Annotated in this window: 55 protein-coding genes (1 of these 55 cut by a window edge); 27 read left to right on the plus strand and 28 right to left on the minus strand. The window is 66.5% G+C overall.

Going from position 1 to position 55,162, the window contains the following annotated elements; all coding sequences use genetic code 11:
- The first annotated feature begins 285 nt into the window (after positions 1 to 285).
- The 5 genes from ACODS2_RS21725 (at position 286) to ACODS2_RS21745 (ending at position 6,577) form a co-directional block, all read left to right on the plus strand.
- A complete protein-coding gene (locus ACODS2_RS21725) occupies positions 286 to 1,350 on the plus strand; it encodes a glycosyltransferase family 2 protein (RefSeq protein ID WP_489000604.1) in 1,065 nt (354 codons plus the stop codon).
- A gap of 53 nt (positions 1,351 to 1,403) precedes the next feature.
- On the plus strand, positions 1,404 to 2,876 hold the full coding sequence (locus tag ACODS2_RS21730; RefSeq protein ID WP_489000605.1) for a lipopolysaccharide biosynthesis protein: 1,473 nt from the start codon (positions 1,404 to 1,406) through the stop codon (positions 2,874 to 2,876).
- A gap of 56 nt (positions 2,877 to 2,932) precedes the next feature.
- Positions 2,933 to 3,859: an aspartyl protease family protein gene (locus ACODS2_RS21735; RefSeq protein WP_421837385.1), complete on the plus strand. Its 927-nt coding sequence runs from the start codon at positions 2,933 to 2,935 to the stop codon at positions 3,857 to 3,859.
- A 177-nt stretch (positions 3,860 to 4,036) separates the two neighbouring features.
- Complete coding sequence (locus ACODS2_RS21740) at positions 4,037 to 5,875, plus strand: ABCB family ABC transporter ATP-binding protein/permease (protein WP_489000679.1); 1,839 nt, start codon at positions 4,037 to 4,039, stop codon at positions 5,873 to 5,875.
- Positions 5,876 to 5,887: 12 nt separating this feature from the next.
- Entirely contained in the window at positions 5,888 to 6,577 is a 690-nt protein-coding gene (locus ACODS2_RS21745) for a hypothetical protein (RefSeq protein WP_489000606.1), read from the plus strand.
- A 27-nt stretch (positions 6,578 to 6,604) separates the two neighbouring features.
- Here ACODS2_RS21745 and ACODS2_RS21750 read toward each other — a convergent pair whose 3' ends face one another.
- Positions 6,605 to 6,805 carry a DUF1737 domain-containing protein gene (locus ACODS2_RS21750; RefSeq protein WP_054121679.1) on the minus strand — a complete coding sequence of 67 codons (201 nt, stop codon included), beginning with the start codon at positions 6,803 to 6,805 and terminating at the stop codon, positions 6,605 to 6,607.
- Between the two features lie 92 nt (positions 6,806 to 6,897).
- Between ACODS2_RS21750 and ACODS2_RS21755 the strand changes: the two genes are divergently transcribed.
- The gene (locus tag ACODS2_RS21755) at positions 6,898 to 8,274 is read left to right on the plus strand and encodes a peptide MFS transporter (protein WP_489000607.1); all 1,377 of its coding nucleotides are present in this window, start codon (positions 6,898 to 6,900) and stop codon (positions 8,272 to 8,274) included.
- 117 nt (positions 8,275 to 8,391) lie between these two features.
- Here the strand turns inward: ACODS2_RS21755 and hslU are convergent, their stop codons facing one another.
- From hslU to ACODS2_RS21770, 3 genes are all read right to left on the minus strand, one after another.
- Positions 8,392 to 9,693, minus strand: a complete 1,302-nt coding sequence (gene hslU / locus ACODS2_RS21760; protein WP_489000608.1) for an ATP-dependent protease ATPase subunit HslU — start codon at positions 9,691 to 9,693, stop codon at positions 8,392 to 8,394.
- Positions 9,694 to 9,762: 69 nt separating this feature from the next.
- Positions 9,763 to 10,320, minus strand: coding sequence for an ATP-dependent protease subunit HslV (gene hslV / locus ACODS2_RS21765; RefSeq protein ID WP_298168530.1), 558 nt, complete (start codon positions 10,318 to 10,320; stop codon positions 9,763 to 9,765).
- A gap of 50 nt (positions 10,321 to 10,370) precedes the next feature.
- Positions 10,371 to 10,877, minus strand: coding sequence for an outer membrane protein assembly factor BamE (locus ACODS2_RS21770; RefSeq protein ID WP_298168532.1), 507 nt, complete (start codon positions 10,875 to 10,877; stop codon positions 10,371 to 10,373).
- Between the two features lie 190 nt (positions 10,878 to 11,067).
- Here ACODS2_RS21770 and ACODS2_RS21775 point away from each other — a divergent pair, with 190 nt between their 5' ends.
- From ACODS2_RS21775 to ACODS2_RS21785, 3 genes are read left to right on the plus strand one after another with little or no spacing between them, the layout of a single operon-like run.
- Positions 11,068 to 11,583, plus strand: a complete 516-nt coding sequence (locus ACODS2_RS21775) for a ubiquinol-cytochrome C chaperone family protein (protein WP_421837379.1) — start codon at positions 11,068 to 11,070, stop codon at positions 11,581 to 11,583.
- Positions 11,580 to 12,101, plus strand: coding sequence for a YceD family protein (locus ACODS2_RS21780; protein ID WP_489000609.1), 522 nt, complete (start codon positions 11,580 to 11,582; stop codon positions 12,099 to 12,101). The genes ACODS2_RS21775 and ACODS2_RS21780 overlap by 4 nt, the downstream gene beginning before the upstream one ends.
- 4 nt (positions 12,102 to 12,105) lie before the next feature.
- Positions 12,106 to 13,569, plus strand: a complete 1,464-nt coding sequence (locus ACODS2_RS21785) for an MATE family efflux transporter (RefSeq protein ID WP_489000610.1) — start codon at positions 12,106 to 12,108, stop codon at positions 13,567 to 13,569.
- Positions 13,570 to 13,740: 171 nt separating this feature from the next.
- Here ACODS2_RS21785 and ACODS2_RS21790 read toward each other — a convergent pair whose 3' ends face one another.
- From ACODS2_RS21790 to ACODS2_RS21810, 5 genes are all read right to left on the minus strand, one after another.
- On the minus strand, positions 13,741 to 15,474 hold the full coding sequence (locus ACODS2_RS21790; protein ID WP_489000611.1) for an ATP-binding protein: 1,734 nt from the start codon (positions 15,472 to 15,474) through the stop codon (positions 13,741 to 13,743).
- 383 nt (positions 15,475 to 15,857) lie between these two features.
- Positions 15,858 to 16,613 (minus strand): TIGR02186 family protein, encoded by a 756-nt coding sequence (locus ACODS2_RS21795; RefSeq protein WP_489000680.1) that lies wholly within the window; start codon positions 16,611 to 16,613, stop codon positions 15,858 to 15,860.
- A 16-nt stretch (positions 16,614 to 16,629) separates the two neighbouring features.
- Complete coding sequence (locus ACODS2_RS21800) at positions 16,630 to 17,544, minus strand: sulfite exporter TauE/SafE family protein (RefSeq protein ID WP_489000612.1); 915 nt, start codon at positions 17,542 to 17,544, stop codon at positions 16,630 to 16,632.
- A gap of 63 nt (positions 17,545 to 17,607) precedes the next feature.
- Positions 17,608 to 18,777 carry a hypothetical protein gene (locus tag ACODS2_RS21805; protein WP_489000613.1) on the minus strand — a complete coding sequence of 390 codons (1,170 nt, stop codon included), beginning with the start codon at positions 18,775 to 18,777 and terminating at the stop codon, positions 17,608 to 17,610.
- Between the two features lie 31 nt (positions 18,778 to 18,808).
- Positions 18,809 to 20,188 carry a glycosyl transferase family protein gene (locus ACODS2_RS21810; protein ID WP_489000614.1) on the minus strand — a complete coding sequence of 460 codons (1,380 nt, stop codon included), beginning with the start codon at positions 20,186 to 20,188 and terminating at the stop codon, positions 18,809 to 18,811.
- Positions 20,189 to 20,288: 100 nt separating this feature from the next.
- Between ACODS2_RS21810 and nhaA the strand changes: the two genes are divergently transcribed.
- From nhaA to ACODS2_RS21825, 3 genes are all read left to right on the plus strand, one after another.
- Entirely contained in the window at positions 20,289 to 21,461 is a 1,173-nt protein-coding gene (nhaA, locus tag ACODS2_RS21815) for a Na+/H+ antiporter NhaA (protein WP_489000615.1), read from the plus strand.
- A gap of 103 nt (positions 21,462 to 21,564) precedes the next feature.
- Complete coding sequence (locus ACODS2_RS21820; RefSeq protein ID WP_489000616.1) at positions 21,565 to 22,020, plus strand: Dps family protein; 456 nt, start codon at positions 21,565 to 21,567, stop codon at positions 22,018 to 22,020.
- A gap of 16 nt (positions 22,021 to 22,036) precedes the next feature.
- A complete protein-coding gene (locus ACODS2_RS21825) occupies positions 22,037 to 22,522 on the plus strand; it encodes an NUDIX domain-containing protein (protein WP_489000617.1) in 486 nt (161 codons plus the stop codon).
- On the opposite strand, the gene dinB is transcribed toward ACODS2_RS21825, so the two are convergent.
- Positions 22,511 to 23,647 (minus strand): DNA polymerase IV, encoded by a 1,137-nt coding sequence (gene dinB, locus ACODS2_RS21830; RefSeq protein WP_489000618.1) that lies wholly within the window; start codon positions 23,645 to 23,647, stop codon positions 22,511 to 22,513. The genes ACODS2_RS21825 and dinB overlap by 12 nt on opposite strands.
- A 78-nt stretch (positions 23,648 to 23,725) precedes the next feature.
- Between dinB and ACODS2_RS21835 the strand changes: the two genes are divergently transcribed.
- Positions 23,726 to 25,009 (plus strand): multidrug effflux MFS transporter, encoded by a 1,284-nt coding sequence (locus ACODS2_RS21835; RefSeq protein ID WP_489000619.1) that lies wholly within the window; start codon positions 23,726 to 23,728, stop codon positions 25,007 to 25,009.
- Here the strand turns inward: ACODS2_RS21835 and ACODS2_RS21840 are convergent.
- From ACODS2_RS21840 to apaG, 3 genes are all read right to left on the minus strand, one after another.
- Positions 24,989 to 26,863: a putative bifunctional diguanylate cyclase/phosphodiesterase gene (locus tag ACODS2_RS21840; protein ID WP_489000620.1), complete on the minus strand. Its 1,875-nt coding sequence runs from the start codon at positions 26,861 to 26,863 to the stop codon at positions 24,989 to 24,991. The two genes, ACODS2_RS21835 and ACODS2_RS21840, sit on opposite strands and share 21 nt — an antisense overlap.
- Positions 26,864 to 27,118: 255 nt before the next feature.
- Positions 27,119 to 27,958: a LysR family transcriptional regulator gene (locus ACODS2_RS21845; RefSeq protein WP_489000621.1), complete on the minus strand. Its 840-nt coding sequence runs from the start codon at positions 27,956 to 27,958 to the stop codon at positions 27,119 to 27,121.
- A 9-nt stretch (positions 27,959 to 27,967) separates the two neighbouring features.
- Positions 27,968 to 28,366, minus strand: coding sequence for a Co2+/Mg2+ efflux protein ApaG (gene apaG, locus ACODS2_RS21850; protein WP_298168575.1), 399 nt, complete (start codon positions 28,364 to 28,366; stop codon positions 27,968 to 27,970).
- Positions 28,367 to 28,465: 99 nt separating this feature from the next.
- On the opposite strand from apaG, the gene recO reads away from it, so the two are divergent.
- The 4 genes from recO (at position 28,466) to ACODS2_RS21870 (ending at position 31,931) form a co-directional block, all read left to right on the plus strand.
- The gene (gene recO / locus ACODS2_RS21855; RefSeq protein WP_489000622.1) at positions 28,466 to 29,080 is read left to right on the plus strand and encodes a DNA repair protein RecO; all 615 of its coding nucleotides are present in this window, start codon (positions 28,466 to 28,468) and stop codon (positions 29,078 to 29,080) included.
- 19 nt (positions 29,081 to 29,099) lie between these two features.
- Positions 29,100 to 30,155, plus strand: coding sequence for a 3-isopropylmalate dehydrogenase (gene leuB, locus ACODS2_RS21860; protein WP_489000623.1), 1,056 nt, complete (start codon positions 29,100 to 29,102; stop codon positions 30,153 to 30,155).
- Between the two features lie 11 nt (positions 30,156 to 30,166).
- Positions 30,167 to 31,288: a glycosyltransferase gene (locus tag ACODS2_RS21865; protein ID WP_298168584.1), complete on the plus strand. Its 1,122-nt coding sequence runs from the start codon at positions 30,167 to 30,169 to the stop codon at positions 31,286 to 31,288.
- A gap of 124 nt (positions 31,289 to 31,412) precedes the next feature.
- Complete coding sequence (locus ACODS2_RS21870; RefSeq protein ID WP_489000624.1) at positions 31,413 to 31,931, plus strand: hypothetical protein; 519 nt, start codon at positions 31,413 to 31,415, stop codon at positions 31,929 to 31,931.
- Positions 31,932 to 31,964: 33 nt separating this feature from the next.
- On the opposite strand, the gene ACODS2_RS21875 is transcribed toward ACODS2_RS21870, so the two are convergent.
- The gene (locus ACODS2_RS21875; protein ID WP_489000625.1) at positions 31,965 to 33,272 is read right to left on the minus strand and encodes a phospholipid carrier-dependent glycosyltransferase; all 1,308 of its coding nucleotides are present in this window, start codon (positions 33,270 to 33,272) and stop codon (positions 31,965 to 31,967) included.
- Between the two features lie 86 nt (positions 33,273 to 33,358).
- Between ACODS2_RS21875 and ACODS2_RS21880 the strand changes: the two genes are divergently transcribed.
- The gene (locus tag ACODS2_RS21880) at positions 33,359 to 34,567 is read left to right on the plus strand and encodes a trans-sulfuration enzyme family protein (protein WP_489000626.1); all 1,209 of its coding nucleotides are present in this window, start codon (positions 33,359 to 33,361) and stop codon (positions 34,565 to 34,567) included.
- Positions 34,568 to 34,753: 186 nt separating this feature from the next.
- On the opposite strand, the gene ACODS2_RS21885 is transcribed toward ACODS2_RS21880, so the two are convergent.
- The 3 genes from ACODS2_RS21885 to ACODS2_RS21895 form a co-directional block, all read right to left on the minus strand.
- A complete protein-coding gene (locus ACODS2_RS21885) occupies positions 34,754 to 35,002 on the minus strand; it encodes an accessory factor UbiK family protein (RefSeq protein WP_421839937.1) in 249 nt (82 codons plus the stop codon).
- Positions 35,003 to 35,098: 96 nt separating this feature from the next.
- Entirely contained in the window at positions 35,099 to 35,653 is a 555-nt protein-coding gene (locus ACODS2_RS21890) for a TspO/MBR family protein (protein WP_489000627.1), read from the minus strand.
- 136 nt (positions 35,654 to 35,789) lie between these two features.
- Positions 35,790 to 36,578 (minus strand): TlyA family RNA methyltransferase, encoded by a 789-nt coding sequence (locus tag ACODS2_RS21895; RefSeq protein ID WP_489000628.1) that lies wholly within the window; start codon positions 36,576 to 36,578, stop codon positions 35,790 to 35,792.
- A 25-nt stretch (positions 36,579 to 36,603) separates the two neighbouring features.
- On the opposite strand from ACODS2_RS21895, the gene ACODS2_RS21900 reads away from it, so the two are divergent.
- The 4 genes from ACODS2_RS21900 (at position 36,604) to ACODS2_RS21915 (ending at position 40,391) form a co-directional block, all read left to right on the plus strand.
- Positions 36,604 to 37,194: a hypothetical protein gene (locus ACODS2_RS21900; protein WP_489000629.1), complete on the plus strand. Its 591-nt coding sequence runs from the start codon at positions 36,604 to 36,606 to the stop codon at positions 37,192 to 37,194.
- A gap of 417 nt (positions 37,195 to 37,611) precedes the next feature.
- Positions 37,612 to 38,715, plus strand: a complete 1,104-nt coding sequence (locus ACODS2_RS21905; RefSeq protein WP_489000630.1) for a branched-chain amino acid aminotransferase — start codon at positions 37,612 to 37,614, stop codon at positions 38,713 to 38,715.
- Positions 38,716 to 38,810: 95 nt separating this feature from the next.
- Complete coding sequence (locus tag ACODS2_RS21910) at positions 38,811 to 39,719, plus strand: SDR family NAD(P)-dependent oxidoreductase (RefSeq protein WP_421837353.1); 909 nt, start codon at positions 38,811 to 38,813, stop codon at positions 39,717 to 39,719.
- Positions 39,720 to 39,743: 24 nt separating this feature from the next.
- Positions 39,744 to 40,391, plus strand: coding sequence for a DUF4328 domain-containing protein (locus ACODS2_RS21915; protein WP_489000631.1), 648 nt, complete (start codon positions 39,744 to 39,746; stop codon positions 40,389 to 40,391).
- A 1-nt stretch (position 40,392) separates the two neighbouring features.
- Here ACODS2_RS21915 and ACODS2_RS21920 read toward each other — a convergent pair whose 3' ends face one another.
- The 5 genes from ACODS2_RS21920 to ACODS2_RS21940 form a co-directional block, all read right to left on the minus strand.
- Positions 40,393 to 40,707: a hypothetical protein gene (locus ACODS2_RS21920; RefSeq protein ID WP_489000632.1), complete on the minus strand. Its 315-nt coding sequence runs from the start codon at positions 40,705 to 40,707 to the stop codon at positions 40,393 to 40,395.
- 240 nt (positions 40,708 to 40,947) lie between these two features.
- A complete protein-coding gene (locus tag ACODS2_RS21925; protein ID WP_489000681.1) occupies positions 40,948 to 41,280 on the minus strand; it encodes a DUF2794 domain-containing protein in 333 nt (110 codons plus the stop codon).
- A gap of 41 nt (positions 41,281 to 41,321) precedes the next feature.
- Entirely contained in the window at positions 41,322 to 42,044 is a 723-nt protein-coding gene (gene epsC, locus ACODS2_RS21930; RefSeq protein WP_298193573.1) for a serine O-acetyltransferase EpsC, read from the minus strand.
- A 42-nt stretch (positions 42,045 to 42,086) separates the two neighbouring features.
- Positions 42,087 to 42,713: an HdaA/DnaA family protein gene (locus ACODS2_RS21935; RefSeq protein ID WP_489000633.1), complete on the minus strand. Its 627-nt coding sequence runs from the start codon at positions 42,711 to 42,713 to the stop codon at positions 42,087 to 42,089.
- 2 nt (positions 42,714 to 42,715) lie between these two features.
- Positions 42,716 to 43,999 (minus strand): heavy-metal-associated domain-containing protein, encoded by a 1,284-nt coding sequence (locus ACODS2_RS21940; protein ID WP_298167576.1) that lies wholly within the window; start codon positions 43,997 to 43,999, stop codon positions 42,716 to 42,718.
- A gap of 110 nt (positions 44,000 to 44,109) precedes the next feature.
- On the opposite strand from ACODS2_RS21940, the gene purM reads away from it, so the two are divergent.
- From purM to ACODS2_RS21955, 3 genes are all read left to right on the plus strand, one after another.
- Complete coding sequence (gene purM / locus ACODS2_RS21945) at positions 44,110 to 45,231, plus strand: phosphoribosylformylglycinamidine cyclo-ligase (protein ID WP_489000634.1); 1,122 nt, start codon at positions 44,110 to 44,112, stop codon at positions 45,229 to 45,231.
- 152 nt (positions 45,232 to 45,383) lie between these two features.
- Positions 45,384 to 46,325 carry a phosphoribosylglycinamide formyltransferase gene (gene purN, locus ACODS2_RS21950; protein WP_489000635.1) on the plus strand — a complete coding sequence of 314 codons (942 nt, stop codon included), beginning with the start codon at positions 45,384 to 45,386 and terminating at the stop codon, positions 46,323 to 46,325.
- Positions 46,262 to 47,506: an MFS transporter gene (locus ACODS2_RS21955; RefSeq protein ID WP_489000636.1), complete on the plus strand. Its 1,245-nt coding sequence runs from the start codon at positions 46,262 to 46,264 to the stop codon at positions 47,504 to 47,506. The genes purN and ACODS2_RS21955 overlap by 64 nt, the downstream gene beginning before the upstream one ends.
- Positions 47,507 to 47,546: 40 nt before the next feature.
- On the opposite strand, the gene ACODS2_RS21960 is transcribed toward ACODS2_RS21955, so the two are convergent.
- The 6 genes from ACODS2_RS21960 to ACODS2_RS21985 all read right to left on the minus strand — a co-directional run bounded on the left by ACODS2_RS21960 (position 47,547) and on the right by ACODS2_RS21985 (position 51,666).
- Positions 47,547 to 47,786: a hypothetical protein gene (locus ACODS2_RS21960; protein ID WP_298167562.1), complete on the minus strand. Its 240-nt coding sequence runs from the start codon at positions 47,784 to 47,786 to the stop codon at positions 47,547 to 47,549.
- A 73-nt stretch (positions 47,787 to 47,859) separates the two neighbouring features.
- A complete protein-coding gene (gene ndk, locus ACODS2_RS21965; RefSeq protein WP_067908053.1) occupies positions 47,860 to 48,282 on the minus strand; it encodes a nucleoside-diphosphate kinase in 423 nt (140 codons plus the stop codon).
- 83 nt (positions 48,283 to 48,365) lie between these two features.
- The gene (locus tag ACODS2_RS21970; RefSeq protein ID WP_489000637.1) at positions 48,366 to 48,815 is read right to left on the minus strand and encodes a DNA polymerase III subunit chi; all 450 of its coding nucleotides are present in this window, start codon (positions 48,813 to 48,815) and stop codon (positions 48,366 to 48,368) included.
- Between the two features lie 2 nt (positions 48,816 to 48,817).
- Positions 48,818 to 50,044 (minus strand): M24 family metallopeptidase, encoded by a 1,227-nt coding sequence (locus tag ACODS2_RS21975; RefSeq protein ID WP_489000638.1) that lies wholly within the window; start codon positions 50,042 to 50,044, stop codon positions 48,818 to 48,820.
- Positions 50,041 to 50,184 (minus strand): DUF2256 domain-containing protein, encoded by a 144-nt coding sequence (locus tag ACODS2_RS21980; RefSeq protein ID WP_421839935.1) that lies wholly within the window; start codon positions 50,182 to 50,184, stop codon positions 50,041 to 50,043. The genes ACODS2_RS21975 and ACODS2_RS21980 overlap by 4 nt, the downstream gene beginning before the upstream one ends.
- A 12-nt stretch (positions 50,185 to 50,196) precedes the next feature.
- Positions 50,197 to 51,666: a leucyl aminopeptidase gene (locus ACODS2_RS21985; RefSeq protein ID WP_489000639.1), complete on the minus strand. Its 1,470-nt coding sequence runs from the start codon at positions 51,664 to 51,666 to the stop codon at positions 50,197 to 50,199.
- A gap of 101 nt (positions 51,667 to 51,767) precedes the next feature.
- On the opposite strand from ACODS2_RS21985, the gene ACODS2_RS21990 reads away from it, so the two are divergent.
- Together ACODS2_RS21990 and ACODS2_RS21995 are read left to right on the plus strand one after the other, a co-directional pair.
- Positions 51,768 to 54,068: an LPS-assembly protein LptD gene (locus tag ACODS2_RS21990; RefSeq protein WP_489000640.1), complete on the plus strand. Its 2,301-nt coding sequence runs from the start codon at positions 51,768 to 51,770 to the stop codon at positions 54,066 to 54,068.
- Between the two features lie 181 nt (positions 54,069 to 54,249).
- Positions 54,250 to 55,162: the 5' portion of a peptidylprolyl isomerase gene (locus ACODS2_RS21995; protein ID WP_489000641.1), read on the plus strand. It continues 473 nt past the right edge of the window; the window shows 913 of its 1,386 coding nt (coding positions 1-913); the start codon lies at positions 54,250 to 54,252; its stop codon lies beyond the right edge, outside the window.

Raw genomic sequence — 55,162 nt, forward strand, 5'->3', positions numbered from 1 at the left:
TCCGTCTATGTTGGCGACCGGTGGAAGAAGAAGCAAAACCGCATCTCCCTGCCGGTGAACGGGCATATATGGAGGGGGTTCCGACCCGTCAACGGCTTTCTGCATTTTTTCTGCAACAAGTCGCAGACCGCCCGAAAACACGAGACTTTGCGAATGTTGCGCAGAGGTATGAGATCGACCTCCCCCCGAATCGTCCTCCTGAATTGCGCGGATGTGCGAAGAATCGCATCCGAATCGCGTTCGTAAGCGAAACCTTAAGCGCCTCGGGTCTAGTCCGGATCGGACATGACCAGCGATTCCACCGACGCGACTCCGCCTGCGGCTATGCCGCGCACGGAGGGCGCCCCCTCCCTGCGCGCGCGTGCCGGAGCCCGCGTGTCCGTGATCGTGCCTGCCTATGGTGTCGCGCATCTGCTGGGTGAGGCGCTGACCTCCCTTCAGCGGCAATCGTTCACTGAGTGGGAATGCATCGTCATTGATGATGGTGCGCCCGATGACGTGGCAGGTGCCGTCGCCCCCTTCCTTGCCGATCCGCGCATCCGCTTTCTCGCCACGATGAACCAGGGCGTGTCGACCGCGCGCAACACGGCGATCGCGGCCTCCACAGCGCCGCTGGTTGCTCTGCTCGATGGCGATGATCTGTTCCGCCCTGGCTACCTCGCCTCGGTTGTTCCGATTCTGGAGGACGATCCCGGCGTCAGGCTCGTCACCTGCAATGCACTCATCTTCGGTGCCGTCGCGCGGTTGCGCACCTGCGTTGAGCAGCCCCAGCCGACCCACGGCACGCTTGCCCAGGTGCTCGACCGTTCCTTCAACGTCTATATCGGCACCACGTTCCGCCGCGCTGATTTCGATGCGATCGGCGGCTTCGATACGCGCATGGCGCAGTCGGAAGATTTCGATCTCTGGGTGCGCCTCATGATGCTCGGCGGCACGGCCCGCTATATAGACGCAGTGCTCGGCGAATACCGCGTCCGCCCTGGCAGCGCCTCCGCCAATGCCGGGCGGATGCTGCTCGGCAACATCCGCAGCTATGAAAAGGCCCGTACCGCGCTGCCCGCCGATGCGCCGGAGATCCCGCTGCTCGACCGGCTGCTGTTCGACAGCCGCGCAGCGCTCGATTTCGAGCATGCTATAGATTGCATCGTCGATGGCGATACCCGGCGCGGGCTCGAGGCATTGCGCAACGCGCGCGGGCAAGTCGCCGGGCTGACATGGCGTTTGTCCTTCACTTTGTGGCAGCTCTTCCCCGCGCTCGCGCGCCCCATGCTGCGCTGGCGCCGCCGCGCCCACAGTCGTGGGGCAGCCGGCTCTGCGGTCTATCCCAGCTTCCTAGAGTCCGAAGGTTGAGCTTGACCCGCACCGATCGCCTCCTTGCAAAGCTCGCCGAGCAGCCGCCTGTCATGTCCGTTCGCACGGCTGCTGCCTGGGCGCTGGTCTCGCAATACACTTCCTTTGCGATCCAGTTTGCCACCAGCGTCGTGCTCGCGCGCTGGTTCATCACGCCGGCAGAACTGGGCCTGTTCTCGATCGCCTTCGCGGCGATCACGCTGGTCGCCTTCCTGCAGGACTTCGGCGTCACTCGCTACATCAACGGTGAGCGCGATCTCACGGCGGACAAGCTGCACACCGCCTTCACCATCTCGGTCGCCTTCGCCTGGGGCATCGCGCTGCTGGCGATCCTCGCCTCCGGGCCGATCGCCGACTTCTATCACGATCCCGCGATGCGCCCAGTCGCGCTCGTGATCGCCTGCTCTTATCTGCTTGTGCCCCTCGCAATCGTTCCGCAGGCGACCTGCCAGCGGCGGATGGACTACAAGTCCAACACCATGATTGAGGTCGGCTCCTCCGCCGCCAATGCCGGCGTGGCGATCACGCTGGCGCTCTTCGGCTATGGCGCGCTCGCGCTGGCGTGGGGCGCCTTTGCCCAGCAGGCTGCGCGGCTCATCGTCAGCCAGTGGCGAGCCGGCCTCATGCTACCCTGGCCGCTGCGGGTGGAAGGCGCGGCCCCCGTGTTCCGGCTCGGCGGCACCAACAGCGCGCAGGCCGTGTGCAACTCGATCACCGGCCGCGCGCCCGAACTCGTCATCGGCCGCCTGATCGACAACGCCGCCGTCGGCCTCTTCGCCCGCGCATCCGGGCTCGCTCTGCAGTTGCGCCTGCTTGTCGCGGGCGCGGTGACCGGTGTGTTCTATCCCGCCTTCCGCCGCGTGCGCGATAGCGGGGAGCCGCTCGGCCCGCCCTACCTGCGCGTGGTCGCAGCTTATACCGGTGTGACCTGGCCGGCGATGGCGGGCATTGCGGTGCTGGCCGAGCCGATCATCCACCTTCTCTATGGGGAGCGCTGGCTTGCCGCCGCGCCGCTGCTCGGCTGGGTGGCGCTCTCGCAGCTCTGCTATGTCGCCCTCCCGCTCAACGGCGATCTCCCGCTGCTTTTGGACCGGATGCGCAGCCTCATCCGCCGCAATGTGCTCGAGACCGCCGCGTCGGTGCTGCTCCTCGCGCTCGCGGCGCCGTTCGGGCTTATCTGGGTTGCCATTTCGCGCTTTGCCCACGGCCTCGTGTTCATGGTCATCTACGCCCCGTTCATGCAGGAGATGCTCGGCTTTCGCTGGCGTGATCTGGCGGTGATCTACCTGCGCAGCCTCCTCGCCACGACTGCGGCGATCGCGCCGGTGCTGGTTGGTTATCAGCTCTGGGCTCCGGCGGCAGAGGCCGGCGCGCTGCAGATGCTCGTCACCGCCGGCGCGGGCGCCCTGCTCTGGTTCATCGCGCTCCGCCTTATCGGCCACCCGCTGTTTGCCGAGATCATCGGCCTGCTGGGCGAACTTCTCGGCGCGCTGCGCCACCGCCGCGCTCAGCCCGCAACACCCTGAAATCCATAGGCAGCGCCGCAGGAAAGGCGTATGTGCCTTCGCAGGAGAAGGACGCCATGGGTCTGCTCGCAATCCTTTCAGCCGGCGCGCTTGCGCTGGCCACGCCAGCACCGCTGCCTCCGGTCGAGACCGGTCCCGCTGGCATCGACATCGTGAAGGCCGACATCGACCGGCACGACCGGATGACCGTCCCCGTCCGCATCGGGCACAATGGCGGGCAGGCAGGCCCCTTCGATTTTCTCGTCGATACCGGGGCCGAACGCACCGTGCTCGCACGCGATATCGCCACCCGCCTCCAGCTGCCGATGTCGGGCAAGGGCCTCCTCATCGGCATTGCCGGCACCCAGAACGTCGATCTGGTCGAGATCGACGAGATCAACCTCGGCCGCCGCAGCTTCTACGGCCTAACCGCCCCGTTGCTCGATGGCTACAACATCGGTGCCGACGGAATCATCGGGCTCGACAGCCTGCAGGACCAGCGCGTCCTCCTCGATTTCGCGAGAAAGCGCATGACCATCGGCGATGCGATCCAGCTCGGCGGCAGCCGCGGGTTCGAGATCGTGGTGCAGGCGCGCCGCCGCTCGGGCCAGCTGATCATGACCAACGCCCTGATCGACGGCGTGCGCACCGATATCGTGATCGATACCGGTTCCGACACCTCGATCGGCAACCGCGCCCTGCAAAAGGCGCTGGCCCGTCGCCACAAGGGCGAGACGACCGAACTCCAGTCCGTCACGGGGCAGACGATCATCGCCGATCTCGCAATGGCCAAGACCGTGAAGCTCGGCACGATGACGATGAGCAATTCGATGCTCGTCTTCGCCGACACCCCCGCCTTCGACAAACTGGAGCTGGTCAAGCGCCCGGCGATGTTCATGGGCATGAACCAATTGAAGCTGTTCCGCCGCGTCGCCATCGATTTCTCGACCAAGCGGATCCTGTTCGATCTGCCCGACAACGCCGAGATTCCGATCCGGTTCTGAGGCGCGCGCGTCCGCCGGTATACTGAGCCCATCACTGAGCTCGCTCACCCTGACCCTGTCGAAGGGTGCTGGCGCGACGGTCGTGCCTGATGCTTCGACCAGCTCAGCATGAGCCGGATCGCGATTTGGCACCCCATTCCCACTGGCGAAACCCGCCAAAGCCCCTATCTGGGAACCATGCCGCCAGATACCGCAACCAACAATGCCGATGCCCGCCACGATGGCTGGGGAACGCTTCGCCGCTTCCTGCCCTATCTCTGGCCCCGCGATAATCCGGCGCTGAGGGCGCGGATCATCGGCGCCACGCTGCTCATCCTTGCTGCCAAGGCGACCACGCTTGCGCTGCCCTATGCCTACAAGCGCGCGATCGATGCGATGAGCCTGCCGGGCACGACGCCGGGAACGGCAGGCGGCGCCTATGCCGTCGCGCTGGCCTTCGTGCTCGCCTATGCGCTCGGCCGCTTCTCCGGCGTCGCCTTCGACAACATGCGCAACATCGTGTTCGAGCGCGTCGGGCAAGACGCCACGCGCGCTCTGGCGGAGGACGTGTTCAGCCGCCTCCACAAGCTGTCGCTGCGTTTCCACCTCGCCCGCCGCACCGGCGAAGTCACCAAGGTGATCGAGCGCGGCACCAAGAGCATCGACGTGATGCTCTATTTCCTCCTCTTCAACATCGCCCCCACGGTGATCGAGCTCGCTGCCGTCGCGATCATCTTCTACATCAGCTTCGGCTGGCCGCTGGTTGCCGCGACAGCTCTCGCCGTCGTGCTCTATGCCTGGACCACGCGCACCATCACCGAATGGCGCAATGCCCTGCGTGAAAGCATGAACCGGCTCGACGGGCAGGCGATGGCCCGCGCGGTCGATTCGCTGCTCAACTATGAAACGGTGAAGTACTTCGCCGCCGAATCGCGCGAGGAAGCCCGTTACGCGCAGGCCACCCGCGCCTATGCCGATGCCGCGGTAAAGAGCGAGAACTCGCTCGGCCTGCTCAACATCGCGCAGGCGCTGATCGTCAACCTGCTCATGGCCGGCGCCATGGCCTATACCGTGTGGGGCTGGGCCAAGGGCCACCTCACCGTCGGTGACGTCGTCTTCGTCAACACCTACCTCACCCAGCTGTTCCGCCCGCTCGACATGCTCGGCATGGTCTACCGCACCATCCGGCAGGGCCTGATCGATATGGCCGCCATGTTCAAGCTGATGGACGAGCCGCAGGAAGTCGCCGACGCGCCCGGCGCCCCAGCACTCCTCGTCCGCCAGCCCGCGGTCGTGTTCGACAACGTCACTTTCGGCTACGATCCGGACCGCACGATCCTCCACAATCTGACGCTCGAGATCCCCGCCGGCAGCAAGGTTGCCGTGGTCGGCCCCTCGGGCGCGGGCAAGTCGACCATCGCGCGCCTGCTGTTCCGCTTCTACGATCCGCAAGCCGGGCGCATCCTGATCGACGGGCAGGACATCCGCCTCGTCACCCAGAAATCCCTGCGCGCCGTGCTCGGCATCGTCCCGCAGGATTCGGTGCTGTTCAACGACACCATCGGCTACAACATCGCCTACGGGCGTGACGGCGCGGACCTCTCGGACGTAGAAGCCGCCGCCCGCGCCGCCGCGCTCATGCCGCTGATCGAGCGCCTGCCCAAGGGGTTCGAGACCGAAGTCGGCGAACGCGGCCTCAAGCTTTCGGGCGGCGAAAAACAGCGCGTTGCCATCGCGCGGACGCTGGTGAAGAACCCGCCCATCGTCCTCTTCGACGAAGCGACCAGCGCGCTCGATACCCGCACCGAGCAGGACATTCTCTCCACCATGCGCGGGCTTGCCGAACAGCGCACCACGATCTCGATCGCGCACCGCCTTTCGACCATCGCCGATTCGGACCGCATCTTCGTGCTCGATCAGGGCCGCCTCGTCGAAAGCGGCGGCCACCTCGAACTCCTGCGCCGCGATGGGCTCTATGCCGAAATGTGGAACCGGCAGGCTGCCGAACAGGGCGATCTCAGCGAAGCGGCGGAATAAGGCAGAGGGGCGATGCTCACCCTCGCCCTACTCCTCCTGGCCGCACAGGTCGAACCGCCCGCCCCGGTTCCCGCCGCCCCAGTCCCCGCCGCACCGGTTCCTTGCGCCACCACCGGCGGCCTCCTCCCCGGCTCCGGCCTGTGCCGAACCGATGCACTCGCCCGTCTGCCGCGCAGCGAATGGACTGCCCCGCAAGGCTGCGACGTAACCGCGCAGGAAGCCCGGCTCACCGGCGGACGCTGGCTGCTCTATGCCGCCTTGCGCTGCGGTGAGACAAGCGCCCGGCTTGAGGTGACGCCGCAGCAGGGCGGCGCCCTCGTGCTGCGCTACGCGGAAACCGCCCGCAATCCGGAACTCATGGGCCGCAAGGCGCTCACCATCGTCGAGGGCCAACCGGCTGCAGAGCATCTCGCAGTCTACGCCCTCGTCATGGCCGGCCTGCCGCGCGAACAGGCCCAGCGCTGCGCCCTGCGCACGCCGCCTGCGCCCGGCTACCCCTACGACGCGTTCGTCTTCGATCTACCTGCCACCGAATCGCGCCAAAGTGCCGCGCTCGATCAACCCTGCGGCCCCTACAGCCGCTCTGCCTGGCCGGATACCTACTGGCGCCTGCTCGGCGGCATTGGCGTCTACTACCAGTCGAATGGTGATAGGCCCGAGTTCGATCCCGCAAGCCTCACGGTCTACAAGCCGGGCAGCTGATTCCTCAACCTGCCAGCCAAGCGCCCCTCACTTCACCACGTCAGCCTCATGCCACACCACGGCCTGCGCGGCCTTCATGCAGCCGCCTTCCTCATCCCATGTGATCGTGGGCGATCCATAAAGCCGCCATCCCTGCATCAGCGCCTCGGAAACGCGCTCGCAAAAGGCGCGGTCGTCCTTGCCGGTGAGGAGGCGGTAGATCGGGCGGTCTTCAGGCGTCGTGTACATGTCCGCACCATAGGGCAATAAACCCGCCCGCGCACCGGCAATCCTTGCATTCCCCATCACTTGGGGCACGCTCTGCCCTGCGGAGGGCATCGATGGGCGGCATGACGGCAAACGGTACAAGCGAAAACAGCGACCTGTTCGGCCAACCCAAGGGCCTATGGGTCCTCGCCGGCACCGAACTGTGGGACCGCATCTCGTTCCACGGCATGGTCGCGATGCTCGTGCTCTACATGACCGGCGACTTGCTGCTCGATCCCGCCCGCGTCGCCACTGTCATCGGCTTCCCGGCCTTCCGCGCCTTTCTCGAAGCCACCTCCGGACCGCTCGGCGCGCAGGCGCTCGCGCTCCAGACCTTCGGCTACTACTACGCCTGCGTCACCGGCTTGCCCTTGCTCGGCGGCTGGATCGGCGACCGCGTAACCGGCCGCAAGCTTGCCGTCGGCGGCGGTGCAGCGCTGATGACGGCGGGCCACTTCGCGCTCGCCTTCGATCGCACATTCCTCATCGCGCTGGTCCTCCTGATGTGCGGCGCAGGCCTGCTGCGCGGCAATCTCTCGGCGCAGATCAAGTCACTCTATGCCGATGGCGACCCGCGCGAGGTCAACGCGTTCCAGTACTACTACCTCGGCATCAATTTCGGCGCAGCGGCCGCACCGATTCTCAGCGGTAGCGTCGCCGCGATCTGGGGTTGGCACGCCGGTTTTGCCGTCGCCGGCTTCGGCATGCTGATCGGCCTCGTGGTCTACCTCGGCGGCAGCCGCTGGCTCCCCGCCGAGCAGCAGCGCGCCCGCCAGCCTTCGGGCGAGCGCCCACCCCTCACCCCCGGCGAACGCCGCCGCGTGGTGGGTCTCCTTCTCATCTGGCCGCTGGTGGTGGGATACTGGACGGCGCAGGCGCAGATCTGGAACGTCTACAACATCTGGCTACGCGACAGCGTGGACCTGAATGTCGGCGGCTTCTCCGTTCCCGTCCCGTGGTTCCAGTCGCTCGATGGGCTTGCTCCGGGCCTGTTCATCCCGCTCGTCCTGTGGATCTGGTCGATGCAGGCCAAGCGCGGACGCGAGCCCGATGTGCTCACCAAACTCGCCATTGGCAGCGTGATCTTCGGCCTCAGCGTCGGCCTGCTCGCTGCCGGGCCGCTCCTCGCCAATGCGCAAGGCCGCGCCCCCATCGCGCTGCCGCTGCTCTTCCACGTGACCTCGAATTTCGGCGCGATGTACTACGCGCCCGTCATCCTCGGCCTCTACGGCACCCGCGCCCCGCAGTCCTTGCGCGGCACGCTGGTCGGCGTCTGCATGCTCGCCGTCGCCGCCGGGAGCATCCTGAGCGGCTGGATGGGCGGGCTCTACGAGAGCATGGGACCCGCCGGCTTCTGGTTGCTCAACGCGGCGATCTGCACCGGCGCCGGGCTCGGCATCCTGCTCGGCGCGCCGCTGCTCGGCCGCCTGCTCGCGCAGGATGAAGCTTGAGACCCAATCCCACCCCGCTCATGCTGAGCTTGTCGAAGCATCTCGCGCGGCTGCCGCGCCAACACCCTTCGACAAGCTCAGGGTGAGCAGCATCTGGGGTGAAGATCGATATCCGCTTTAGAGGATATACTTCGATAGGTCCGTATTCCCCGCCAGCCCCGCCAGCTTGCCCGCCACATAGGCCGCGTCGATCGTCACCGTCGTGCCGCGCCGGTCCTCGGCCTCGAAGCTCACTTCCTCGAGCAGCTTTTCCATCACCGTCTGCAGCCGCCGCGCGCCGATGTTCTCGACGCTCTCGTTCACTTGCGCAGCCGTGCGCGCCACCGCGCGGATCGCATCGGGGGTGAAGTCCACGGTCACCTCCTCCGTGCCCAGCAACGCGCGGTACTGCTCGACAAGGTTCGCCCGCGTCGAGGAGAGGATATGCACGAAGTCATCCTCGGTAAGAGCCGTCAGCTCCACCCGGATCGGCAGGCGCCCCTGCAGTTCGGGCAGCATGTCGCTGGGCTTCGCCACATGAAACGCGCCCGAGGCGATGAACAGCACGTGGTCGGTCTTCATCGGCCCGTACTTCGTGGCAACGGTCGTGCCCTCGATCAGCGGCAGCAGATCGCGCTGCACACCCTCACGGCTCACCGAACCGCCGCGCACGTCGGAAACCGCGATCTTGTCGATCTCGTCGATGAATACGATGCCATTGGTTTCGGCATTGATCAGCGCCGCGCGGGCGACGTCGTCCTGATCCATGCGCTTCTCGGCTTCTTCATCGACCAGCTTGTCCCACGCATCCGCCACCCGCAGCTTGCGCCGCTTGAGCGGCTTCTGCCCGAAGGCCTTGCCCATCATCTCGGACAAGTTGATCATGCCGACACCGCCCTGCATGCCCGGGATTTCCATGGCCTTTGCGGGCTGGTCTTCTACCTCGATCTCCACCTCGACGTCATTCATGGCGCCTTCGCTGATCCGCTGGCGAAAGCTCTCGCGCGTCGCCTCGCTCGCGCCGTCGCCCACCAGTGCCTTCAGCAGCCGGTCCATCGCCGCCTTGCTCGCCGCCTCGCGCACTGCCTCGCGCCGCCGGTCCTTCTCGAGCCGCACCGCTTCCTCGACAAGATCGCGCGCGATCTGCTCAACATCGCGCCCGACATAGCCGACTTCGGTGAACTTGGTCGCTTCCACCTTCACGAACGGCGCCTCGGCCAGCTTCGCCAGCCGCCGGCTGATCTCGGTCTTGCCGCAGCCCGTCGGCCCGATCATCAGGATGTTCTTCGGCGTCACTTCATCGCGCAGTTCCGGCGGCAATTTCTGCCGCCGCCAGCGATTGCGCAGCGCCACCGCCACCGCACGCTTGGCATCGGCCTGGCCGACAATATGCGCATCAAGCGCGGCAACAATGGCTTTGGGTGTCAGGGTCTCGTTCATGGCAATTCTCTCTCCCCTCCCGCCTGCGGGAGGGGCCGGGGGAGGGTATGTTGGAGTGGCAGCGGCGCGTCAGATCTCTTCGACCGTCACGCGGTCATTGGTGAAAACGCAGACTTCCGCCGCCACCTGCATGGCCCGCCGCGCGATCTTCTCGGCATCGTCCTCATAGGGATCGAGCGCCTTGGCAGCCGCCAAAGCATAGTTCCCGCCAGAGCCAATCGCTGCGATTCCGCCTTCGGGCTCCAGCACATCGCCGTTGCCGGTCAGGATCAGCATCGTCTCGGCATCGGCAACGATCATCAGCGCTTCAAGGTTGCGCAGATATTTGTCGGTGCGCCAGTCCTTGGCAAGCTCCACCGCCGCGCGCATCAGCTGCCCCCGATGCTGCTCCAGCTTGCGCTCCAGCCGCTCAAACAGGGTGAAAGCATCGGCGGTCGCCCCGGCAAAACCGGCGATAACCTTGCCTTCCCCGATGCGCCGAACCTTGCGCGCATTGGGCTTCATCACGGTGTTGCCCATGGAAACCTGCCCGTCACCGGCGATGACGGTGCGGCCATTCTTCTTGACGCCGATGATCGTGGTGCCGTGCCACGCCGCGAGCCCGTGGGCTGAATGTCTGTCGTTCATGCGCCCGATATGGGGCGCACAAAATGCGGTTCAAGCGTTACGCCGAACCGTCAGCTCCCGTTCGGCCCCGAACCCGTCGGCCCGCCGCCCTGGCCTGCCTGCCCGGGAATCGCGCCGACCGAGCCGATATTGCCGAACAGATCCTCGAAGAAGCTGCGCGTGCGGCCCAGCGTCGGGGTCTTGTGGCTATCGGGATTGAGCGCGACGACCTTCTCCATGCCGCGCCGCTCGACGGTCGCGACATTGCCCTTCTCGTCGAAGCTCACCATCAGCACGTTCTGCGTCTTGGCCTGCGGGCGCTTGAACGGGCGCTGCTTGGTATCGATCGATACGTAGTACCAGATCTGCTTGCCGAACTCGCTCTTGAAGGTCGGCTGACCCAGCGAGCGCTCCACCGAAGTGCGGTTGTCGATCCCCGGCTGAACCGAACCCGTCAGCGCCGGATCGATCAGGTAGCCACGGTGATCCTTGATGCTGGCGCAGCCGCTGGCCATGAGCGCAAGCGCACCAAGCGCTGATGCCGCCCGCAGTTTCGTGTTCCAGCCCTTAACCAGCATGCGTCACTCCGAATTGGCCGGGCCGCCGGCTCATCGCCGTGCCCATCGGGGCGTTTGCCAATTGGCCCGCGCACCCTATATCGCCGTCTATCGCCACGTGCCTTACGGCGCACGGCGCGTTACTGCAATGGCGGACAGGCGCTTTCCCCGCCCTGAACCGCGCCGCAAGCCAAGAAGGAAAATCCCGCCCATGTCGCTCCTCGCCCGTCTGTTTGGCACCCGGCAAGACGATCGCGATACAGTGCGCGAGCTTTGGCACCGCGTCGTCGCCATCGCGCGCGAAAAGGAGTGGTACCGCGATTGCGGCGTCGCCGATACGCTGGCCGGCCGGTTCGACATGATCACGCTGGTGCTCAGCCTCGTCATGCTGCGTATGGAGCACGAAGAAGCGCTGATCGCGCCTTCCGCCCGCCTCACCGAGCTGTTCGTGGAAGACATGGACGGCCAGCTGCGCGAACAGGGCGTCGGCGATGTCGTCGTCGGCAAGCATATCGGCAAGCTGATGGGCACGCTTGGCGGGCGCCTTGGCGCCTACCGCGCAGGGCTTTCCGGCGGTGAGGATGCCATGGCCGAAGCCGTGCGCCGCAATGTCACGCTCACTTCTGGCATCGATCCGCTGGTCGTGGCGCAGCGCGCCCGCGCCTTTGCGGCCGGCCTCGCGCTCGTCCCCGGGTTCCGCGTGCTGGCGGGGGAAATCGGGCGATGAGCGCGCCCGCGCCGGAGTACAGCTACCCGGTCGATCTGCGCCAGATCACCGATGCGCCGCTCGTCCTCGTGCCCGATGAAGCCGCGCGCCGCCGCCTCGCGGGCCGCTTCGGCATCACCGCAATCCCCGCCATGGAAGCCAAGGTCCAGTTGGTGCGTGAGGGTGAGCGGGTCACCGCCACCGGCCGCCTCGTCGCCGATGTCGTCCAGTCCTGCCGTATCTCGGCCGAGGACTTCCCCGTCCATATCGACGAGCCTGTCCACTTGCGCTTCGTGCCCCCTGTGGGCGAGATCGTCCTGGACGAGGAAATCGAACTCACCGCCGATGCGTGCGACGAGATCGAATATGAAGGCACCGCCTTCGATCTGGGCGAGGCTCTGGCCCAGACTCTCGCACTCGCCATCGATCCCTTCGCCGAAGGCCCGAACGCCGATGCCTTCCGCGCCGAACACGGCCTTGCCGGTGAAACCCCCATCGGGCCTTTCGCTGCGCTTGCCGCGCTCAAGAAGCAGGACTGAGCGCATGACGGAAAGCGGACCCCGGCGAGGCCCCGGCCAAGGCCACCGCGACCTCACCAAAGGTCCGATCCTCTCGACCCTCCTCATCTTCTCCGCGCCCACACTCGCCTCGAACATCCTTCAGGCGCTCAATGGCTCGGTCAATTCGGTGTGGGTGGGCCGCCTGCTTGGCGATTCCGCGCTGGCCGCCACCGCCAACGCCAACGTCGTGATGTTCCTCGTCTTTGCAGCCGTGTTCGGCTTTGGCATGGCCGCCACGGTCAAGGTCGGGCAGGCCTTCGGCGCCGGGCAGGTCGATGCCGCGCGTCGCACCTTCGGCAGCGCGATCGGCCTGTGTCTTGGCCTCAGCCTCGTCCTCGCGCCGCTGGGCTGGGTGCTCACCCCGCATCTTCTCCATGCGATGCGCACCCCGCCCGAGATTTTCGACTATGCGCTTACCTACCTGCGCCTGATCTTCGTCGCGATGCCCGCTTCCACGATTACAGTGATCGTCGGCATGGGCCTGCGCGGCGCCGGCGATGCGCAAACCTCGCTGCGTTTCATGATCGTTTCGGTCGTGCTTGATATCGCGCTCAACCCGCTGCTGATCGCCGGGTTCGGCCCCATCCCGCCTCTCGGCATCGCCGGTTCCGCGCTTGCCACGGCCATCGCGTCCTATATCGCCGCGCTCGGGCTCATCATCTTCGTCTACGCGCGCAATCTGCCGCTGCGCCTGCGCGGACGGGAGCTCGCTTATCTCATCCCCCACCCGGCGGAGCTGCGCTACATCCTCGTCAAGGGTCTGCCGATGGGCGCGCAGATGCTGATGATTTCGGCTGCGGGCATCATCATGATCGGCCTCGTCAACCACGAAGGTGCGGTGACCAGCGCGGCCTACGGCGCTTCGCTGCAGGTCTGGACCTATCTCCAGATGCCCGCGATGGCGATTTCCGCGGCGCTCAGCGCGATGGCCGCGCAGACCATCGGCGCCGGGCTCGGCAGCCGCCTTGGCAAGATCACCCGTGCCGGCCTCATCCTCAACGTCACCATTACCGGCACGATGACCCTGCTGCTGCTCGGGTTCGATCGCCCGGTGCTCTCGCTGTTCCTCGGCCCCACCAGCCCTGCCGTCGATGCCGCGCGCCACATCCAGTTCCTCGCCAGCTGGAGCTATGTCTTGTTCGGCATGACGATTGTCCTGTTCGGCACGATGCGCGCCGGCGGCGTGGTGATCGCCCCGATCATCGTGCTCGCCATCGCAATGTACCCGGTGCGCATCGGCTTCTATTTCGCCGCCTATCCTGCGCTGGGCCCCGATGCGCTCTGGCTATCCTTCCCGGTCGGCTCGGCCGCCGCGACGATCATGGCCACCATCGCCTACCGCCGCCCCGGTTGGCGAGCGAAGGCCCGCGCGGTCGACGAGGCCGAATGCAGCGAGGAATCGCAGGCGGATGGCGATTGCTCAGGCCGCATGGCGCCGGCGCTCTAAACGTCGGCAGGCAAGGGCTGCTGTAGCCCTTGCACCCCACATCCCACCCTCGTCATTCCCGCGAAGGCGGGAATCCAGAGCGGCAGACGCGGCGGATTGGATGCTGGATTCCCGCCTTCGCGGGAATGACGAAAGGAGGAGGTGAGGAGAACCGCAGGCCCTCCCAAACCGTCAGCGCGACTGCGCGCGCCAACGCTGCACGGTCCGCTCCACGGCCATTTCCTCGCCGCCCGTCTTGCCCCACAGTTCGGAGAACGAGGGGTCCGCCGAAGCCGGGCGCAGATCGTTATGCAGTTCGTCGAACGCCACGCGGATCGGGATCGAAACGCCTTCGCCGCAGATGATGCACTCGCGGTTGCGCAGCGCCGGGATCGAATCAAGGAACCCGCGCGCGCCTTCGGGCATCGCCGCCTTCACGAAGGCTTGGTCGCGCTCGTTGTTGAGGCGCATCGCGATGATAGTGCCGCACTGGCTGAGCACGCCTTCGGCAAGGTCCGAAGGGCGCTGCGTGATGAGGCCCAGCGAAACGCCGTATTTGCGGCCTTCCTTGGCGATGCGCGAAAGGATGCGGCCCACGGACGAGCCATCCGAGTTCTTCTCGGCCGGCACGTAGCGGTGCGCTTCCTCGCAGACCAGCAGGATCGGCCGGGTCTCCTCATCGCGCGACCAGATCGCATAATCGAACACGAGGCGCGAAAGCACTGCGACCACGGTGGAGGTGACTTCCGAAGGTACGCCCGAAACGTCGATGATCGAGATCGGCTTGCCGTGCGAGGGCAGGCGGAACACGCGGCTGATGAACTCGGCCATGGTATCGCCCACCAGCATGCCGGAGAACATGAACTGATACCGCGGATCGCCGCGCAGTTCCTCGATCTTCGTCTTGATCCGCTGATAGGGCACCGAATTGTGGCCCTTGTCGAGCTTGCCCATCTCGTTGTTGAGAATGTTGATGAGATCGGAGAGCAGATAGGGAATCGGCGAATCGACCGTGATCTTGCCGATCTGTTCGGCCAGGCGATTGCGGTGGCGCGCCTGCAACAGGCACTTGCCGAGAATGTCCGAATCGATCTGGCGGTCCGTCCCTGTCGAGGTGAGGAAGACCTCGCAGCACTCTTCGAAGTTCATCAGCCAGTACGGCATGTTGAGGTTGTTGACGTCGAGCAGCTGGCCGTGGTTGCGGAAGGCCTGCATGTACTCGCCGTGCGGGTCGATCATCACGATATGACCTTCGGGGGCCAGTTCGCAGATGCGGTGCAGGATCAGCGCGGCGCTGGTCGATTTGCCGGTGCCGGTCGAACCCAGCAGCGCGAAATGCTTGCCCAGCAGCGCATCGACATAGAGCCCAGCGCGGATGTCGCGCGTCGGGAACACCGTGCCGATGGTCACGTTGGTGCGCCCGTCCGAAGCGTAAATCTGGCGAAGGTCGGTGCTGGTCGCGGGATAGATCGGCGAGCCCGGCACCGGATAGCGCGTCACACCGCGGCGGAAGCCATAGATCTTGCCGGTCAGCCGCTCCTCGTCGCCTTCGCCGAGGAAATCGACAGCTGCGATGATCACGCCGTCGTTCCCGGCGGTCATGTCCTGCCGCTGCGTGCGCACGCTGGCCAGCAACCATCCGGTGCCCACACGGACCTTGAGCTGGCTGCCCACCTGCCCGGCGAGCGAGATCGACGGATCGCCGTCCGCCATGCATTCTTCCAGCCGCGTCAGGTCCAGCGCGATCGAGCTGCCCGCGCCCGACACATCGAGCACATAGCCGATGGGGCGGCGAGCATTGTCGGGGGCCGGGCGCGGCGCACCCCGCGCGTCGCTGCTGATTGCCGGACGCGCACCGTTCGCCGCGAGGTCGGCGGGCGTTGCCCTGCCGGCGCCCTCAAGGCCGTTGATGCTCATATCGCTCATTGCCACCTGATCCCCGCCTGAGAAGGCTTCGTGTAAGCAAGACCTAACCTTGGACGGTTAAAAACTGGCTAAATATTGAACTGGGCAGGATTGCTGCCAGCCGCCCCCGGGCGGTTCCTAGGGTTCAAACTCAATCAGGGCGCGTTCGAGGCGCCCAAATGGCGAACATATCGGCCGAAGCGGCCCGCCGCGAAGGCTGGTTGCCTTTGCAAGGGCCGGTTTAGCCGAGATGGAAGCCATTTGGGCGCCCCGGAGGGGTTTGACCAAAACGGCCCATTGCTGCGTCGGAAAGGCTTGAGATATCGACATATCCCTGCGCCTTCCCTCCTTGCACTGAGCCGTTTTGCTTCAAACCTCGAACGCGCCCTGATTGAGTTTGAACCCTAGACCAGCGCAAACAGTCGGCCGGCTATCCAGCCCATCGAGATCGAGACGATCACCGCAAACAGGCCGTAGAAGAACCCGTTTCGCTCGGCATTGTAGGCAACCACCCGCTCGAAACCTTCCTTGCGCACCGTCACGCGCGAGATCGCCGAGGCAACAACCCGCCCGTCGCGCACTGCGAAGGTTTCGGCGGTATAGGTCCCCGTCTGCACGCTGGATGGCAGCGAAATCCGCGCCTGGTAAAGCACCTGCCCGCTGATCTTCACCGCGCCCTCGTTCTCCTGATAGAGCCCTTGCCGCCGCATCAGATCGACAAGGCCTTCGGAAAACCGCTTCTGCTCGGCCGGATCGATCACCCCCACCGGCGAAAGCTGCAACCATTTGAGGCCCATTTCATAGATCGCCGCCGTCTTGCCATCGACCAGCGATGCCACCGGGTGCGAGGACGCAAGCGCATAGAAGCTCGGCGCGGAACGGAACTCGGTGCTGTCGGCATTGACCCAGATGCCCGCAACCTTGCGCTTCTCGCGCACCACGATCGAGCGGGCGGGTCCTTCCAGCAGGACGACGATCTCGTAATCCCCCGCCGCCCGCGCGCCTTCGGGGGTCAGGATCGCACCGAACAGCAGCAGGTCGGCCCCGGTAAAGCCCTGGCGCACCTGAATCTCGTGCTGCGAGATCTCCGGCACGAGGATGGGATTTCGCGCACCCGTGCAAAAGGCCAGCACCAGCAGCAATGCGGCAAGGCGCGCAATCACCGCGTCACCCCCGTCATTGGGTCACCACCGTATAGATCTCGTCCGGCCTGTAGCCGAGCCCGAGCGCCATGCGGATCGCGACGCCCAGCACGATAATGGCAAGAATCAGGCGCAGATGCTCGGGCTTGGCCTTCTGCGCAAACTGTGCGCCGACTTGCGCGCCCGTCACCGAACCGATCAGCAGCATCACCGCCAGCACGATATCGACCGCGCGCGTCGTCAGCGCGTGCATCATCGTGGTCGCCATGGTCACGAACAGGATCTGGAACAGCGAGGTGCCGACCACCACCGTCACCCCCATGCCGAGTATGTAGAGCATTGCGGGAACGAGGATGAACCCGCCGCCGATGCCCATCAGCATCGTGAGAATGCCTGTGAATATGCCCAGCAGCAACGGCGCCAGCGGCGAGATGTAGAGCCCCGAGCGATAGAACCGCCAGCGCAGCGGCAGGCTGGCGACGAGCGGATGATGCCGCCGCTTGCGCGCAGGCAGCGGCTTGCCACTGCGCTCGGCCCTCAGCGCGCCGAGGCTTTCGTGCGCCATCAGGGAGCCGATCCCGCCGAGCATCACCACATAGAGAATGTTGATCACCGTATCGATCTGGCCAAGCGCTTGCAGCAGGCGGAACAGCAGCGCGCCAAGGCCCGTGCCGATCACGCCGCCTGCCACCAGCACGCCGCCCATCTGGTAATCGATCCCGCCGCGCCGCGCATGGGCAAACGCGCCGGAAACGCTTGCGCCCGTCACCTGGCTCGCGGCGGAGGCCGCCGCCACGGTGGGCGGCACGCCGTAGAATATGAGGAGCGGCGTTGTCAGGAAACCGCCGCCCACGCCGAACATGCCCGAAAGCAGTCCCGTCAGCGCACCCAGCGCAACGATGACAAGGCCATTGACCGAAAGATTCGCGATGGGGAGGTAGACATCCATCCTGACGGAGAGGCTAGCCGTTCCGCCGCCACTTGGAAACGTTGGCGCGGCGGTTTTTCCAGATCAGAATCCCGCCGCCACCGTCAGCGCCGGTCCCGATCCCGGCTCGGCTCGTCCGGCAACGCGAAAGCGCCAGTCCACCCCGACCCTCACGCCGATCCGCCGCGATGGCGGGCCCACCATGGTCCGCAACTCGATGCGCGGCCCCAGATCGAGCCGCGCCGCCCCGCGCTGGCCGCCGCTCCAGACCCCGCCACCCGCGCTCAGCTGCGCGCCGAGCAGCGGGCGCATCACCCGGCGCTGCAAGCTTGCGGAAAGGTCGTAGAACGGCGTCGCACCGCGCCCGCCGGCCCAGCCGCCCTGCACATAGGCCTCGGCCTCGATCCCCAGAGGCAGGCGCAGCGGCGGCAGTTCGGTCACGGCCATCACGACCGGACGCGTCCGTGTCTGGCCGCTCTGCTCCTGCAGCCGCCATTCCCCCAGCACGGCAACCGGCAGACCCCGCAGCGGACGGACCATGAGGCCCAGCGCCGCTTCGTTCTGGCGCACCCGGTTGCCGAGCGCGCCCGACACCCTGACGTAGGCTTGCGGCCGCAGCGCGCTCGCCGGCGCGAAGGCATAGCGCACCACGGCACCGGCCTGGCTACCACCATAAGCCGCAGCCCCGGCTGCGAGCGCCGGCGGCTGATCGCCCGCGCGCACCAGAAGCCAGCCATCAGCGGACCAGCGACGCATGCGCGGCTGCCCCTGCGCGCGCCGAGTTTGGTCGGCTTCGCGGCGCGGCCCGGCGACATAGGCCACGCGCGGCCTGCCGAGGTCCTCCCCGCCCGTCTCCTGCACCTGATGGGCGGCGGCTAGTTCACCTGCGGCCATATCCGCCCCGGAGCGCGGCAAGAGCCCGGCGTGCCAGTTCTCCACTGGCCGACCGAAATCGGCAGCGCTCGTTTGCGGATAGCGCCGCACCCCGGCAGCACCGGTGCGACGAGGCATGTTAGGCACGGCCAGCGCGGCAAGGCCGGCGTTGTGTCGGCCCGGTCCAGCCGGAGCGCCGGGCTGCGGCGCAAGTGCGGGCGGGCGCAGCGGCGGCGCAAGGCGGGCGAGCTGCGGTTTATCCGCCGCGAGTTCACCCTCCAGCGCGATGAAGGTCATCCGTATGGAAATCCAGACCGCAAGGATCAGCGCAAGCGCAATGACCGGCTGGCCGCGCGAAATCCTGCTCCCATGTTCCACCATGCTGCCGCGCGGCGTCATCCCGGCGCCGAATTCAGCGAACCGGGGCGAGCGCGGGATGGCTCAGGTGAACGGTATGGTCCCACTTGACCCGGCCGCTGTGAAGCGAAACGAGATAGGCCGCCAAGGCGCGCCGACCGGCCATGATCGCGATCACATTGGCCAATGGCATCCGCAGCACGGCCATGACCCCCTCGCCCAGCGAATATTCATGCGCCGTGAACACCGCGCGCAGCAGGCAACGCCAGGCAAGGCCGGCAAAGTTGGCGATCAACAGCACCTCCAGCAGCGGATCGATTGGATGCGGCTGATAGAACCCCAGCTGCGAGGCAATGAACAACACAGGCGAAATGATCAGCAGCATATAGGCCGCTGCCAGCACGATGGCGGTCAGCGGCGCGCGGCGATCGCGCAGCCGCATCCACAGCTCGAGCGGGCGCCCATCCCAGCCCAGCCGGTCCCAGCCCTGGAACGCAATGCCATGCATCCACCGCGTCTTCTGCCGCACGGAAGAGCCAAGGCCAGCGGGGAAGAACTCACGCGTAGCCACCAGTTGGCCTTCGCCATCGCGCATGCGCACGAACTTCGCCGCCCCGCCGATCTGCCCGACAAGCAGGCCGCACTCATAATCCTCGGTCAGGCATTCGGCGGCGAACGGCGCCTCCGTCCCGCGCCGGGCCGCGATGGCTTCCACCGAAGCGCGGCTGAAGGCGCAGCCTACGCCCGCCGAAGGCAGGCCGACGCCCAGCCAATCGCGCACCACCATGGCCTTGCCGTGGGATTCGGCGAACTCGTCGCAATAGTGGCCAGCGATCCAGCGCGATCCCGCTTGCGGCTCGGGCCGAACCGGCAGTTGCACGAAGTCGGCATCATCGAGCCCGCGATCGAGCAGCGCGAGGGCGGCGGGATGAACCATGTCCTCCGCATCGTGCAGGATCACGCTGCGCGCGCGGAAGCCGCCGCGCGTTTCGTCCTCGATCAGGGCGGCATAGAGCCGGTTGAGGCAATCCGCCTTGGTCGTCGGCCCCGCGCAATCATGCACCACGATGCGCAGCCGCGGATCGCGCGCCGCCGCCAGCATCGCCATCAGCGTCGCGGGATCGTTGCGATAGCATCCGGCGTAGATGCGCAGGTCCTGCTGCGGCCAGACCCTGAGCGTGTGCGTCAGCATCGCGCCCACCACGGCCGCTTCGTGCCAGGCCGGAACCAGCACCGCGGCAACCCCGCGCAAAGGGGCGTCGCAGTCCACCGGCGCCTTGCCGGTATGGACCCTGCCGGTCAGCCGCAGCCAGAGCCACAGGAGGTCGATTCCGAGTTCATCGAGAGTGCCCACCGCGAACCAGATCGCAGCGAAGAGAAGAAGTTCATGCTCGGCACGGCCAAGCCACTCCAATGCCGTGTAAAACGGCGTCATTATCTTGCCCTCGCGCCGAAAGAGGCACTATCCCTTAGGTTCAAATTACGCCCGAATACCTAACGTGGCAACGACACCAGACCTAAGGATTGGTTCGAGAATGGCGAGAAACCTTGGTTCTGGCGGGCTTCGCAGCAAGCTGGCAGCGAGCGAGGCGGCACCGGGTCTGGTGCTCATGGCCTGCGCTGCGGTGGCGCTTGTTCTGGCCAATTCGCCGCTCGCCCATGCGTGGCACGATCTCTTCCTCCATCCGCTGCGGTGGAGCCCGGTGGCCCGGCTCGAGAACCTGCACGGGTGGATCAACGATGGCTTGATGGCCGTGTTCTTCCTTGTCGTTGGTCTTGAAATAAAACGGGAATTCATGATGGGCGCGCTGGCTGACAACGCCCGCCGCCGCCTGCCCGTGATCGCAGCCTTCGCCGGCATGGCGGTTCCGGCCCTGGTCTATATCGGCGTGACAGGCGGCCAACCGGACCTCCGCAATGGCTGGGCCATTCCCGCCGCAACCGACATCGCCTTCGCGCTCGGCGTGCTGGCCTTGCTGGGCAGCCGCGTCCCGCCCTCGGTGCGGCTCTTCCTGCTCACGGTTGCCGTGGTCGATGATATCGGTGCCATCGCGGTTATCGCGGTGTTCTACACGGCCTCGCTTCAACTGGGCTGGATGATGCTGGGAATCGCGCTTTTCGCGGCAATGGTGGCGATGAACCGATTCGGTGTGCGCGCGCTGCCGCCCTATCTGGTTCTGGCGGGCGCGCTATGGTTCGCGGTGCTGCACTCTGGCATCCACGCGACGGTAGCGGGCGTGCTGGCCGCCTTCACCATCCCGGTCGCGCTCGATTCCCATGGGGACAGCCCGCTGCTGCGGTTGGAGCACGCCTTGGTGGGCGTGAGCGGCTTCCTGATCGTCCCGCTGTTCGGCCTTGCCAATGCCGGAGTGGCGCTGGGTGCAGGGGATCCGCTCGCGCCCCTCCCGCTGGGGATCGCGCTGGGCCTGATCGCGGGCAAGCAGGCCGGAGTCATGCTCGCGGTGCTTGGCTGCGAGCGGCTCGGCATCGCCGCCCGGCCCGCCGGTGCATCTTTCCTGCACCTCTGGGGCATGGCGCTGCTCTGCGGCATCGGCTTCACGATGAGCCTGTTCATCGGCGCGCTCGCCTTCACCGCTGCGCCGCAATTGGTCGAGGATGCCAAGCTCGGCGTGCTGGGCGGCTCGCTCATTTCGGCGCTGGCGGGGGCGGCGGTGCTGCGCATGGCCCCGCGCGTGGCGGCGGACTGATCGAAAACCGCGATCACCCTGACCCGGATTCCGGGTGAAACATCCCGGCCGAACGGGTGTAGTAGGGACCGCAACGCAGACTCGCACCGAAAGGACGAACGTGATGCCCGGCGACAACGCTTCCAAGGCCCTGATCGATACGCTCAATGACCTCCTCGCTGATTACTTTGCGCTCTATCTCAAGACCAAGAACTACCACTGGCATGTGAAGGGACCGCAGTTCCACGATCTGCACCTCCTGTTCGATGCGCAGGCCACCGAACTCTTCGCGCTGACCGACGTGATCGCAGAGCGCGTGCGCAAGAACGGCGGCAATACGCTCACTTCGATCGGCGCCATCGCAGGCCGCACCGCCATTTCTGATGACGACCGAAGCGGCGTCGATGCCATGGCGATGGTCGCCGCGCTGCGCGACGACAACGCGGCGTTGGTCGAGCGCATTCGCGCCGCCAAGGCCGCCGCGACCGAGGCGGGTGACAACGCCACCGAAGGCATGGCCGATGATTGGACCGATCAGGCCCAGCAGCGGGTGTGGTTCCTCAGCTCGATCCTCGGCTGACAGGGCGGCGACTCCGGTGTTTTCCCGCCTGCCGCCCCCGCTGCACCGGGCGCTACTGCGGATCGGACAGCCGATTCGCCTGCGCTTGTGGGGCCTGATGCGGCGGGAAATGCGCGGGTGCGGCGTGCTTGCCTTCGATGGCAACGGGCGGCTGCTCATGGTGCGCCACAGCTACCACCAGCAGGATCGCTGGCTGCTGCCCGGCGGCGGGCTCGCGCGCGGGGAAGATCCGGTGGCTGCAGGCACGCGCGAACTGCTGGAGGAAGCGGGCTGCCGGCTGGCGGATGGCGTGTGGATCGGCACCGATCTGCGCCGGATGCCCGGCGGCTGGATCAACCGGATCGAGCTTATCTCGGGCCTCAGTGAAGGCACGCCCTGTGCCGATGGGCGGGAAATTGCCGAAGCGGGCTGGTTCGCGCTGGATGCCCTGCCGCCCAGCACCGGCGCGATTGTCCACACCGCACTCGGCATCTGGCGGCAAAGGCAGGCCTCAGAACGGTAGGCTGCCTTGCCCGGCTTCGTCTGCGCCCGCCGGAACCGGCGTGCTGCCCTCGCCTTCCAGCGCCGACAGCGTCAGCCCCATCAGCCGCACCGGCTGGTCCAATGGCAGCAATGCATCCAGCAAGGCGCGCGCCGCCTCGGCAAATGTCTGCTCGTCCGCCACCGGCCCCGGCAGCGATCTGGCGCGGGTGATCGTGCGAAACCCGGTGTCCTTGAGCTTGAGCGTCACCGTCCGCCCCTTGGCACCGCTGCGGTCGATCCGCTCCCACACGATGCCGATGATCCGCTCCAGCGCTTCACGCAGCGCGGGGCCGCTGCCGATATCGCGCTCGAACGTCCGCTCGCCGCCCACCGATTTGCGCGGCCGGTCCGCGCGCACCCGGCGCAAGTCGATCCCCCGCGCGGCGCGGTAGAGATAATCGGCCTGGCTCCCGAAATGCTGGCGCAGGAACGCGAGATCGTGCCGCGCGAGATCGGCGCCAGACTCGATGCCCAGCGCAGTCATCTTCTCGGCGCCGCGCGGCCCCACGCCGTGGAAGCGCTTGACCGGCAGCGTGGCGACAAACGCCGCGCCCTCGCCCGGCCGGATCACGCACAGGCCATCGGGCTTGTTCTGGTCGCTGGCGAGCTTGGCGAGGAACTTGTTGTACGAAACTCCCGCGCTCGCGGTCAGCCCGGTATCGGCGCGGATCCGCGCCCGGATCAGCTCGGCAATCCGCGTCGCTGATCCGATCCCGCGCAGATCGTCGGTCACGTCGAGATAGGCTTCGTCCAGCGAGAGAGGCTCAACATGCGGCGTGAAGTGCAGGAAAATGGCGCGGATCTGCCGCGAGACAGCCTTGTAGACTTCGAATCGCGGTGGGCAGAAAATGAGGTCTGGGCAGAGCCGCGCCGCCCGCACCGATGGCATGGCCGATCGCACGCCGAAGACCCGCGCCTCATAGCTCGCTGCCGCCACGACCCCGCGCGCAGACGAGCCGCCGACCGCCACCGGCTTGCCGCGAAGCGCCGGATTGTCGCGCTGCTCCACGCTCGCGAAAAAGGCGTCCATATCGATATGGATCACCTTGCGCAGACCGGTGGCGGTCTCCTCGTCATCCGGATCGGTGGGCGGCAGCGCGGACATGGGAGGCACCCTACCCCTTTTCGCAGTGCAGCATAAAGCACTGGGAACAATTCCCCGACCTGCCTATAGGCTCCCGGCATGACCATGTTCTCATCCGCACCAACCCGCCCGCCCGGCTCTGCCCGCATGGGCCCGCGCGAGTTCGTGGTGCTGATGGCCATGTCGATGGCGCTCCAGGCCCTGGCAATCGACGCGATGCTGCCCGCGCTGGCCGGCATCGCGCAGGAACTTTCGATCAGCGATCCCAACCAGCGCCAGCTGATTGTCGGCGTGTTCCTGATCGCCAGCGGGCTTGGTGCGCTGCTCCCCGGCTCGCTGGCGGATCGCTATGGCCGGCGTCCGGTGCTGCTGGGCAGCCTGGTCCTCTACATCGCGCTTTCCATCGGCTGCGCGCTTGTCACCGATTTCAACACCCTGCTCGTGCTCCGCGCCGCACAAGCGCTCGGCAGCGCCGGGCTTTCGGTCCTCCCCAGCGCGATCATCCGCGATCGCCACGGCGGCGATGCCATGGCGCGGCAGATGTCGACGATCACCGTGATCTTCATGATGGTTCCGATGGTCGCCCCTAGCATCGGCCTTGCCGTGCTGCTGGTGGCAGGCTGGCGCTGGATCTTCGCGCTCCTCGCCGTCATGGGGCTGATCGTCGGCCTCTGGGTCTGGACTCGGCTCGAAGAAACGCTCGATCCCGCCAACCGACAGCCGATCCAGCTCACGTCGATCGCAACCAACATGGTCACCGCCGCCTCGGATCGCGCCTCGTTCGGCTATGTCATCGGCGGGGGTCTCATCCTCAGCGCGCTGTTCGGCTATGTGAACTGCGCGCAGCAGCTGGTCGGTGAACACTTCGGCGCGGGCGCGTGGTTTCCGCTGATCTTCGGCGCAACCGCGCTATGCATGGCCTTCGCCAGCTTCTTCAACTCGCGCATCGTCGAACGCTTCGGCGCGCGGCGGGTGTCGCATGCGGCGGTGCTGATCTCGATCGCACTCAGCGTGCTTCAGGTCTGGCTGGCCAGCCGCGAGCATGAGGAACTCATCGAGTTCATGCCGGTGATCGCGCTCAACATCTGCATGGTCGGCTTTATCGGCGCGAATTTCAGCTCGATCGCGCTGCAACCCTTTGCCCACATGGCGGGTGCCGCCAGCTCGGTTCAGGCGTTCCTGCGCATGGTCATCGGCTCCGGTCTCGGCATGGTGATCGGCCTTGCCTACGATGGCACCGCCCGCCCGCTCGCGCTAGCCTTCCTCGGCTGCGGTCTCACCGCGCTGGTGCTGGTGCTGTGGAGCGAGCAGGGCCGCCTGTTCCGCCGGATCAACCCGCGCGGCACGCTGCGAGAAGTACCGCTACCCGATACCCACTGCTGAGGCGGGACCGAGCAGCCCGGCATAAAGCCGCAGTGCCTGCGCGGCAGGCTCTGGCCGGCCGAAGTGATAGCCCTGCATCAGATGAATGCCGAGCGCCCGCGCGGCATTGGCCTGCGCCTCGCTTTCGACGCCCTCGATCGAGCAGCCGATGCCCAGCTGCCACGCCAGCGCCACGATCATGCCTGTCACCGCCCGCGCGCCCGGATCGCTCGAAAGCGCCCCCACCAGCGCACGGTCGAGCTTGATCCGGTCGAGCGGCAGGTCGCGCAATTGCGACAGGCTCGACCAGCCCGCGCCGAAATCATCGAGCGCGATGCGGAAGCCCTTCTCGCGCAAAGCCACCAGTTGCACTGCCGCGCGCTTCGGATCGATCTGCAGCGCCCGCTCGGTCACCTCGAGCATCACCGACGACGGGTTTGCACCCGCGTCGGCAACGATTTGCGCAATCGTCTCGGCCAGCCCCTCGCGCACCACGTCGCGCGCGGCGAGGTTGATCGAGACTTCGAGGCCGGTTTCCCAGGGGCGGCATTCCGAAAGCGTGCGCGCCAGCACCAGCCGGGTCAGCTCGCCCGTGCGGCCCGTCGCATCGGCAATCGCGAGGAATTCGCCCGGCGCCTGCCACTCGATCCCGTCGGGCGACCAGCGCGCGAGCGCCTCCATGCCCACCACGCGGCCATCGCGGCAATCGAAGATCGGCTGATACAGGAGCCGCAACCGGTCCCCGAGCGCGCAATCGTTGAACTGGCGCATCACGGCAATGCGCCGATGGAGCGCCACTTCGTCTTCCGGCCCGAACGCGACGATGGCGCCGTCGCCCAGCTCCTTTGCCTTGTAGAGCGCCGCGTCGGCGCGTTCGAGGCAAGTCGAGGCCGTATCGCCGTCGGCGCGGTAGAGGCCGATCGAACCATAAAGCCGCAGCGTTGCACCATTGAACGAGATCGGCTCGCGGATCGCGAAGGAAAGCGCGCGCGCCGCCGCCGTCACCGCATCGGCATCGCAGGCACCGTCGAACAGGATGGCGAATTCGTCACCGCCCAGCCGGCCATGCGCGGTCACGCATTCGATCAGGCCGATGCGCTGGTTGACTGTGCGCAGGACGTGATCGCCGGCGGCGTGGCCGAAGGTATCGTTCACATGCTTGAACCCATCGAGATCGAACAGCGCCAGCCATGGCCGGATCGCATCTTGCGGCTCGGAAAGATGCTCCTCGAGGCAGGCGAGGATGGCGCGGCGGTTGCGCCCGCCAGTCAAGTGATCAACCGTCGCCTGCCGGTAGTGCGCACTCGCCAGCTCGGCGGTCTGCCGCTCGCGCCGCACCAGCAATTGGCGCGAAAGCTCCAGCCGTACGAAATCGCGGTGCTGGATCTGGGTCATCGCCAGCAGGATCGCGGTAATGAACACCTGGGCCAGCGCGATCGCCGGGGCATTGGGATGGCCGGTTGCCAGCAGGAACAGGCTCCATGGCAGCGTGAAGGCCATGCCGAGCCGCAGCGCCGTCTGCGGCGAATTGGCCATGCCGAGCACGGCGGAGAACATCGTTACCGCAATGACGAAATGGAGCAGTTCACGCTGGCCCGAATCACCATAGGGATAGAGCCCAAGCGACCATGCCACGAAGACCAGCGCCGCCCAGCCGCCCAGCCGCTGCATGCCCTGCAGATCGGCGCGCAGCTGCTCGACCGGCCGGGTCGCGACCTTGTTCGGCAGCCAGTGCGAGGCGCGCTGCACGGCAACGATGCTCATGACAGGCCCCGCCAACACCAGACCCAGCGGCGCGGAGCCGTGGAAGCAGGCCGCCACGAGCAGTGTGTTGAAGATCACCACCAGATAAAGCAGCGGCGCACGGTGGGACACGCTCAGCGCGTAAGCTTCGGTAAACGCATCGCCCGGTCGCTGCTGCCAGTGGCGCCCATAGCAACGCAGGCTGCGGACAAAACCGCGCAGCCTGCGCCGAGCGCGCTGATGCACACCGGATGAGGGACTGCCACTAGCCATCGCGGCGGTTTACGGCGGTGAGAGTTAACGCCTTCTCAAGGTCCAGGGCGAATTATCGATGGAACTGGAGAACTTTAACACCCGCAATGGAGGAATTTCGCTCCAAAACGGGGTTTACCTCGGCCCCTCTGTCAGCGCCGCAACCAGCGCCTTGACCTTCTTCTGCCGCCACTGCGGCAGCGGGGCCACCAGCCAGTAGGAACGGCGGCAGCAGACCGGCTCGCCCAGCGGCACGACCCTGCCCGCCGCAATCGCACTTTCGGCCAGCATGAGCGGCACTCGCGCCTTGCCGAGCCCGGCGGCTGCCGCGCTGATCGCCGTACCTCCGTCGCCAACCGAAAACTGCGTCTCGCGCGCCGCGCCATCAGGATTGGGGCCCTCGGGCGCGGGATCGCCCGGCCAGGCAATCCACGGCGCATCCTCTCCGCTGCCCGGCCCGGTTCCCGGGGCCGCCACGATCTGCATCAGCGGTTCGCCCAGTGCGATACCTTCAAGATCGCCGGGTCCTTCCGCCCATCGCACCGCAAGGTTCAGATTAGCCTCGGTAAAATCGAGATCGCCATCGCTGCCGACGAGGGCGAATCGCAAGCCCGGATTGGCGAGGCGGAATGCAGCGAGGCGCGGGCTGAGCCACGCGGCAAAGAAATCGCGCGGGCAGGCCACCGTATAGACGTGGCTCGATTGCCCGGCCTGCATCGCCTGCACGCCTTCCTCGAAGCGCAGGAACCCTTCACGGATCGCATCGAGCCCGGCCGCCGCCTCGTCCGTCAGCACCAGCCCCTTGGTGGTGCGGCGAAACAGCACGACGCCGAGCAGGTCTTCCAGCGCGCGGATCTGCTGGCCGACCGCCGCCGGTGTCACCGCCAGTTCGTCCGCCGCGCGGGTGAAGGAAAGGTGCCGCGCCGCCGCGTCGAGCACGCGCAGGCCGTTCAGCGGCAGATGGGTCCGCTTCATGCTGACTGATCAGTTCGCGGTCGCGGGAGCGGCAAGCGGGAAATAGGGGATCGCCACGTCCACCAGCGAGCCATCGGCCCGCTCCATCGTATAGTGGCCTTCCATGCTGCCATGCGGCGTGCCGAGCGGGCAGCCCGAAACATAATCATGGGCCGCACCGGGGGCGAGCAGCGGCTGTTCGCCCACCACCCCATCCCCATCGACGAAGTTGATCATTCCCCGCCCATCGGTGATGCGCCAGTGCCGCGTAAGCAGGCGTATCGGTTGGTCTGAGCCGTTTTCGATCCGGATATGATAGACCCAGAACCATTTGCCGGCATCGATGCGCGACTGTTCGGGCAGGAAATTGACAGCGACGCGCACTGTCACTCCCTCCGTCACGGCAGCATGCTGGAAGAGCTGTTTCATAGGGAACAAGCTAACCCAGATTGGCGACGGTTCCAACGGTGGATTCATCCATTGATCTGCTTGCTGCAACTTGTGGCAATCTCCACACGGGTTATCACCATGCTTATACGGGCCCCCGCCATTATCTGCGCTTCGCGTGCCCACGGCGAGCATGGTGCGGTGGTGCGCCTGCTGACGGCGGACCACGGCCTGATCGCCGGATACGTTGCCGGCGCGCGCGGGCGGACGCTGCGGCCCGTGCTGATTCCCGGCAATCTCGTCGCCGCCGAACTCAATGCGCGCACGATGAGCCAGCTCCCTTCGGCCAAGCTGGAGCTTGTCACCAGCCGCGGCCCCTGGCTCGGTGAACCGCTGGCGAGCGCGGGGATCGGCTGGGTCACCACGCTCACCGCGCAGAGCTTGCCCGAGGGCCAGCCCTTCCCCGGCATCCACGGCGCGCTCGAAGCCGTGCTCGATGCGATCTGTCATGCTCCCTCGGCGCGCGGCTGGGCCCGTGCCGTCGCCGCCTACGAAGCGCTGCTGCTGCAGGAGATCGGCTATGGCCATGCCCAGCCGCCGCCGACCGAAGAACCATGGGAAAGCCTGCTCTCCCGGCTCGATCGGCAGGGCCTTTCCCTCGCGAAGCACCTGCTTGCCGATCCGCGCCGCGATGGTATGGCGGCGCGCGCCATCCTGATCGAGCGATTCAAGCGGATCGATGGCGGCGCGCAGTGATATTCCAGGGATGGTTCAGATGAAGATTGCAGTTCTGCCGGGCGACGGCATCGGCCCCGAAGTCACGCGCGAGGCGCTGCGGGTTCTCGATGCACTGGATCTTGGCATCGAACGCGAAGAGGCCCTCGTTGGCGGCGCGGCCTATCACGCCACCGGCCATCCGCTTCCGCCTGAAACCCTCAGCCTTGCCGAAGCGTCTGACGGTGTGCTGTTCGGCGCGGTCGGCGATCCCACCTGCGATGCGCTGGAGCGCCACCTGCGCCCAGAACAGGCGATCCTCGGCCTGCGCAAGGCCTTGACCTTGTTCGCCAACCTGCGCCCGGCCAAAGTCTTCGCCGGCCTCGAAGGCCATTCCGCGCTGCGCCCCGAAGTCGCCGGTGCGATCGATCTCCTCATCGTGCGCGAACTCAACGGCGACGTCTATTTCGGCGAGAAGGGCTTCCGCACCACCGCCAGCGGCGAACGCGAAGGCTGGGACATGATGTCCTACAGCGAAAGCGAAGTGCGCCGCATCGCCCATGTCGCCTTCCGCGCGGCGCAAGGGCGAGGCGGCCGGCTGTGCTCGGTCGACAAGGCCAACGTCCTCGAAACCTCGCAGCTCTGGCGCGACGTGGTGATCGAAGTCGCCAAGGAATACCCGGACGTTACGCTCGAACACATGTACGTCGACAACGCCGCGATGCAGCTGGTCAAGAGCCCCGGCCAGTTTGACGTCGTCGTCACCGGCAATCTGTTCGGCGACATTCTTTCGGATCAGGCCAGCATGTGCGTCGGCTCGATCGGCCTGCTCGCCTCGGCCTCGCTCGGCGCGCGGCAGACGGCGCACGGCACGTTCGGCCTCTACGAACCGATCCACGGCTCCGCGCCCGATATCGCCGGCAAGGGCCTCGCCAACCCCATCGCCACGATCCTGTCGCTCGCCATGTTGCTGCGCCACTCGCTCGGCCTGGCGGATGCGGCAGACCGCATCGAGGCCGCCGTCGCACGCACTCTGGCCGATGGCATTCTCGGCCGCGATCTGGGCGGTAGCGCGGGAACGACGGAAATTGGTGACGCGGTGCTCGCAAGGCTGTAAGCGCGCGCTCCATGCTGCAACTTGCTGTCATCCTTCCCACGTTCAACGAACGCAAGAACATCGCGCCCATGGTCGAGCGGCTCAGCGCCGCATTGGGAGACATCGCGTGGGAAGCGATCTTCGTCGACGACAACAGCCCTGATGGCACCGCCGAGGAAGCGCGCCGCATCGGTCGCGACGATCCGCGTGTCCGCGTGATCGAGCGCATCGGCCGCCGCGGCCTTGCCTCGGCCGCGATCGAGGGCATGTGCGCCACCGCCGCGCCGATTGTCGCGGTGATGGATGCCGATCACCAGCACGATCCCGCGCTGCTGCCCGGCATGTACGAAGCGGTTCAGGGCGGTGAGTACGATGTCGCCTATGCCTCGCGCTTTGCCGAGGGCGCCAGCACCGAAGCCTGGGGCCGGCCCGACCGCGTCAAGGCCTCGGGCCTCGCCAACCGCATCGCCCGCCGCGTGACGGGCGTGCAGCTCTCCGATCCGATGAGCGGCTTCTTCATGCTCCGCGCCGAAACCTTGCGCGCCGATGCGCACCGGCTTTCGGGCGTTGGCTTCAAGATTCTGCTCGATATTCTCGCCACGGTCGATGCGCCGCTGCGCGTCAAGGAATTCCCCCTGAACTTTGCCGCCCGCGCCGAAGGCGAAAGCAAGCTCGATCGCACGGTCGTCTTCGAATTCCTGATCGGCCTCTACGACAAGTGGCTGGGCCGCATCATCCCGACCCGCTTTGCCCTGTTCGGCACGATCGGCGGCCTCGGCGTGATCGTGCACATGGCGGTCCTCGCCTCTGTGCTCGGCGCGTTCGGCCAGAAGATCCTCTACCACAACTGGTCGGACCAGATCGAATTCATCATCGCGCAGACCTCGGCGGCGGTGGTGGCGATGACCTTCAACTTCATGCTCAACAACGAGCTGACGTACGCCGACAAGCGCCTGCGCGGCTTCGTTCCGCTGATGCGCGGCTGGGCCAAGTTCGCGCTCACGTGCTCGGTCGGCCTCCTCGCCAACGTCGGCGCGGCCGCCGCGCTGATGCGCATGGGCTTCCACGCCTATCCGGCCGCCATCGTCGGCATCGTCGTCGGCTCGGTGTGGAACTTCGCCCTTTCCAGCAAGTTCGTCTGGGGCAAGTACTGATCTGAAATCCTCGTCATTATCCCGCAGGGGCAAATGGTGAGAATCGAAAGTTTCTCCACTACGGCTGTGTTTTCCGATAGCCTCGCTTCCGCAATGACAGCCCCATATATATCATTGCTGCCTTATGGCATTCGCGATCATCAGGGCTAACTTCCTACGTAGACGCATCCTGCTTTGTGCAGCGGCGATCGCGATGGCTGCGCTTGATCTGTGGCTGCTGCTGCCGCCGAAGGCTGCTGAGCCACCGATCAGCATCAAGATCTCGTTTCCCTGGCTTTATCCAGACCGCCCCCTTCCACAGAGCTTCCCGGCCCAAGAAGCCATTTCCGGCTTCCATGTACCGGATGAGGGCGCTCAGGATCTCCCGCCTCATGGCGAAATAGCGGATGCATCGCATGTTCTAGCGGACGACGTAGCAACGCTTGGTGGCAATGCTACTTACGGCAAGGCGATGGTGGCGATGCGCGCTTTTGCAGAAAATGGTAACTGCCTCTTCGGCATCCTGCGCAATCCGGACTCAGATACAGTGACGCCGCGCATCACGTGGATGGAACTGGAATGGGTGCGCAGTGATCGTGGCACGCACTTGCGATGCGCGAACGATCCAGAATCCTACATGTTTCAGATACTAAGAACTGACTGACAGCAACCCTAGCCGCGTTATGAGGCTGCCGCCCTACCGCCAGCTATCGAGCCACGTATAATCCCGATACGAAAGCTTCCCCGGCAGCGCCGCAGCGGACAGGATCGGGTAAAATCCCACGAATAGCATCGCCGAAAGCACCACCGTCAGCGCCCCCGGCAAGCGACGCCCCTGCTCCCACCACCCGGCCAGCACCAGCGCCAGCGCCGCCATCAGGAACACGCTGGCCAGCGTGTAGTGGTAATAGAACTGCACCGGCTTCCCGTTGATCGCCCAGAAGATCAGGCTCGCGATATAGAGCACCACCACCGCGCCGCGCAGCCGGTCCCCGCGCCGCACCCCGGCCCACAGGCACAGCAGCAGCGCAGGCAGGCCAGCCAGCATCGTGAAGGGATTGCCGATCATCAGCACCCCGCGCTGCGCCCCGTCCCACGGTGCGTAGAAGAACCAGATCGGGCGGATGTTGAACACCCATTGCCACCACCGGCTCTGATAGAGATGCGGCTTCACCACACTGTCCTGCAGCTTGAGCATGTAGCTCTGCCACGGGATCAGGCCCTGCACCGTCAGCGGCTGCACCTTGTAGAAGAATGCCGGCGCGAACGTCGCGAAATAGGCCAGCAGCGGCACCAGCCCAAGCCACGCCGCGGCCTCCAGCAGCGAAACCCCCGGCACCGGCCCCGCATCCCGCGCGATCAGGAAGGCGCGCCGCCGCCCCGCCAGCGCCCACCAGCGGTCCCACGCGAACAGCAGCCCCGGCAGCGCGAGGATCGGCGCGCCGTTCCACTTGCCCCCCAGCGAAAGGCCGAGGAACACCCCGCACAGCGCCAGGTGCAGCCGCGAGCCCTTCCGCCACGCCAGCGCCGCCTGCCAGAACCCCAGCGCCAACATGCTCGCCATCGCCATGTCGAGCATCGCGATCCGGCTCAGCACGAACCACAGGAAATTGGTCGAAAACAGCAGGCCGAACAGCAGCGTCGCGCTTCGCGAAAGGCTCGCCCACCACATGGTGCGCATCGCGGCAAACAGCCCCAGTGTGCCCAGCAGCGCGTTGGGAAGCCGCCAGCCGAACGGATTGTCGCCGGCCGTCAGCATCCCCAGCGCGATGAATTCCTTGCCCAGCAGGGGATGCTCGGGATTGAGCCGGCTGGTGAGGTCGATCAGCCGCCGCGCGGCGGGCAGGTAATGCACCTCATCGAACATGATCTTCGAAGGCGTGCCCAGCCGGTGCAGCACCAGCACGAGGAAGGCCAGCGTGATCGCCACGCACCAAACCAGCGGATCGCCTGTCGTGCGGCGCGGGCCAGTAAAAGGCGCGGTTATGCGGGAAAGCAAGGACATGGGCCGGCCGCGCATACTCCGTTCCGCCCCCCAAGGGCAATGGTCCGGCTTGCACCGCCGCCCCCGCAAATCTAAGGGCATACGCCATGAAACGCACCACCGGACAGGACCGCTCGATCACCGCCCACTGGCGCCCCGCAACGCAGGCCGTGCGCGGAGGCACCTGGCGTTCGGAAATGGGCGAGACGTCCGAGGCCCTCTTCCTCACCTCCGGCTATTCCTACGATGATGCCGCCACCGTCGCCGCGCGCTTCGCGGGCGAGGACGACGGGATGACCTATTCGCGCCTGCAGAACCCCACGGTGCAGATGCTGGAAGAGCGTATCGCCCTCCTCGAAGGCGCCGAAGCCTGCCGCGCGCAGGCTAGCGGCATGGCCGCGATGACCACCGCGCTGCTCTGCCAGCTCTCCGCCGGAGACCACATCGTCGCCGCCAAGGCCGCTTTCGGCTCGTGCCGCTGGCTGGTCGACAACCTGCTGCCGCGCTTCGGCATCAGTGGCACCACGATCGATGCGGGCGATAACGCCGCGTGGGAAGCCGCGATCCGCCCCAATACCAAGGTCTTCTTCTTCGAAAGCCCGGCGAACCCGACGATGGACCTCGTCGATCTGGAGTTCGTCTGCACGCTGGCGCGCCAGCACGGCATCACCACCGTGGTCGACAACGCCTTCGCCACCAGCGCGCTCCAGCGCCCGCTCGATTTCGGCGCCGATGTCGTCGCCTATTCGGCCACCAAGATGATGGACGGACAGGGCCGCGTGCTCGCCGGTGCGGTCGCGGGCTCGAAGGAGTTCATCGATGGCAAGCTCCTTCCCTTCCAGCGCAACACCGGGCCCAACATCGCGCCGTTCAATGCCTGGGTCGTGCTCAAGGGCCTCGAAACGCTCGACCTGCGCATCCGCCGCCAGAGCGAAAACGCACTGAAGGTCGCGCAATTCATCGAAGGCCGCCTGCCGACGGTGCGCTACCCCTTCCTGCCGAGCCACCCACAATATGCGCTGGCGCAGAAGCAGATGCAGGCGGGCGGCTCGATCATGAGCCTCGAAGTGCCAGGTGGGCGCCCGCAGGCGCACGCCCTGCTCGATGCGTTGAAGCTCGTCGATATCTCCAACAACATCGGCGATTCGCGCTCGCTGATGTGCCACCCGGCCTCGACCACCCACCACGGCGTCGGCCCCGAAACCCGTGCCGACATGGGTGTGACCGAGGGCATGCTGCGGCTCAACGTAGGGCTGGAAGATCCGGACGACGTGATCGAGGATCTGGATCACGCGCTCAAGGCGGCGGGGCTTTAAGGAAGGGCGTTTCTCGCGGAGACGCAAAGGAAAAGAAGACCGTAGAGATGCCGCCTGGAACCCCGGCGACAGCCGGAAAATAGAAGGTGGCGTCGATCGTGAAAGCGGCTTCGCCGCGCTGCACGACCTCTTCGCGACCTTCTTTTCCTCTGCGTCTCTGCGAGAGACCTCTTCCTCGGGAAGCCTTCAGCCCGCCAACTTCGCCTCAAGCGCCTCAACGCGCGCCTTCAGCGCCTCGGCTTCTTCGCGCGCGGCGGTGGCCATGTCCTTCACCACCTCGAATTCCTCGCGGCTGACGAAGTCCATCCCGCCGAACGTCTCCCGCAGCTTCTCGCGCGCAGTTTCGCCTGCTTCGCGGCCCATGCCGGCAAGCGTGCCAGCGGCGCTGTTCAGCAGCTTGACGAAATCGGCGATCATCGGGTTCTCGGACTGCATGGCTGTGGCCTTCTGGACGAAATCACTTCCCCGCAGATGGCGCTTCACGCCGCGCGGCGCAAGGCGTGATCCCGGGCAAAATCATATCAGGCGTTATCAGATCTGCACGCGCACCGCGGCGCCAGTTCCCGCCGCGCCATCGGCCAGCGGGTTGAGCGCGAGGAACTGGTAATTGAGCGCCGCCGCAAAGCATATCCACGCAAGATAGGGCAGCAGCAGCGCCGCCGCGGTTGGCCGCACGCGCCAGAACAGCAGGGTCATCAGCAGAGTCAGCACGATCATCACACCGATGATGCCGAGCGCCAAGGTCATGCGGTGCATGCCAAAGAACACCGGGCTCCACGCCAGATTGAGCACGAGCTGCAGCGCGAAGACGGCAACGGCAAGGCCCCGGCCCGGCGCGCCGCGTGCGGACGCCACCATCGCCAGCGCCACCCCGATCAACACATAGAGCATCGACCAGACGATCCCGAAAGTCGCCGGCGGCGGGTAAAGCCCCGGCTTCGCCAGCGCCGCGAACCAGGGATTTTCCGGCCCCGCGTCGGCAAGAATGCTGGAGAGGAATCCGAGCCCGAGCACCGAAGGCACCGTGAACAGCGACCAGCGCAGCAGGCTGGCACGCAGCTGGGCAGGTGAAGCAAGATAACGCATGTGCTCGAAGTGTCCCCCCGGAGCGCTCCGGTAAAAAGCGATTCGTTGCCAGAACAGCCTGTGGATAGTGGCTGCGCTGCGGCATATAGGCAATCTCCGCAAGCACGCGGTGCCCCAAGGCGGGACAGTCGGTGCTCTACGCGCCCGGATGGAGCGCCGAAATCAGGAATTCCACGTTGCCTTCCGGCCCGGTGATCGGGCTCGTCGTGATGCCCTGCACGGTCCAGCCCTCGCCTTCGAGCCAGTCCCGAACCTCGTCGCAGACGCGCGCATGCAGCGCGGGATCGCGCACCACGCCGCCCTTGCCCACCTCGCCGCGCCCCACTTCGAACTGCGGCTTGATCAGCGCCACCACCCGCGTCGGCCGTGCCGCCAGCGCCAGCGGCACTTCCAGCACCTTGCGCAAGGATATGAAGCTCGCGTCGCACACCACCCAGCTTGCCGGCCGGTCGATCTGAGCCGGGGTCAGGATGCGCGCGCTGGTCTGCTCGAGCACGGTCACGCGCGGGTCCTGCCGCAGTTTCCACGCCAGCTGGTTCGTGCCCGAATCGACCGCGAAGACATGCGCCGCGCCGCCCGTCAGCAGCACGTCGGTAAATCCGCCGGTTGAACTGCCGATGTCCATCGCGGTCACCCCCGCCGGATCGAGCCCGAAATGCGCCAACGCGTGCGCCAGTTTGATCCCCCCGCGCGAAACCCAGGGATGATCGCGCCCGCGCACCTCGATCGGCGCATCGGCAGCCAGCGCATGGCCAGCCTTCACCAGCTTGGTCTCGCCCGAATAGACGTGCCCCGCCAGAATCAGCGCCTGCGCGCGGGCGCGGCTCTCGGCCAGGCCGCGCTCCACCAGCAACTGGTCGATGCGCACCTTTGCCTTGCCGGATGGCGATTTGCCCGGTGTTGATGCAGAGCTTCTTGAGGTCACCGCCGCTCTCTTCCATACCCGGGGCATGAAGATCAACCTCGCGGCCCTGCAGATCGCTTCTGTCCTTGCCCTCGGAGGCTGCACGGTCCTGCCGCCGCAGCCCGCCCCCGCACCGCGCGGAGGCACCGCTACGCCCGCGCCAAAGCCGCAGCTGCCCGCCCCGCCGCCGCGCCCCGCGCCGCCGCAGCCCCAGGCTCCGCGCACGGACGCCGCCAACTGGCGCGATCTGCCGCAAACGCCCGGCAGCTGGATCTACAGCGCCGATAACACCGGCAGCGCGGTCCGCTTCGGGCAACACGGCGCAGCGCCGCTGCTGGTGATCCGCTGCGACCGAACCCGCCCGGCCATCATCGTGCAGCGCGCTGGCTTCGGCACTGGCGCCGTGCCTGCCACGATCACCACCAGCAGCACCTTGCGCCGCCTGACCGCCACACCGACCGCCAGCGCAGCCCAGAACGCGGCTGTTCCCTTCGAAATCACCTTTGCGGTGCGCGATCCCCTGCTCGATGCAATCGCCTTCAGCCGGGGCCGCTTCATGCTCGAAATGGGCGGCGCGCAGACGCTCGTGCTCCCCGTCTGGTCCGAGGTTGGCCGCGTGATCGAGGATTGCCGCTGAAGGAAAAGCGCCTTGGCGGACTTATCCACCAAACCAGCGCGAAGGACCAATTCTGACCGCAAAAAAATTCAATGCAAGTCTTGTTCTTGGCCCCGTGATGAATCACATTCTCCACAAGGCCGGTACAGGGCTGCAATCCTCCGGTCGAGCCGCACACCGATGTCAACCAGATCGGAGAGGCGGCACTTTGGCTCAACAGCGCGAAAGGAGGTGATCCGATGTCTCATGGTTCAGCAGAGGGGTCGGCATTGCGCATCGCGGAGCATTATCGCTAGTTTGTTCAAGCGATAAAGGCACCGTGGGCGGCACTTCCGGCCGCTGACCATGCGAAGGGCCGCTTCCGATTGCCGGGAGCGGCCCTTCACATTTGTTGCAAATCACTTGCCATTTGCGCAACAATCCCAAAGGACCGCCCTGATGGCGACGCCCGCTTCCGCTGCCCCGATGACCTTCACGCACGTCCCCCATCCCGCCCCCATGGCTCCCGATGTGCGTGCCGAAATCCTCGCGAACCCCGGCTTCGGCACCGCGTTCTCGGATCACATGGTCTCGGTCCTCTATGACGAGGGCAAGGGCTGGCACAGCGCCGAAGTGGTCCCTTATGGCCCGATCCCGCTCGATCCCGCCGCCGCAGTGCTCCACTATGCGCAGGAAATCTTCGAAGGGCTGAAGGCCTATCGCCTCGCAGATGGCGGCATCGCCCTGTTCCGCCCTGAGGCCAACGCCGCGCGCTTCAACGCCTCGGCCGAGCGGCTCGCCATGCCGACCTTGCCCGAAGGCCTGTTCACCCGTGCGGTCGAGGAACTGGTCAAGGCGGACAAGGACTGGTTCCCGACCGTCGAAGGCGGCTCGCTCTACCTGCGCCCATTCATGTTCGCGAGCGAGGCATTCCTCGGCGTGCGCCCCTCGAAGCAGTACCGCTTCCTCGTGATCGCCAGCCCTGCGGGCAACTACTTCAAGTCGGGCGCCCCCGCCGTCTCGCTCTGGGTCAGCGACTACAGCCGCGCCGCGCCGGGCGGCACGGGCGCTGCCAAGTGCGGCGGCAACTATGCCGCCAGCCTCGTCCCCACTGCCGAAGCTTTTGCGCGCGGGCACGATCAGGTGCTGTTCCTCGATGCGGTCGAGCGCCAGTGGATCGAGGAACTGGGCGGCATGAACCTGTTCTTCGTCTTTGCCGATGGCTCGCTGGTCACGCCTCCGCTCGGCGGCACGATCCTCCCCGGCATCACGCGCGAAAGTCTGATCAAGCTCGCCCGCGAGGAAGGCCTTACCGTGCGCGAAGAGCGCTATTCGCTCGCGCAGTGGCAGGCTGACGCGACCTCGGGCAAGCTGACCGAAACCTTCGCCTGCGGCACCGCCGCCGTGGTCACGCCCGTCGGCAAGGTCACCAGCAGCACCGAAAGCTTCGTGATCGGCAGCGGCGGCCCCGGCCAGCTCACCCAGAAGCTGCGCCAGCGCCTCGTCTCGATCCAGCGCGGCGAGGCTGCGGACACCCACGGCTGGGTGCACCGGATCGGCTGAAGCTGATATTGCCATGGCCTCTGCTCCATGGCATCGCCTCGCCATTAATCGCCCTGCCAAAGAACGTGGTGCGCGGCGTTAGGGAGAGCTTTGCGATGAGCATTTCGTTCAAGGACAAGGTCGCGATCGTCACCGGCGCTGGCGGCGGCATCGGCCGTGAATACGCGCTCGAACTCGGCCGCCGCGGCGCGAAGGTCGTCGTCAACGATCTCGGCGGCGCGCGCGATGGCACCGGCCATTCCGATGCTGCCCTGAAGGTCGTCGAGGAAATCCAGGCCGCCGGCGGCGAGGCCATGTCCAACGGCGGTTCGGTGACGGAATTCGAGCAGATGGCCGAAATGGTCGCCCGCGCGAAGGAAAAGTGGGGCGGTGTCCACATCCTCATCAACAATGCTGGCATCCTGCGCGACAAGAGCTTCACCAAGATGGACCCGGCTGACTTCGAGATGGTGGTCAAGGTCCACCTCATCGGTTCCGCCTTCGCCACCAAGGCCTGCTGGGACCTGATGCGCGAACAGAACTATGGCCGCATCCTGATGACCGCCTCGTCCACCGGCCTGTTCGGCAACTTCGGCCAGGCCAACTATGGCGCGGCCAAGCTCGGCCTCGCGGGCCTCACCAAGACGCTCTACCTCGAGGGTGCGAAGAACAACATCAAGGTCAACACGCTGGCCCCCGTCGCCGCCACGCGCATGACCGAGGACATCTTCCCCGAGGAAGCCTTCAAGCTGTTTGGCCCGGAAAACGTCGTCCCCGCCGCGCTGTTCCTCGTTTCTGACGACGCCCCCAGCAACGCCATCGTCGGCGCAGGCGCAGGCGCCTATCACTCGGCGTGGGTCACGATGAACAAGCCCGTCCTGCTCCCGCTGAACGCGCGGACCGTCGAAGACTTCGCCGCACACTGGGACCAGATCTCCGACCGTACCGGCGATTTCGTCCCCCAGTCGGGCGCGCAGCAAAGCCAGGCGATCCTCGTCGAGCTTCAGGCCGCGATGAAGCGCTGATCTCAACCGGGCGCGGGGGCGGCCATGACGGATCACGATCGTCTCATGGCCGCCCTGCGCTGGCGGGCGCTCCTGCTGCAGACTGCACTCGCGCTCTACATCGGCGCCACGCTGATCGCGTTCGGAGCGGGTGCCGCGCTGGTGAACAACCTCGATGGCATGGTGCGGCTCGGTGCCGCGCTGGTCGCCGCCCTCATCTTCAGCGCCCCGACGCTCGTGCTCGTCCTTCTCGCCGGACTGGTCTGGGTCTGGCGCGCACATGCCAACCTGCGCGATCTCGGCATTCCGGATCTGCGCTACAGCCCTGTCTGGGCGACCAGCAGCTGGTTGGTACCATTTGCCAACTTCGTCGTGCCAAGGCGTGCGATGCGCGAACTGTGGAACCGGAGCGCGGGCGAGGACCAGTACCAGGCCGAACAGGAAGTCACCGCGATCACGGGCTGGTGGTCATGCCTCCTTGGTGGAGCCCTGTTCCAGGCCGTCTTCCTGATGACCTTGAGCCTCGATTCCCTGCCGGGCGTGCGGGTTATCACTTCGCCATTTCTCATCATGATCATCGGCGGACTTGGCATGGTGCTGCTGCTGGTCTCCGCCGTGATGCTGTTTCAGGTCGTGCGGCAGATCACGCGCAGCCAGAAGGCCCTCGTGCGGACCTCGGGCGTGTTCGACTGAGCTACCCTGCCGGGCACGCGCCGCGCGTTGCCCCGGCCAGTTGCATCGTGCGCAGCCGCGCCTGCACTTCGGCCTCATCCAGCACCCGCACCGCCCCGGTGCGCGCATCAATCAGCAACGGCGCCGCACAATCGCCGCGCAGAACCGCGCGCCGTCCTTTCTCGGGCAACATCAGCACCATCCTTGAATCCGCATCGCGGTAGACCGCCCGCAGCACTGGAGTGCCTTCGTCGGCCCTCTTTTCAGCGGCGGTCGAAGCGTTGCAAGCAGCAAGCGCCACCACGCCCGCCAGCCCCGCCGCGCGCATCAGATGCACCGCTTCTCCTCCAAACCCTTGGTCATTGCGAGGAGCATAGCGACGAAGCAATCCAGAGCGTCATGCACAAACGCTCTGGATTGCTTCGCTTCGCTCGCAATGACGAAGGTCGGGCTATGTGGCCACCCTTCCCCGACCCGCTCATGCTGAGCTTGCCGAAGCATCATGCCCGGTCGCCCGCACCAGTCCCCTTCGACAAGCTCAGGGTGAGCAGGAATGAGCGGGACAGAAACGACCGTCTCAATTTTCCACGATCTTCAGCAGCTTGCGCTCGAGCACCGATAGCACCCCCGCCAGCTCATGCCCGCGCTTGAGCACTTGCCCGGCCTCGCCAAACAGCGTCCACATGCCCTGCTTGGCTCGCAGTGCCGGGCGCTTCTCGATCCGCGCCGTGGGCCGTTCTGCCGTGCGGCGGAAGGCGGCAAAGCTTGCCGCATCCTTGCCGAAGCTCATCGCATAATCGCGCCATTCCCCGGCAGCGACCATACGGCCATAGAGATCGAGAATCCGCATGAGTTCAGGCCGTTCAAAGCCGACTTGCAGCTCGGTACGGCTTTGCGGGAATGGCAGCACAGAAGGGCCAGGACCGCCCGAATCGGCGCCGCCCTGCACGCTCAGCTGCGGCTCCTGCGCCGGTTGCCGCCGCCGACGGGCGCGGGCGCATCAGTGCTTTCATCCTGCCGTTCAAGCAGTGCGGCGACCTGCGCTTTCAGCAGCGCTACTTCCGCCTCGAGCTCGTCCACCCGGCTCCCGCCAGTCGGTTCGCACGGCTCCTTGCAGGGAGTGCCGTAAGGGATGAAGTCCTTGAGCCAGGTCTCGACCGGCACCAGCGTGGACCGCGCCTTGAGGCCGACCATGGTCGCGCCCTCGGGCACGTCCTCGGTCACCACCGCATTGGCACCGACGCGCGCGCGCGGACCCACGGTGATCGGCCCCAGGATCTGCGCGCCCGAACCGATGATCGCATTGTCGCTCAGCGTGGGATGGCGCTTGCCGGGCACGCCATTGGCCGGATTGGTCCCGCCCAGCGTCACGCACTGGTAGATCGTCACGTTGTCGCCGATCTCGGCGGTCTCACCGATCACGGTAAAGCCGTGGTCGATGAACAAGTGCCGCCCGATCTTCGCACCCGGATGGATGTCGATGCCCGTGAAGAAGCGCGCCAGATGGTTCACGAAGCGCGCGAGGAAAAACATCTCACGCACAAACAGCCAATGCGCCACGCGGTGCAGGCCGACGGCATGAAGCCCCGGATAAAGCAGGATTTCCCAGCGCGAGCGCGGCGCGGGATCGCGCGCGCGGATCGAGTCCAGATAGGCGGTGAGGCGTTCGAACATGGCCGCGCTTTTCCCCCTTTTGCGCATTTAAAGCAAGCGCGCCTAGAGAAGCCTAGGTTGCCGTTCAGCCTCGGGCACACCATGCACCCGCTCTGCCAAGGCATCGCGTGCCAGCGATATGGTGACTGCGGCCTTCCGCTCAAGGGACAGGCGATCAATTGTTTCGACCAGTGCCTCGGCGGCGGCATGGCTGCGTTCCAGCCGGGGCAGGAGATAGGCCAGCACCGCCTCGCCCAGAGCCAGCCCCCGCCGCGCCGCATGGCTCTCCACCAGCGCGAGGAGCAAGTCATCGTCGGGCGCGCCGATCTCGATCATCAGTGCCGAGCCCAGCCGCGAGGCGAGATCCGGCAGCGCAACCTGCCACGTTCCCGGCGCCTTGTTCGAAACGATCAGCAGCGGCCGCCCATCGGCCTGCGCGCGGTTCCAGCGGTGAAACACCGCGTCTTCCGGCAGGGCGTCGGCATCATCGAGCGCATCGCCCAGCCCGCTCGCGGCAAACCAGCGCGCCAGCAGGCTCTTGCCCGAACGCGGCGGCCCTGCCAGCACGGCGGCGCGATAGGGCCAGTCGGCCGCGCCCGCCAGCAGCGCCAGCACCGGCTCCAGCGAAGGGCCGGTGAGCACGGTCTCGGCGGTGGTCGCCGTGACGAGGGGCAGCGCGATCTGGCTCATACTTACTTGCGGATGCTGAGCGCGGCCGCCCCTTGGGTCACGCGCCAGCCCTGCGCGCGCAAGGCGGCCGCAAGCGCATCGATATCGCCGGCAAAGGTTACGCGCATCACCGAAGTGCCGCCCATGGCAAGGCTGGTGGTCGCCGCGTCCTTGACCCCGTCGACCCGGCGCACCGCGCTCACGCCCGCATCGACCGCCGCGGCATCGGGGGTCACGAACTGCACCGTCACAATCGTGGTCGGCACGGCCGCAGCCGTCGCCACCGCGTCAGGCCCTGCCACCGCCGTCGGCGCGGCAGGCGCGGGGCCGAGCTTGGCCACGATGCTTGCCACCAGTGCTGGATCGAGATCGGGCCGCATCGAAAGCGATGGATCGGGCGCCAATTGCCCCGCCGTCAGCGCGCCGGCATAGAGGCCGTCCAGCCGCGTAATCGCCTCCGCCAGCATCGCGGGAAGCTTGTCCTCGCTCGGCGCTGTCAGCTCGAAACTGCCGATAAACGTGTTGTTTGGCCCATGGCGCGCGGTGAACGTGCCGTGCACCGGTCCACCCGGCCAGCTCCGCTCCAGCTTGGCGATCGGCATGATCACATCCGAAGCACCAGCCGAATCTAGCACCAGCCGCCACCAGTTGCGGCTGCGGCGGCTGATCTGCCCGGCTGTCAGCAGAAGCGAATCCGCGCCTGCGCCATTGGGCCGCACATAGTCGATAGCGCTCGCCCCGGTGCGGAACTCGGCCCAGGCCTTCTGCCAGGGTGTGCGCGTCTCGAACACCGAAGTGACGCCGCCTTCGATCAGCACCGGGATCACCAGCAGCGGCGCCGAATGCGCGATCTGGCCCTGCATGCCGAGGTAGCCGCTCGTCCGCGTACGGTCGAAGATCACCCCCAGCGTCGCGATATAGCGGTGCGGGCCGATCTGTTCCTGCCCCACCACCACGGCGGAAACCATGCCGTCGATCGTGCCGTCATCGAGCGCGGGGGCTGCACCGCCGCCGAGCCCGTTGGACTTCCACAGCTTCTCCCACGCCAGCCGTTGCGCCTGCCGCCAGCCATTGGCGCGGGCTTCTTCCGCCGTCTTGCCGGTGGTGTTGACCTCGATCCCGCTCACTTCGAAATCGCCATTGCTGGCAATCGGCGCGATGCCGCGGTCGCCCTCGATCTGCGCATAGATCGCCGCGCCCCCGCCCGCGAGCAGCAGGCCGAGCCCCGCAAGCAACGCAAGCCGCGCCCGGCGGCTCAGGTCCGGCAGGAACGTCAGGTTGAGGAAGGGCGAGCGCAGGGCGGCCAAGGGAACTCCATCTGGGAACGCAGGCCTTGCGCTGCATCTTTTCTCGAATGCCGCGCTTTTGCCCAAAGGCAAGTGGAAATCCAAGCGGGAAAGCGCTAGGCGGCTGCCCCATGGCTTCCACCGACGAAACTCCGCAGTCCTACTCCTACGCCAAGGCGGGGGTAGACATCGCCGCCGGCAACGCTCTCGTGAAGGCAATCGGCCCCCTCGCCCGCGCCACCGCGCGCCCCGGCGCCGATGCCGAACTGGGCGGCTTCGGCGCGTTCTTCGACCTGAAGGCGGCGGGCTACAAGGACCCGCTGCTGGTTGCGGGCAATGATGGCGTCGGCACCAAGGTCAAGCTCGCGATCGATCATGACCGGCACGATGCGATCGGCATCGATCTCGTTGCCATGTGCGTCAACGATCTCATCGTGCAGGGCGCGGAACCGCTGTTCTTCCTCGATTATTTCGCCACCGGCAAGCTCGATACCGGCGTTGCCGAACGCGTCGTCGCCGGCATTGCCGAAGGCTGCCGCATGGCGGGCTGCGCGCTGATCGGGGGCGAAACCGCCGAAATGCCCGGCATGTACGGCCCCGGCGACTACGACCTTGCCGGCTTCTGCGTCGGCGCTGTCGAGCGCGGCGAGCAGCTTACGGGTGATCGCGTAGCGGAAGGCGATGTCCTCATCGGCCTCGCCTCCTCGGGCGTCCACTCCAACGGCTATTCGCTCGTCCGTCGCCTCGCTGCTGACAAAGGCTGGAAGCTGGACCGCCCCGCCCTGTTCGACAACGAGCGCCTGCTGATCGACCATCTGATCGAGCCCACCCGCATCTATGTGAAGAGCCTGCTGCCCTTCATCCGGGCCCAAGACGGTAAAGCTGGCCGCATCCATGCGCTGGCCCACATCACCGGCGGCGGCCTCCTCGAAAACGTGCCTCGCGTCCTCCCCCAGGGCCTCCACGCCCGCATCGATGCCGATGCCTGGGAACAGCCGCGCCTCATGGCCTTCCTCCAGGCGCAGGGCCAGATCGAGCCCGAGGAAATGGCCCGCACCTTCAACTGCGGCGTGGGCATGGTGCTTGCCGTCGCTGCGGACGAAGCCGCAGGCCTGATCGCCGATCTCACTGCCGCCGGCGAAACCGCTTTCCCGATAGGCACGATAGTCGCGGGCGAAAAAGGCTGCACGGTCTTCGGCAGCGCCGAGGCATGGTCCGCCCGCGCGCCGTGGGAAGCGGTGCATGTCGGCTAACCTGATCCTCCCCATTTTTGCCGCAGGCACAAATGGGGAGGTGGCCCGCCGCAGGCGGGTCGGAGGGGTAATGGCGGCAAGGAAGAACCCCTCCGTCAGCCCTGCGGGCTGCCACCTCCCCATTTGCACTTCGTGAAAATGGAGAGGACCTGATGACCACCCGCGCCAAAGTCGCCGTCTTCATCTCGGGCAGCGGCACCAACATGGCCGCGCTGCTCTATGCCAGCCGCCTTCCGGAGTGCCCGTTCGAGATCGTCGTGGTGCTCTCCAACAACCCCGAGGCCGGCGGCCTCAAGCTCGCCGCAGCGGAGGGCGTTCCCACCTTCGTCCTCCCCCACAAAGGCGTCCCCCGCGACGAACACGATGCCGCGATGGAAGCAGCGGTCCGCCGCGCTGGCGCACAGTGGATCGCGCTCGCCGGCTACATGCGCATCCTCACCCCCGAATTCGTCGCGCGCTGGGAAGGGCGGATGGTCAATATCCACCCTTCGCTCCTCCCCAAGTACACCGGCCTCCACACCCACGAGCGCGCCATCGCGGCGGGGGACAGCCATGCCGGCTGCACCGTCCACCTTGTCACCGCCGATCTCGATGAAGGCCCGGTCCTCGGCCAGATCCCGGTCGCGATCCTTCCCGGCGATACGCCAGACAGCCTCGCCGCCCGCGTCCTCTTCGCCGAACACCAACTCTACGCCCGCTGCCTCGCGCAGCTCGTCACGCGCGAGACCGACCCCGCCTGGCTCACCGCGCAGGTCCGCGAACGCGCGATGCAACTGCCTGAAGCCGAAGAAAGCCTGAGCCACAGCATGGCCTGCTTCGGCATCATCAAGGGCAAGAAGTTCGCCTACGTCCCCAGCCACCACCACGCCGACGGAAGGACAGCCCTCCTCGTCAAGATCAGCGGGGTAGACGAACAGGAGCAGCTGATCGAAAGCGATCCCGATCGCTTCTTCCGCCCGGCCTATTTCGGCGACGGGTGGATAGGTATTCGTCTTGACCTCGGCGACGTTGACTGGGACGACATAGCCGAATGGCTGCGCCGCTCCTGGCTGGCTGTGGCGCCGCGCAAGCTTGCGGCGATGATGGAATTCTGATCGCAGCCCTGCCCCGGCTGCCGGAGCCGCCAATGCCCAAAACCCCGCTTTCCCCGCTGCATCGGCTCTATGTCCACTCCGCCCTGCAATCGTTTGTTGAAGCGGGCGGCGGCATCTTCATCGCCGGCTTCCTCGTCAGCCGCGGCTTTTCCTTCCCGGCGGCCCTCGCCAGCTTCGCGCTGATCGTCCTCTCGCGCCTTGCCTTGCGCGGCCTTGTCCTGCCGCTGGCGGTGCGCTTCGGCGTGCGCAACGTGCTGCTGATCGGCATCGCCGTCCGCGCGGTCAGCTTCGCGCTGCTCCCGCTGGTCCACGAAGTCGGCCCGCTCCTCGCGCTCTTCCTCGCCGTCAGCGGCCTTGGCAGCGTGCTCTACTGGACGGCATGGCACGGCTTCCTCCCTGTGCTGACCGACACCGGGCGCGGCGGCCAGCAGATCAGCGTGCAGCAGGCGACCAGCGCGCTGGTGGGCATCGCCGCCCCTGCGCTCGGCGGTCTGCTCCTTGCGCATGGCGGGCCGGGAATTGCCTTCGCGGCGATCACCGTGCTGCAACTCGCCAGCGCCCTGCCGCTCCTCGGCGCGCCCAATCCCACGATCGACCCTGCCGCCGTGCTCGAACCCGGCGTCGCCAGCTACGCACGCCGCCTCTATCTGGGTGAGGGCTTCCACGCGGGCTGCTCGGTGGTGATCTGGAACCTCGCGCTGTTCGCTACGCTGGGCGAGCATTTCGACCAGTTCGGCGCCGCGATGGCCGCCGCCGGACTTGCCGCCGCCGCCGGCAGCCTGCTCGTCGGCCGCCTGATCGACAGCGGGCACCCACGCCACTCGCTCGTCATCGCCTATGGCGCTGCCGCACTCGCGCTTGCCGCCAAGGGCACCGCGCTTGGCCATCCGCTCCTCGCCGTCGCGGCCACCGCGCTCGGCGCGCTCGTCGTGCCGATGACCAGCACCGCCATGCTCGCCCCGCTCTACGCGATGGCGCGGCAGAGCCCCTGCGTGCTGCGCTTCTCGATGGCGACCGAAGGCGGTTGGGACCTCGGCTGCTCCGCCGCATGCCTCACCGCCGCAGCCCTGCTGGCAAGCGGCGCGGGTTTCCACCTGCCGATCCTCCTCGGCCTTGCCGCCATCGCGGCCATGGCCCGGATGCTGGACCGCTGGTACGCGCGGCAGGCCGTCGCCGTCTGAAAAATAGGGACAGTCCCTATTTACTGGAACGGCGGTTCGTTCATATCTCGCTGATATCCACCACCGGTCGATCCTCACGCGTCCCCCGATAGCGCGCATCGGGATCGCTCTCGCCGGGCGAGATGACCACGTGGTCGTCATGCACTTCGAGCAGTGTGCCCACGAACGGCATGCCCTCAAGGCTCCCCGTCACGCGGTAGCTCACATAGTCGCCCACCTTGAACGTGGCGGGATCGAAATTGAACTCGAACGGGCACGACCCGTCCCCCATCCCAAACATAACTTCTCCCGAAACGCAAAGGGCCGCCGGATCGCTCCGGCGGCCCCTGCTATAGCAACCTGCGCGCAGCAGATCAGCCGACGATTTCTTCGGGCTTGAAGAAGTAGGCGATCTCGATCGCCGCGTTCTCGTCGGAATCCGAACCGTGGACGGTGTTGGCTTCGATCGATTCGGCCAGCTCCTTGCGGATCGTGCCCGGCTCGGCGTTTGCCGGGTTGGTCGCGCCCATGATGTCGCGGTTGCGCTGCATGGCGTTCTCGCCTTCCAGCACCTGCACCACGACCGGGCCCGAGATCATGAATTCAACGAGATCGTTGAAGAACGGACGCTCGCGGTGGACGGCGTAAAAGCCCTCGGCCTGCTCGCGGCTCATGTGGATGCGCTTCGAGGCGACGACGCGCAGGCCGGCTTCCTCGAGCATCTTGGTGACCGCGCCGGTCAGGTTGCGGCGCGTGGCATCGGGCTTTATGATCGAAAAGGTGCGGGTAACCGCCATGGGATGTTCCTTGCGTTTTATGGGAGGCTTTTGGCTGGCCGCGCCCCTAGCGGGGAAATTGCTGCGCTGCAAGGTTATGGGCGTCAGCGCGGCCCTTCCAGCCACTTGCCGCCTTCCTGCCGCCAATATTTGCGCTCCGCCCCCTCACGCGTCCCAAGCATCCGCCAGGTCGCGCGTGCATCGTCGATCCGCTCGGGCGGAAACAGCAGGAACACGCGCGCAGCACCTTCATAGCCCTCGGCCATGTCGCGCCAAACCCCGTCCGCCAGCGCCAGATAGCGCGCGCCGTTGGCGGGCAGCGGCTCGTGCGAAAGCAGGATCGGCTGGCGCGCATCGTGCTCTCCGCCCGCCATGCCGTGGGCGAGGAAGCTTTCGGGAATGCGCGTCCACAGTGCCTCGCTGATCCGGCCAAGCTGGCCCGCATCCTCCGAAACCACCAGCAACCGCTCGCCCGCGCCCAGCGTGCCCTGCGCAAGGCGGGGCAGCACCAGTTCCGCCGGATCGCGCGAAAGCTGGTAGAAATCGACCCGCATGGTCAGATCGGATCGTCGAGCGAACGGGCAAGCGGTGTGAAGCTCTTCGGGCCCTGCTCGGTCATCACCCAGCAGTCCTCCAGCCGCATCCCGAATTCGCCGGGAATATAGAGCCCCGGCTCATTCGAAAAGCACATGCCGGGGGCCAGCGGCGTGCTGTCATTGCCGACGAGGTAGGGGCTTTCGTGCCCGTCCATACCGATCCCGTGCCCTGCGCGGTGTGAAAGGCCCGGCAGCGCGAAGCCCGGCCCCCAGCCCTCACCCTCATAGAACCGGCGCACCGCCGCATCGAGCGCGCTGACCGGCGTGCCCACCTTCGCCGCGCCAAATACCATGTCCTGCCCGCGCCGGATCGTGTCCCACACCTTGCGTTGCCGCGCGCTCGGCTCACCGAAAACCAACGTGCGCGAAATGTCGGACTGATAATCCTCGACCACGCACCCGCAGTCCATCAGCACGACCGAGCCTTCGCGCACCACTTGCGGCGTCTTGGAGCCATGCGGGTAGGCGCTCGCCTCGTTCAGCAGCACCAGCGCGAAATCATTCTCTGCACCCATTCGGGTCGTTGCCGCGCCCACCAGACCGCCGATGTCGCGCGCCGTCATGCCCTTCTGCATCACAGCGTGCGCCTCGCGCAGCGCGGCCAACGTCACCGCATTGGCGATCTGCATCAGCGCCAGTTCGGCGGGCGATTTGATCTGGCGGCAGGCATTGACCAGCGCCGCGCCCGAAACGACTTCGAACCGCCCCTCGCGCGCCAGCCCTTCGGTGATGAAGGCCCGCGTCGTCTGCTCCACTGCCACAGGCCCAGCGCGCCCCTTCAGCGCATCGGCGATCAGCGCAAAGGGGCTGGCATCCTCATGCCATGTGCGCAAATCGGCGGGTACCGCGAGGGTTTCCTTCACCGAAGGCGCCTCGAAGAACGGTGTCACCACGATCGGCTGGCCACTTGCCGGGATCACCGCTGCCGTGATCCGCTCCGATCGCGACCAGCGAATGCCGGTAAAGTAAGTCAGGCTGCTCCCGCTCTCCACCAGCAGGGCGGCAACCTTCTGCTCGGCCATCAGCCCCTGCACTTTGGCGATGCGCGCCATGCGCTCGGCCGGGGTGATCGGCACCGCCGCATCGGCAAGTCGGGCGGGGGCCGCCGCCCGCGCGCCCATCGGTACCATCGCCAGCGCTGCTGCGCCGCCCGCACCTGCCAACACGCCGCGCCGCGACCAAGTCATGCTGCTTTCCCCTTCCCCGAGCGGCAGCGATCCGAACAGAACTTCACGTTGTCCCAATCGCGTTCCCACTTCTTGCGCCAGGTGAAGGGGAGGCCGCAGGCGGCGCAGAGCTTGCTCGGCAGGTCCGCCTTGCGGCGCATCTTCGGCACGTATCAGGCTTCCAGCACGTCGCGCACATAGCGATCGAGCAGCCGCACGCCAAAGCCCGTCGCGCCCTTGTCATGCGTCGCGCCGGGCTTGTCGACCCACACTGTACCCGCGATATCGAGGTGCGCCCAGGCCACGCCCTTGTCGACGAAGCGCTGGATGAACTGCGCCGCCGTGATCGAGCCGCCATAGCGCGGGCCTACGTTCTTGATGTCGGCAATCGGGCTGTCGATCAGCTTGTCGTAGGCAGGGCCGATGGGCATGCGCCACAGCTTGTCGCCGCTCGCCTTGCCCGCTGCATCGAGCTGCCCGGCCAGGAGATCGTCGTTGGCGAACATGCCGGCATGCTCATGCCCCAGCGAAATGATGATCGCGCCGGTCAGCGTGGCAAGGTCGATGATCGTGGCAGGGCTGTATTCCTTCTGCACCCAGGTCACCGCATCGCATAGCACGAGGCGGCCTTCAGCGTCGGTGTTGATCACCTCGACCGTCTGGCCCGACATCGTGGTGACGACATCGCCCGGGCGCTGCGCATTGCCATCGGGCATGTTCTCGACCAGGCCGCAAACGCCGATCACGTCCGCCTGCGCCTTGCGCCGCGCCAGCGCGAGCATCGTGCCGACCACCGCCGCCGCGCCGCCCATGTCCCACTTCATGTCTTCCATACCTGCCGCCGGCTTGATCGAGATGCCGCCGGTGTCGAACGTCACACCCTTGCCCACGAATGCCGTCGGCCGCGCGCCCGCCTTGCCCTTCCAGCGCATGGCGATGATCTTGGGCTCGCGCACCGAACCCTGCGCCACGCCGAGCAAGGCGCCCATGCCGAGCGCGGTCATTTCGGCAAGGCCCAGCACCACGATCTCGACGCCTGTGCCCTCAAGCCGCGCCTTGCAGCGCTCCACGAAGCTGGCGGGGTAGATCACGTTGGCGGGCTCGGTCACCAGCTCGCGAGTAAACTCCACGCCCTCGGCAATCGCGGCTTCGGTTTCCCAGACGGCCTCGGTTCCTTCGGGCGCGCCCAACACAACGATCTTCGCCAGCGAGGGCTTCTGCTCGTCGCTCAGCTTGGTGCGATAGACGTCATGGCGCCACGCACGCAGCCGCGCCGCGAGCAGCACGGCGGCTGCTTCCTCAGCGCTGAGGCCGCTGCCGGCAAAGTCGATGGCGAGCTCGGTCTCGCCCGAAGTCAGGTACTTGGCGGTCAGCCCGCCGCCCGCGCGCTCCAGCGTCGCGGTCCGTCCGGCCGCACCCGGCTCGCCGATCCCGGCAAAGGCCAGCCGCTGCACACCATCGCCCGCCGGCACCAGCGCTTCGAACAACTGCCCGGCCTTGCCGGTAAAGCGCGCGGCGGCGGCAGCGCCGCGCACCAGCACGTCGGCATCGGCGGGCAGCCCGCCCTGCGGCACGAAGCGGGCAACAAGGCGGAGGCCTGAACCGGAAGTGGCTGCATCTGCTGCGGCGAATTCGATAATCATTCAAGGCTCCTGCCGAAAAAAGGGCACACCCCAAGGCTCAGCTTGGCGCAAGGTGAATTGTGGGTTTGCAGTTAAGCGGCACCGGTGCGATAGGCAAGGCCATGCGAGCCCCCCCGCGGCCCTTGCCGCAAGCCTTGTCCCGATGCTTGCGGCCAGCTTGCGTCGCCGCCATTCGCCCCACTTTGGCCGTGCTGGGCGTGCTGGCGCTAGGCACCGCCCCTGCGCACGCGCAAACCGCAGACGTCCCGCCTCCGCCCCAAGAGGCAGGCCAGCCGGCCAAGCCACCAGCCGAAGTCCGCTTCCAGTCCGATCGCGTCACGTATGCCAGCGATGCCGAGACCGTGACAGCAACCGGCAATGTCGTCCTGCGCCGCGCCGAACAGACCGTGCGCGCCGATGTCGTCACGTGGAACCGCAAGACCGGCGTGATCGAGGCGAGCGGCAACATCCGCTTCGTCGATGAAGCCGGCAACGTGCTTTATACCGACAAGGTCGAACTGACCGACGAGCTCAAGGCCGGCGCGGTCGAGGATCTGCTGCTTGTCCTGCGCCAGGGCGGGCGGCTTGCCGCGCGCAGCGGCACGCGCGCCGCCAATGGCGATATGGTCTTGCGCGATGCCGCCTTCTCCGGCTGCGCGGTCGAGGGTGAGGACGGCTGCGCCAAACGGCCGAGCTGGGAAGTGACCGCCGTCGCCGTCACTTACGATGCCAAGGACCAGCGCGTACACTACAAGGGCGCGCTGCTGCGCGTGTTCGGCCTGCCGATCCTGCCGCTGCCCGGCCTTGCCCACACTTCGGACTTCCGCGCCGAAAGCGGCCTGCTGATCCCCGATTTCCGCTTCAGCGCGGCCAACGGCGCCGAAATCAGCGACACCTATTACTGGCGCCTTGCCAACAACAAGGACCTCGCGCTCACCGGTTATATCTTCACCGGGGCGCTGCCGATGATCTCCGGCCGCTATCGCCAGCTGACGGACCATGGTGCCTTTCAGGCCTCCGCCTATCTCACCCGCAGCGCGCGCATCAATATCGGCGGTGGCTCCCTGACCGGTGCCAATCCGCAGGAACAGGTGTTTCGCGGCTATTTCGAATCGAATGGGCGCTTCCAGCTTTCGGAAAACTGGAGCCTCACCGGCTATGGCCGCTACGCCAGCGACCGCACCTTCCTGCGCCGCTACGATATCAGCCGGGATGATCGCCTGCGCTCGACCATCAATCTCGAACGCATCGATGCAAACAGCTATTTCAGCATCGCTGGCTGGGCCGTGCAGACTTTGCGCAGCGGTGACCGGCAGGGCCTCGTGCCGATTGCGCTTCCCGCCATCGAATACCGCCGCCGCATCGTCCCGCCCGCGATCGGCGGCATGCTCGAACTGCAGCTCAACAGCCTCGCGCTCACGCGGACCGGCGGGCAGGACACGCAGCGCGCCTTCGCCAAGGCGCAGTGGGACCTGCGCACGCTGACCGGACTGGGGCAGGAGATCACCTTCACCGCCCTCGCGCGCGGCGATGTCTATCACTCGCGGCAGAACGACCTGACCAGCAACCTGCTCTACCGCGGCCTGCCCGGCTGGCAGGGGCGCGGCATTGCCACTGCGGCGGTCGATATCAAGTGGCCGCTGATCGGTTCGGCGCTCGGCGGCACGCAAGTGTTCACCCCGCGCGTCCAGTTCGTCGCCATCCCCAAGATCCGCAACCTTGCCATCCCCAACGAGGATTCGCGCTCGGTGGAGCTTGAGGATTCCAACCTCTTCTCGCTCAATCGCTTCCCCGGCTACGACCGCATCGAGGACGGCGTGCGCGTGACTTATGGCGCGGACTGGCAGTTCACCCGGCCCGGCTGGCGGGTTGCCACCACCGTGGGCCAGAGCTACCGGCTCTCCACGCAAAAGACCCTGCTGCCCGATGGCACCGGCCTGTCCTCACGCGCATCGGATATCGTCGGCCGCACCGATCTCAGGTTCCGCGATATCGTGCAGTTCACCCACCGCTTCCGGCTCGACAAGGACAGCCTGAAGCTGCGCCGCAACGAATTCGATGCGACGATCGGCAACCACCGCACGTATGCCGAAGTCGGCTACCTCCGGCTCAACCGCGATATTCCCGCGACTTTCGAAGATCTGCGCGACCGTGAGGAAGTGCGTTTCTCCGGCCGCATCGCTTTCGCGCGGCGCTGGTCGGTGTTCGGCTCGGCCGTCGCCAACCTCACCAGCAAGGTGGATGATCCGACCAAGACCAAGGACGGCTTCCAGATGCTGCGCCACCGCCTTGGCTTTGCCTATGCCGACGATTGCCTCGATTTCGCGCTCACCTGGCGGCGCGACTACATCACCAATGGCGATGCGACGCGCGGCAGCACGATCCAGTTCAACATCGCCTTCAAGGGCCTGGGTGTACGCTGAGCCGCGATCTTCCCATTTTTCCTCCGTTTCGCTTCCATCGCCGTTGCAATCGGGCTATCGCCGCGCCACTCACCTTGGGTTCAGCCGAACCATGCGAGTGAGTGGCGGCCCAGTAACCGTTGGGGGGGACCGTTCGGCGCGCAAGCCGGATGGGGCCGAGAGACAGGAATATCGTACTGCCATGAAGACCGGGTTTCGTTTGCTTTCCGTTTCGGCGCGCGCCGCACTCAGCCTCGGTGCCCTTGCGGTTGTCGCAGCTCCCATTTCCGGCACGCTCGCCCACGCGCAGACCCTGCCCGATCCTGCGGAAGACACCTCCGGCACCGGCGCGCTCAATCTGCCCGCCAATCCCGTGATCTTCGGCAAGACCGATCCGCACCTGCGCCGCGCCACCGCGATCGTGAACGGCGAGATCATTACCGGCACCGATGTCGACCAGCGCCTCGCGCTCATCGTCAGCGCCAATGGCGGCAAGGTTGCGCCGGAAGAGATGGAGCGGCTGCGTCTTCAGGTGCTGCGCAACCTGATCGACGAAACGCTGCAGATCCAGGAAGCCAAGGCCGCCAACGTCGATATCGACGAGGAGGAAGTCACCCAGACCTTCAACCGCGTCGCCCAGCAGAACTTCGGCCAAAATCCCGCTGCGCTCGAAAAGTACCTCGCCTCGATCGGCTCGTCGTCGGGCTCGCTCAAGCGACAGATCAAGGGCGAACTCGCGTGGCAGCGCCTGCTGCGCCGCAACGTCCAGCCCTTCATCAACGTGTCGGACGGCGAAGTGCGCGAAATGATGGATCGCCTCAAGGCCGCCAAGGGCACCGAGGAATACCGCATCGGCGAAATCTACCTCGCCGCCACGCAGGAAACCAAACCGCAGGTCCTCGCCAACGCGCAGAAGATCCTCGAACAATTGAAGGGCGGCGGCAGCTTCGTCGCCTATGCGCGCCAGTATTCGCAGTCGTCCAGCGCCTCGGTCGGCGGCGATCTCGGCTGGATCCGCCTTGCCCAGCTCCCGCCCGAACTCGCCACCCCCGCCGCGCAGATGCTGCCCGGCCAGCTCGTCGGCCCGATCGAGCTCGCGTCCGGCTACTCGCTGC

Source organism: Novosphingobium sp. FG137 (assembly GCF_057809735.1).

What these genes read in the sequence shown, in the direction of transcription:
- ACODS2_RS21915 (WP_489000631.1), top strand. Translation starts at nt 39,744, where the DNA reads ATGACGGATCACGATCGTCTCATGGCCGCCCTGCGCTGGCGGGCGCTC.
- ACODS2_RS21785 (WP_489000610.1), top strand. Translation starts at nt 12,106, where the DNA reads ATGACGGAAAGCGGACCCCGGCGAGGCCCCGGCCAAGGCCACCGCGAC.
- recO (WP_489000622.1), top strand. Translation starts at nt 28,466, where the DNA reads ATGCTTATACGGGCCCCCGCCATTATCTGCGCTTCGCGTGCCCACGGC.
- ACODS2_RS21980 (WP_421839935.1), bottom strand. Translation starts at nt 50,184, where the DNA reads ATGCGCCGCAAGGCGGACCTGCCGAGCAAGCTCTGCGCCGCCTGCGGC.
- hslV (WP_298168530.1), bottom strand. Translation starts at nt 10,320, where the DNA reads ATGAACGACAGACATTCAGCCCACGGGCTCGCGGCGTGGCACGGCACC.
- ACODS2_RS21935 (WP_489000633.1), bottom strand. Translation starts at nt 42,713, where the DNA reads ATGAGCCAGATCGCGCTGCCCCTCGTCACGGCGACCACCGCCGAGACC.
- nhaA (WP_489000615.1), top strand. Translation starts at nt 20,289, where the DNA reads ATGGCGAGAAACCTTGGTTCTGGCGGGCTTCGCAGCAAGCTGGCAGCG.
- ACODS2_RS21875 (WP_489000625.1), bottom strand. Translation starts at nt 33,272, where the DNA reads ATGTCCTTGCTTTCCCGCATAACCGCGCCTTTTACTGGCCCGCGCCGC.
- ACODS2_RS21905 (WP_489000630.1), top strand. Translation starts at nt 37,612, where the DNA reads ATGGCGACGCCCGCTTCCGCTGCCCCGATGACCTTCACGCACGTCCCC.
- ACODS2_RS21990 (WP_489000640.1), top strand. Translation starts at nt 51,768, where the DNA reads ATGCGAGCCCCCCCGCGGCCCTTGCCGCAAGCCTTGTCCCGATGCTTG.
- ACODS2_RS21885 (WP_421839937.1), bottom strand. Translation starts at nt 35,002, where the DNA reads ATGCAGTCCGAGAACCCGATGATCGCCGATTTCGTCAAGCTGCTGAAC.
- ACODS2_RS21735 (WP_421837385.1), top strand. Translation starts at nt 2,933, where the DNA reads ATGGGTCTGCTCGCAATCCTTTCAGCCGGCGCGCTTGCGCTGGCCACG.
- ACODS2_RS21805 (WP_489000613.1), bottom strand. Translation starts at nt 18,777, where the DNA reads ATGGTGGAACATGGGAGCAGGATTTCGCGCGGCCAGCCGGTCATTGCG.
- ACODS2_RS21985 (WP_489000639.1), bottom strand. Translation starts at nt 51,666, where the DNA reads ATGATTATCGAATTCGCCGCAGCAGATGCAGCCACTTCCGGTTCAGGC.
- purM (WP_489000634.1), top strand. Translation starts at nt 44,110, where the DNA reads ATGGCTTCCACCGACGAAACTCCGCAGTCCTACTCCTACGCCAAGGCG.
- ACODS2_RS21970 (WP_489000637.1), bottom strand. Translation starts at nt 48,815, where the DNA reads ATGCGGGTCGATTTCTACCAGCTTTCGCGCGATCCGGCGGAACTGGTG.
- ACODS2_RS21975 (WP_489000638.1), bottom strand. Translation starts at nt 50,044, where the DNA reads ATGACTTGGTCGCGGCGCGGCGTGTTGGCAGGTGCGGGCGGCGCAGCA.
- ndk (WP_067908053.1), bottom strand. Translation starts at nt 48,282, where the DNA reads ATGGCGGTTACCCGCACCTTTTCGATCATAAAGCCCGATGCCACGCGC.
- ACODS2_RS21910 (WP_421837353.1), top strand. Translation starts at nt 38,811, where the DNA reads ATGAGCATTTCGTTCAAGGACAAGGTCGCGATCGTCACCGGCGCTGGC.
- apaG (WP_298168575.1), bottom strand. Translation starts at nt 28,366, where the DNA reads ATGAAACAGCTCTTCCAGCATGCTGCCGTGACGGAGGGAGTGACAGTG.
- ACODS2_RS21955 (WP_489000636.1), top strand. Translation starts at nt 46,262, where the DNA reads ATGGCTGCGCCGCTCCTGGCTGGCTGTGGCGCCGCGCAAGCTTGCGGC.
- ACODS2_RS21835 (WP_489000619.1), top strand. Translation starts at nt 23,726, where the DNA reads ATGACCATGTTCTCATCCGCACCAACCCGCCCGCCCGGCTCTGCCCGC.
- ACODS2_RS21845 (WP_489000621.1), bottom strand. Translation starts at nt 27,958, where the DNA reads ATGAAGCGGACCCATCTGCCGCTGAACGGCCTGCGCGTGCTCGACGCG.
- ACODS2_RS21745 (WP_489000606.1), top strand. Translation starts at nt 5,888, where the DNA reads ATGCTCACCCTCGCCCTACTCCTCCTGGCCGCACAGGTCGAACCGCCC.
- dinB (WP_489000618.1), bottom strand. Translation starts at nt 23,647, where the DNA reads ATGTCCGCGCTGCCGCCCACCGATCCGGATGACGAGGAGACCGCCACC.
- ACODS2_RS21890 (WP_489000627.1), bottom strand. Translation starts at nt 35,653, where the DNA reads ATGCGTTATCTTGCTTCACCTGCCCAGCTGCGTGCCAGCCTGCTGCGC.
- epsC (WP_298193573.1), bottom strand. Translation starts at nt 42,044, where the DNA reads ATGTTCGAACGCCTCACCGCCTATCTGGACTCGATCCGCGCGCGCGAT.
- ACODS2_RS21790 (WP_489000611.1), bottom strand. Translation starts at nt 15,474, where the DNA reads ATGAGCGATATGAGCATCAACGGCCTTGAGGGCGCCGGCAGGGCAACG.
- ACODS2_RS21960 (WP_298167562.1), bottom strand. Translation starts at nt 47,786, where the DNA reads ATGTTTGGGATGGGGGACGGGTCGTGCCCGTTCGAGTTCAATTTCGAT.
- ACODS2_RS21725 (WP_489000604.1), top strand. Translation starts at nt 286, where the DNA reads ATGACCAGCGATTCCACCGACGCGACTCCGCCTGCGGCTATGCCGCGC.
- ACODS2_RS21740 (WP_489000679.1), top strand. Translation starts at nt 4,037, where the DNA reads ATGCCGCCAGATACCGCAACCAACAATGCCGATGCCCGCCACGATGGC.
- ACODS2_RS21730 (WP_489000605.1), top strand. Translation starts at nt 1,404, where the DNA reads ATGTCCGTTCGCACGGCTGCTGCCTGGGCGCTGGTCTCGCAATACACT.
- ACODS2_RS21865 (WP_298168584.1), top strand. Translation starts at nt 30,167, where the DNA reads ATGCTGCAACTTGCTGTCATCCTTCCCACGTTCAACGAACGCAAGAAC.
- ACODS2_RS21880 (WP_489000626.1), top strand. Translation starts at nt 33,359, where the DNA reads ATGAAACGCACCACCGGACAGGACCGCTCGATCACCGCCCACTGGCGC.
- ACODS2_RS21820 (WP_489000616.1), top strand. Translation starts at nt 21,565, where the DNA reads ATGCCCGGCGACAACGCTTCCAAGGCCCTGATCGATACGCTCAATGAC.
- leuB (WP_489000623.1), top strand. Translation starts at nt 29,100, where the DNA reads ATGAAGATTGCAGTTCTGCCGGGCGACGGCATCGGCCCCGAAGTCACG.
- ACODS2_RS21750 (WP_054121679.1), bottom strand. Translation starts at nt 6,805, where the DNA reads ATGTACACGACGCCTGAAGACCGCCCGATCTACCGCCTCCTCACCGGC.
- purN (WP_489000635.1), top strand. Translation starts at nt 45,384, where the DNA reads ATGACCACCCGCGCCAAAGTCGCCGTCTTCATCTCGGGCAGCGGCACC.
- ACODS2_RS21770 (WP_298168532.1), bottom strand. Translation starts at nt 10,877, where the DNA reads ATGCTGGTTAAGGGCTGGAACACGAAACTGCGGGCGGCATCAGCGCTT.
- ACODS2_RS21800 (WP_489000612.1), bottom strand. Translation starts at nt 17,544, where the DNA reads ATGGATGTCTACCTCCCCATCGCGAATCTTTCGGTCAATGGCCTTGTC.
- hslU (WP_489000608.1), bottom strand. Translation starts at nt 9,693, where the DNA reads ATGAACGAGACCCTGACACCCAAAGCCATTGTTGCCGCGCTTGATGCG.
- ACODS2_RS21775 (WP_421837379.1), top strand. Translation starts at nt 11,068, where the DNA reads ATGTCGCTCCTCGCCCGTCTGTTTGGCACCCGGCAAGACGATCGCGAT.
- ACODS2_RS21755 (WP_489000607.1), top strand. Translation starts at nt 6,898, where the DNA reads ATGGGCGGCATGACGGCAAACGGTACAAGCGAAAACAGCGACCTGTTC.
- ACODS2_RS21900 (WP_489000629.1), top strand. Translation starts at nt 36,604, where the DNA reads ATGAAGATCAACCTCGCGGCCCTGCAGATCGCTTCTGTCCTTGCCCTC.
- ACODS2_RS21810 (WP_489000614.1), bottom strand. Translation starts at nt 20,188, where the DNA reads ATGACGCCGTTTTACACGGCATTGGAGTGGCTTGGCCGTGCCGAGCAT.
- ACODS2_RS21780 (WP_489000609.1), top strand. Translation starts at nt 11,580, where the DNA reads ATGAGCGCGCCCGCGCCGGAGTACAGCTACCCGGTCGATCTGCGCCAG.
- ACODS2_RS21870 (WP_489000624.1), top strand. Translation starts at nt 31,413, where the DNA reads ATGGCATTCGCGATCATCAGGGCTAACTTCCTACGTAGACGCATCCTG.